Here is a 43,797-nt window from a genome sequence, read left to right on the forward strand (position 1 = left end):
CCGCTCGTAAATCTCGAATTCCGCTCGTAAATCTCGAATTCCGCTCGTAAATCTCGAATTCCGTTCGTAAATCCGAATTGCGCTCGTAAATTTGATTCGCACATTACTACAGACAGTTCATCCCCCGGCTCCACCTTAAAGCCGCAAATCTTTTTTCACCCTTCACACCTGTTCAAAAAGCACATATCCTGTATTAAATCCAAATTGGGCAACTACCTATGTTTCGCCTTTAAGGATGAACAGAAGGGGGCATTAAAGGATATGGCCGTTGAACTAACCGCACTTCATTGGATATACGTGAGTTTCATTGTGATGATTATCGGTTTTATGGTGATGAGACGGGATACAACACTCATTTGTATTGCCGGAATCTTTCTGATCGCGATTACAGCAACCGGCTCGCTTAGTTATTCTGTCAGCAGCATTTTCACAAGCTTTATTTTTGCGATTACTGAACTGCTTTCGACCATTCTCGTTATTTCAATTATTGTGGCGATGAGCAGAACATTAACAACAACCGGGATTAACGATGTGATGATCTCCCCGTTTGCCAAATTGATCCGCACACCTTCTCTTGCCTACTGGACGATTGGCATTCTGATGATGGTGATATCATGGTTTTTCTGGCCTTCGCCAGCCGTTGCATTACTGGGCGCCGTGCTCCTTCCGGTCGCATTAAGGGTCGGACTGCCCGCCCTTGGAGTGGCGATGGCGATGAACCTGTTCGGGCATGGAATTGCCCTGTCCGGGGATTATATCATCCAAGCTGCCCCAAAGCTGACAGCCGATGCTGCCAGTCTGCCGGTAAATTCGGTAATTAATGCAAGTGTTCCGTTAGTGTTTGTGATGGGGGTGGTTACCACTGTTGCAGCATTTTATTTTCTGAAACGCGATATGAAAGCAGGCAGGCTGACGGTAGATTCAGAGCATTCAGAACTGCCGGATTCAGATCCTTCAACCAGTGATTCATCTTTATTATCTATAAATCAAAAACGTTTTTTCGCGTTGCTTATCCCTGCTCTGTTTGTCCTTGATGTAGCAGCGATGTTTAATTTTAATCTTCAAGGTGCGGATGCCACAGCCTTAATTGGCGGAACCTCAATCTTTATTCTTCTCATCATCACAATGGTCAGCCATAAAAATAAAGGGCTTGAAACAGCGACCAGTTATATTATTGAAGGCTTCCAATTCGGATTTAAAGTATTCGGACCGGTGATTCCAATCGCTGCTTTCTTCTACTTGGGCGATGCCGGATTTACAAAAATCATCGGTGATTTCCTCCCGGAGAACTCGCACGGGATTGTAAACGACCTCGGTGTAACGCTTGCTTCAGTTGTCCCGTTAAGCAAGGAAGTAGGTGCCGTGACTTTAACCGCTGTTGGAGCGATCTCCGGCCTGGACGGATCCGGTTTTTCCGGTATATCACTTGCCGGGTCAATAGCCAATTTATTTGCGACAGCGATCGGGGCTGGAGCAGCCACGTTAACCGCTCTCGGCCAGATTGCTGCGATTTGGGTTGGCGGAGGCACACTCGTCCCATGGGCGCTCATTCCCGCCGCAGCCATATGTAATGTCGATCCGTTTGAACTCGCACGAAGAAACCTCCTGCCTGTAACGATTGGTTTAATTGTTACGACAATATTTGCGATGTTTCTAATATAGACCGCGTAAGAGACTGCCTGATGCAGTCTCTTCTGCAGTTAATTAAATATACCGATCCCCTGAAAACACCCGACTCTGTTAGAATTTCCAGAAAATACTTTCAATAAAATAACCTTCGAGTCACGAAATGTGTTATAATTGTCTAAAAATTTTATTTTTAAGGAGCGATTGTTATGCTGGAACGCTTGGAAGCTAAACTGGAAAGCTATTATGAAGAGATGGTTGAAATACGGCGTTATTTGCATCAGCATCCTGAACTTTCTTTTCAGGAGACAAATACGGCCCAATACATAAAAACCTTCTATGAAAAGCTTGGAATTGAAGTAAAAAGCAATGTCGGCGGCAATGGAGTAGTTGCGAAAATTTACGGCAGCAAGCCGGGAAAAACAATTGCATTAAGAGCGGATTTCGATGCCTTGCCGATTCAAGATGAGAAAGATGTTCCATATAAATCACTGGTTCCTGGAGTTATGCATGCATGCGGGCATGATGGCCATACCGCAACATTGCTCGTCCTGGCGAAAAGCCTGCACGAATTAAGAGATGAATTGGAAGGCAATTATGTCATGATCCACCAGCATGCAGAAGAATATGCGCCAGGAGGCGCAGTGTCGATGATCGAAGATGGCTGCCTCAAGGGTGTGGACGTGATTTTCGGAACCCATTTATGGGCTTCAGAACCAACCGGGACGATCCAATACCGGGTCGGGCCGATCATGGCTGCTGCTGACCGGTTTGAAATATTGGTACAGGGTAAGGGTGGCCATGGTGCCCAGCCTCACCGGACAAAAGATGCTGTTGTCACAGCTTCACAGCTGGTCGTCAACTTGCAGCAAATTGTCAGCCGAAAAGTAAACCCGATTGATTCTGCTGTTGTAACGGTCGGCTCGTTTGTCGCCGAAAATGCCTTCAATGTGATTGCTGATAAAGCCAAGCTCGAAGGAACGGTGAGAACCTTCAGTGAAGATGTGAGAGCTTTTGTTGAAGAAGAAATTGAGCGCACGGTAAAAGGCACTTGCTATACAAGCGGCAGCGATTATGAATATTTATTTGAAAGAGGCTATCCAGCCGTCATCAACCATGAAGAAGAAACAAAGTTCCTGGTTGAAGTTGCTGGCAAAGTTACCGGTGTCAACTGTGTTGTCGAAACAGAACCGCAAATGGGCGGGGAAGATTTCGCTTACTATTTACAGCATGTGAAAGGAACTTTCTTCTTTACAGGAGCACGGCCGGAAGCGGAGGAAAATTACCCGCATCACCATCCGAAGTTTGATATTGATGAAAAAGCGATGCTCGTTGCAGCGAAAACTTTAGGAACTGCAGCCGTAGAATATCAATCCGTGCAATCGGAAACCCCTGTTCCTGAAAAAGCTTTATAATACACTTAAAAACCCATCGGCACTGAAATGCGCTGATGGGTTTTTTTAAACTTGACTGACCCGCTTCTCATTTCAGCTAAGTGGAGGGGTTCTCAATAATCTGAGCCTGTATGCATTTTTAGCGACTTCTCCTAAATGGTCCAGGAGATTATAATTGGCATAAGCCCCAACAACCGCACCAATCCCGGGGATCAACTGAAGCATTTTTATAAAATCGATATAATCTCTGTACTCCTGCTGAAATTCTCTCCAATCCATCTCAGCTACAGTTTTTCTTCGTTCATCCCAGTTTTCAATAATGTCTAACGTTTCCCTTTTCTGTTCATCACTGGAAAAAGCCAGTTGAAAAGTGTACAGAATAAACAGCCGTTCCTCATAAAGATTCGTACTAAAACCATATATCGAAGCCGCCTCAAACAAGAATTTCATTTTGATCGTCAACAGTAGCGGAAAGTCAGCCAGCCCGAGAAATATACCACCCGCACCCGTTCCTGCTCCTTCAATCGCTGCTGTTTTTCGATACAAAACCAGTTTTTTATCGAATAGTGCATCCTTTTCTTCAAGAGATAGCCCATTTGCCTGCTGCTTTTTTGTTGTTATATTTGAACCTGTTAACGTCGCTTTAACCATATTCTTAATGCTATCGGTAATGATTTGATGGGCTTTTTCCGGAATCAAATGATTGACTTTTGTCTGCACTTTTTTTGAAATTCGGTTTAACATTCCTGACTTTTTAAGGATTTTTCTCCGCCAATCCAATACTTCTTCGTAAGCCTTTAATTCATATTCATTCATAAGACGTTCATCCTTTTCATTAGATAACTGTTCATACGAATCTCTTACGAATCGGTTTCACCTTAAAAAACAGGCCGGATGTGCCCTGAATCCATCCAGCCTGTTCCTATACCATTTCCAAGCGCTTCTTTGCATAAATGGACACAAAAAAGTAGATAAAACCGATTCCGGCTGCAAAGGAAACCCCGCCAATCAGCCAATCCCCTTTTAGCATTAAAACGAGGCAGAAGGCAATGTTTTGAATGAAAAGCAACGCTGAAAGAAGAACCTTGAATGAACGTGATCTATATTTTTCTGCTACAGGATACAACTGAACCCACAGTTTATTTTGGTGGTGATTCCATAACGGAAGCAGCTGGAATCCGGTTAAGTATAAAAATAATAAAACGACTGCAACTTGTCCGATTCCAAAGGATATTAAATACAAGACTCCTGCTCCAATAATGAATAGCCGCAGAAATAAGCCAAAATAATCGCCCGCCCGCAAAAAGGTTCTCATATAGAGATGGGAGTAAGTTTGTTCCTGCTTAAAAGCCAGTCTGGCCAGGACCCAGTCAAGCCATTTCCGTCTTTTCACTTTATCCTTAAATTTTGGTACGTCGGTGAACAGATTGGCAATGCGGTAAAACGACGTCATCCGCCTTTCTTCCGATTCAATTAAATACTCCCATTTCAGGCCTTTATCAACTACTTGACTCCGATAATACCAATACAGCCCGGCCATCAATCCGGCTATGACAATAAGAAAAAGAAAGCCTGCACCGGAAAAAAGCATGTAGACAAACACAGCATTTAAGCTAAAGCGAATTGCAGAGTCAATCCAATGTGCTGATGTTTCAACATAGTATTGTACTTTCCAACGTGCGAACAGGTTCAAGCCTTTGACGGCCAGCAGGATAAGCAAAAATGTAAAATAGGAGGAAAACTCCCCTTCATTCACTTGAACATACATCGGCATTACAGCAGCAAGAACAAGGATAAGGAGATAAGTCTGTACAGCAAAACTGGCCAGGATGGACCGTTTAAAATAATCAGCAAGCTTTGTTTCAAGCGGGAGCAAAAAGATTTTATCTGCCTCAAATAAAAACGTATAAATCGGACTATATGTCAGCAATATTCCCAGCAGCACAGCAATAATAGTCGGGACGGGATAAGAAGCCGGCAGCGTTTTGACCCAGGCCTGATAGTAATAGGCCGCTGTTCCGAGCAAAAACAGCATTACAATGACGAGATGTCCGTTAAAAATATAGCGAAGATACCGGCCCATCTCCTTGCTTCTCCGCGAGAAGCGCTGTTTCCATAACCGGGCGCCATTAAACATAATCTTCTTCCTTTGTCAGCTGGATATAGAGATCATCCAAAGATGCGCCCGGCATCGAAAATTGCTCGCGGAGCTCCTCGAGTGTGCCTGAGGCCCTGATTTTTCCTTCATGCAAAATCACAAACCTGTCGCAGTACCGTTCAGCCGTTGCCAAAATATGTGTCGACATTAAGATCCCGGCACCCGCTTCTTTCATTCTTTTCATTAAATCGAGAAGCGATTGGATGCCGAGGGGATCAAGACCGACAAATGGTTCATCAACAATATACAGGGACGGCTGAACGAGAAACGCACACATGATCATCACCTTTTGCTTCATCCCTTTGGAAAAATGGGCAGGAAACCATTTTAGCCTTTTTTCCATTCGAAACTCTTTCAGCAGTACTTGTTTACGTGACTTATATGTATCTTCATCGAGCCCATAGCCCATTGCGGTAAGCTTTAAATGTTCTTCAAGCGTAAGTTCATCATATAAGATCGGTGTTTCCGGGACAAAAGTAAATTGTTTGCGGTATCCTTCCCGGTCTTGTTTAAACGTCCGGCCATTTATGGTAATCTCCCCGCTATGCGCTTCCATGAGCCCGATGACATGCTTGATCGTTGTACTTTTTCCGGCCCCGTTCAGCCCGATTAGACCGACCAATTCTTTTTCATTGACCTGAAAGGAAATATCTTTTAAAACAGGGTTTCGTGTGTAACCCCCTGTCAGGTTTTTAATATCCAAAAGTACCATCAGCACACCCTCCTTCTGTCTATGCTAATATTTTAACAAATATTGAGCATGTTTTAAAAAGCTGGACTGCCCGGATTAAAATTACATACTCCCGGGATTTGCAGGGCATACTACTTCGTGAAGGGGAAACAATCGATTAGGTGAAACCATTTCAACCAATTGAAATGAGGTGTCTGCTAAAGACTCAAACCTTTTAATCCAAGCTTCAAACGTTCCTAAATATGAGGATCGTTGTTTTGCACACAGTACCGTTCAAAAAAATCGGTTCGCTACTTGAGCGCATCATTTTTTGAAATGAGGTGTTTGTCAAAGACTTTCCTAAATTGAACGTAGAATAGAAGCTTTCCCCTTCACTTCGGCAGGATTCCTTGAGAATCCTGCCTTTTACCTTTTTGTAAAAGATTATTATATGATAAAATACGAAAAAAGCCTTGAAAGGGTGTTGGACATGAACGACTGTATTTTCTGCAAAATCATCGATGGCAGTATTCCTTCTGCCAAAGTGTTTGAAAATGAACACGTCTTTGCTTTTCTTGATATCAGCCAGGTGACGAAAGGCCATACACTTGTCATCCCCAAAATACATAAAGAAAACCTGTACGAGCTTACACCCGAAATTGCCGGAAACTTATTCTCGGTGGTCCCGCAAATTGCCAATGCCATTAAAGCAGAATTCCAACCTGTCGGCTTGAATATGTTGAACAATAATGGCGAACAGGCTGGACAATCCGTGTTCCATTTCCATGTTCACCTTATACCCCGCTATGGGCAAGGTGACGGCTTTGGTGCCATCTGGAAAACGAACAATAGTGAATACACCGGGGAGGACCTGCAAAAAATCGCCGCCGGGATTAATAGCCGGTTATAGACATATCGACGTCCAGAAAATTTAGCCCCTGCAACACTGGCGGATTTTCAAAAAAAGCTTCTGTTCATCACAATGAACGGAAGCTTTTTTGCAAAACATTTTTTCAAAATTGTTCAAACTTTTTAGTGTGCTCTTCTATTATTTCTGATACGATATAAACATCTTTATACTTTAGCGTATTACCGCATGTAAGGAGGACCCAGATGAAACGAGCTTTGAATTTTAATGCCGGACCAGCCGCCCTGCCTCAGGCTGTCCTTGAGAAAGCCCAACAAGAGTGGCTGAACTATCTTGATACTGGCATGGCTGTAATGGAGCTGAGCCACCGCAGTGCTGAATATGAACAGATTCACAATACCGCCGACAGACTTCTTCGACGTCTTATGCAAATTCCCGATGATTATGAAGTGCTTTTTTTGCAAGGAGGCGCCAGTTTGCAGTTTACGATGGTGCCGATGAATCTGCTCAGAAACGATGAAACGGCTTATTACATCATGACTGGCTCCTGGAGTGAGAAAGCGCTGAATGAAGCCCGTAAAATCGGGGCAGCTGCCAGTCTCGCTTCCGGAAAGGAAGGAAAGTACAAAAAAATTCCCGATCTTGAAGCAACAACTCCGAACGATGCATCGTATGTGCATTTAACAAGCAATAATACGATCTTTGGAACACAATGGCAAACATTCCCGGATCATTTCGATGCTCCGCTTGTTGCTGATATGTCGAGCGATATTCTTAGCAAGCCGATTAACGTAAACCAATTTGGCCTGATCTACGCAGGTGCACAAAAAAATCTTGGGCCTTCCGGTGTCACAGTCGTGATTATCAAAAAGGACCTGCTTGCCCGTTCAGGTGAGGGACTGCCTACAATGCTCAATTACCAGACGCATGCGAAAAACCGCTCATTGTACAACACCCCGCCTACCCTGTCCATTTATTTACTTTCTCTAGTATTGGAATGGGTCGAGTCACTTGGCGGCCTGCCTGCAATTGAAAAGATCAATAAAGAGAAAGCCGAAATGCTTTATCATGTTATTGATGAAAGCAACGGATTTTATCGAGGCCACGCTGATCAGGGAAGCCGATCTTTAATGAACATCACCTTTACGCTCGAAACTGATGAAGCGACTGCTGCCTTTCTGAAACAGGCGAAAGAAGCCGGATTTATCGGACTCAACGGACATCGTTCCGTCGGCGGCTGCCGGGCTTCACTTTACAATGCCGTTACGGTTGAGCAGGTAAATGAGCTGGCCGAATTTATGAAATCTTTTAGAAAAAATTATTGATGGTTATTTGTGTGTTTAAATATTGACAACGGTGTGCTATAATTGGTTCAAGTTTTTCGCTGCAGGCAACGAGTGCACTGCAGGAGAGACAAAATAGCATAGCCAAGCAGAGGAGAGATTAGGTTGAATACGAAAAATCTTGTAGTATTAGCGTTATTTGTTGGGATAGGTGCTGCATTGCATGCATTTGTACCTGGATTTGTTTTTGGGATGAAGCCGGATATGATGCTGATGATGATGTTTTTAGGAATCATTCTTTTTCCAGATAAGAAAAATGTACTTTTACTCGGACTTGTAACAGGCGTACTTTCCGGATTGACAACACAATTTCCCGGAGGATTGCTTCCAAATATCATTGATAAACCCGTAACGGCATTTTTATTCTTTGCGATTTTTCTTGCCCTGGCAAAGTACCGAAATTCGATTGTCAGCGTTGCTGCAATTACAGCTGTAGGCACGATTATTTCCGGTCTTGTCTTTTTGGGTTCAGCATTCGTCATCGTCGGGCTTCCAGGACCATTTGCGATTTTATTCGCAACTGTCGTACTTCCGGCTACGGCGATCAATACAGCGGCAATGGTTATCCTGTACCCGATCGCAACCGGCATTTTAAAACGCGCCAAATTCATACAGCAGCCTGTCAGCCAATAATACATGAAGAGAACTCTCCGGAGTTCTCTTTTTTTGGCTCTAGTTTGCGACTCAAGTGGATGTTCAGCTGGAGTGCCATCGTTGTGCCGAAGCAGCACTACTGTGTAGCAAGCGGTGACTCTCTCTCAAAACAACAGAAGCAATAATGCAAATGCAAAGAGTACCACACCCCCACCCGCCAACGCAGTTGCCCGGGCCCGTAACACATGCTTTGGCGGATAGGATCCGGGGCTTTGGGCTGCCAGTAAAGAGCGAATTGCTCCCAAAAACAACAGAACACTCAGAGCAAAGAAAGCAAAACGAATTCCTCCCATCTTATTACCACCCCCCAATGCAAGCTAGTCAATAATCTCCTAATTATTTATATATATGCCGAAAAAATTGCGCTATGAAAAATGGACAGGTTTATTATTGTTATTTAAGTGATAATAGAAGGTATAGAGATATTAAAAGAACAGAAAAATATCAGGATAAAGTTACGTAAGAGGATTTTGCAGAAAAATGTAGAAGTATGTAAGAAGACGACACTTAATGTTGAGGTGAATGGGATGAAGGCAAAATCACTTTTGTTGGGATTTTTAGTCGGTGGCGTAGCAGCCGGGATCACTACCCTGCTGACTGCTCCTGCTTCCGGAAGAACAACCAGAAAGTATTTGCAGGAAAATAAAGATTTATTGATGAGCAACGTGAGAATTTTGAAAGACGACCTAATGGACCTGAAGAACTCTGCTTCCCAGGCTTCTATGGAAGGCAAAGCAGCAATCAGCAGCCTTTCATCGGATCTTAAACATTCCATTGCAGACTGGAAAAATGCGATTAGGCCAAACAAGCAAGAATTGCAAAAGGAAATGAAAAAAATTGAGGACACAATCAGCGAATTAGAGCTTTCATTAAATCGGCAAAAGACCAGTCAGGCATGAAAAAAGATGAAAAACCCTTCTTTTCTAAAAAATCTTCGTTAGAAAAGAAGGGGTTTTTTTCACTGTGAACGAAACAAATATATTATAAAAATGGTTGTTAACTTAAAAATATTTTTTCGTATCTTTTTTTTGATAAAAATTGTATACTTATTAGTATAAAATTATTTTCTAAAAATTTCGCAAATTGATACCTTTATTAATTTTTGTTTTATTGACATAATGATCGAAAGAAATAACAAAGAAGGTGAATTCAAATGACGGACAACCAATTTTCAATGAAAGAAGCACTTCTTTTCAGCCAACGAATCGCCCAGCTCAGCAAGGCGCTTTGGAAATCGATTGAGAAAGACTGGCAGCAATGGATCAAACCTTACGATCTCAATATCAATGAACACCATATTTTATGGATTGCCTACCATTTAAACGGAGCGTCTATTTCGGATGTGGCGAAATTTGGCGTAATGCATGTTTCCACCGCATTTAATTTTTCCAAAAAGCTTGAAGAAAGAGGCTTTCTTCAGTTTTCCAAAAAAGAAAGTGATAAAAGGAATACATACATCCAGTTAACCGAACAGGGAGAAAGTGTTTTGCTCAGTTTAATGGAAACGTACCAGCCTGATAAAAATGCTGTATTTTCCGGCGCGATGCCACTCAAGAAACTGTATGGAAAATTCCCTGACGTAATTGAAATGATGGCGATTGTCCGCAATATTTATGGTGATGATTTTATGGAGATTTTTGAAAAATCATTTAAAAACATTGAAACAGACTTTGTGGATGCAGACGGAAAGATTCGCAAAAAAGACCGAATAGAAAAAAAGGAATATGCATAAGGCGCTGCCAAACTGGGGGAACTCCCCCTTTATTTTTTTGGCCCGCTTATGCATGGTTATACATTAAAATAAAATTCATTCGACAATATTTTTACGTACGGCAAGTAAAATGTTGTTAGATTTTCTATTGATTTTTTTCGCTTTTCATCGTACAGTATCTTAGTAAGTTTCAGCTTACCGTTTTTGTGGGATTGATATGGAATTTATCTGCAAAAACATCTCCCAGTTCACCAGTCTCGTTACTATCTTTTTTTTTGATATTTTGATATTGTATTACCAAAGTCTGTACTGAAAGAAGGAGGGAATCTTGGATGATCTCCGCTGCTTTTATTGCGTTTGCTGTCTTTATTGTTTTTTACATTAATAAAATGACCAACTCCCTATGCATCCAAAAAGAAATCCCGGAGGACCGGCAGCCAAAAGTATTCCGGACGATTAATATTTTGATCCTGATTTTGCTGACATCTTCTTATGTAGAATTATTGTTTGCCTGACTATACATATGAAAAAAACGGCAAGGCTTCTGCCTGCCGTTTGCCGTTTTTTCATCTTTCGTATTTTACAGCCAAGCTGCGCCAATTATTACTAAAAGGATGAAGAGGACAACGATCAAAGCAAATCCTCCATAATAACCTGAGCCACCGGACATGTACGTATTCTCCTTCCCCATAGGCACAATGGATTCCGGCCATCATGCCCGCTTTCTTATAACCAGGCTGCTCCCACAATGATTAACAAGATAAACAGAACAACGATTAACGCGAATCCGCCACCGTAACCTCCACTCATGTTAACACCTCCTTTAGAGTTGCTACACTATACTATTCAAATGAACGGGATAGCGAATAGGCTGGTATCATGCTCAACCCATTTTTCTTGAACATGTGCCTTATTTTTGGATCCTTTTACCTTACAATTTTGTTTTTTACTTCCTTTTTATTCCATAATATTAATGTTATCCCCTATCAATCCCGCGGATTAGGGCTCCTTTCATCCAAAAATCTCCTTGTTTAAACAGAGAATAGTTTTTGTGATTAATTATATTTATGTTATGATAGAGATTGTGGAAAAGCATCACATAGAAATTGTTTAGGAGTGTTCAGCATGAAAAAATGGATTCTATCCCTTTCTCTTGCAGCAGGGGTTATTGGTTTAAGCGCATGTAATCAAGATAGCGGGGATTCTGCGACTGTTGCCGAGTCTAAAGCTGGAAATATTACAAAGGACGAGCTTTATAGCGCGATGAAAGAAAAATACGGTGAGCAGGCTCTCCAGGAACTCGTCTTTGAAAAGGTTCTATCCGACAAGTATGAAGTATCAGATAAGGAAATCAATAAAAAGGTTGAAGAAGTAAAAGAGCAATTGGGACCAAATTATCAACAGGCCCTTGCCCAATACGGCTATGATGATGAAGAAGATTTAAAGCGTATGTTCAAAATCGGACTCCTTCAGGAGAAGGCAGCAATGAAAGATATCAAAGTAACAGATAAGGAACTTCAAGAGGCTTATGATAACTATCGCACTGAGATTCGCGCAAGCCATATCCTCGTTGAAGATGAAGCAAAAGCCAAGGAATTAAAGGCACAGCTTGATGGCGGTGCAAAAATGGCTGATCTTGCCAAAGAACATTCAACTGATCCAGGATCAAAAGAAAAAGGCGGAGATCTTGAGTGGTTCGGACCAGGAAAAATGGTTCCCGAATTTGAGGAAGCTGCCTATGCTCTCGAAGTAAACCAGATTAGTGAGCCTGTCCAAACCCAGAACGGCTGGCATATTATCCAAGTGACTGACAAGAAAGAGAAAAAGCCTTTCGAAGAGATGAAGAAAGAGCTTGAAACCGAGGTAAAAAGATCGAAGATTGACGGTGCCGTTATCCAGAAAGCAATGGAGCGCGAGCTTAAAGCGGCAGACGTTGAAATTAAAGACAAAGACCTGGAAAGCATTCTTGAAAGTCCGGAAGCACCGGCACAAGGATAAGGATAACTTCAAAAGAAAAGGTTCCCCGAGGGAACCTTTTCTTACATTCCAAAAGATTTTTCATTTGCTTTTCGTTCTTCTTTTGCTTTTTCCAGCCGCTCCATATAGACTTCACCTTCACGTTCAATGTTTTCATTTTGCTCGCTGCGCTCCTCTTTTCCGGCCTTGACAGCCATATAAGCGCTGACGACAATGCCGGCAACAACAAAGTAAACCCAAACGGGGATGATCATTATCCATTCCTCCCTTGTTATGCTTTGTCCAAATAGACTTTATTTAAAAATATGTTCACTCGCGGAAATTATGCTGGATTTTCTTTTACACATGAATATCGAGCTCGTTTAAGACTGATTCTATAATAAATTTAATAAAATTCCGCAAAAAAATAAGCCGTCTGTCATCGGCTTATTTTTCTATGATTCTATTATTTATGGAAAGTTGGTTTATAGAACGAGCGGTTTTCAAGGGCAAATATGCGTTCTGTAAATTCTCCCGGTTTGACCCGAACCAAGGCGCGGTCGAGCATATTCATTTTAGCATCCAAATTATCGATATGATGAAGAATTTCAGCTTCTTTTATAAGCGGTGCCTTAGGGCTGCCCCATTCCGCTTTGCCATGATGGGAAAGGACTAAATGCTGGAGAATCAGCACTTCTTCCCCGCTGATACCAAGCTCATCGGCAGCTTTGCCGATTTCATTGACCATAATCGTAATATGCCCGAGCAAATTTCCTTCAACCGTATACACAGTTGAGATCGGACCGGAAAGTTCGATTACTTTGCCGAGGTCATGGAGAATGACACCAGCATAAAGAAGATCCTTATCAAGGCTCGGATATAACCCTGAGACCACCTTTGCAAGATCAAGCATGCTGACAACATGGTAGGCAAGCCCGGAAACAAATTCATGATGATTCCTGGTTGCTGCCGGGAATTCAAGAAACGCCTGCTGATGCTTTTTTAATAAATGGCGGGTGACTCTTTGGATGTTTGGGTTCTTCATTTCAAAAATATATTGAGTTACCTTGCTCATCATTTCTTCCGTACTAACAGGGGCTGTTTCAAGGAAGTCTGATATTTTTACAGGATCCGCAGGAGACGCCGGACGAATCTGGCGGATTCTTAATTGGCTTCTGCCCCGATAATTTTGGATATCCCCGCTTACTTTTACAATGTTTTGGGCGGCATAGTTTTTGACATCTTCTTCAGAAGCATCCCATAGCTTCGCTTCAATTTCACCGGACTGATCCTGCAAAATTAAAGTTAAAAAGGGCTTGCCGTTGCTCGCCATTCCTTTTACCGAGCTTTTAATTAATAGAAATAATTCAACTTGCTCGCCAACATCGAATTGCAGTATTCCTCTGTTCATGCCTCCGACGCTCCTTCCTCTAGCCATAGTATATCATAATGAACTTACATTTCTGATTCCAATTTTAAAGCTATTGCAAAATAACATTACCGGTTCTGCAACCCAGCCCTTTTGTGCTTTTTGGCGATCCAGATTTTTGTGGCAACAAGGCCAAAAATCATCACAAATGCACCGAAAAGATAAGGGATATGAATGTTCCACTCATAAAGTGTCCCCGCCAAAATCGGCCCTGCTACATTCCCAAGGCTTAAAAACGAGTTATTTAAGCCCATAATCATCCCCTGCTGGTTGCCGGCAAGTTTCGAAATAAATGAATTTAAAGAGGGACGCAGCGTTGAATTTCCTATAAAAAAAATCGACGTCGTGACCAGCACCCACATAAAGTTTGTCGCAAGTGTCATAATTACAAAACCGGCGGCGCTCAATAAAAGGGAACCCGTCACGATCCGTTCTTCACCAAACTTGCTTACTAATCTGCCGACAACACCACCCTGGATAACTGTTCCGACAATTCCGGTTATCAGGATAATCAAGCCTACTTGCTGTGGGCTGTAGGAATAACGCTCCATTGTGTAGTAGCCGAAAATTGCTTGAAAGTTTGCAAGTCCGAAGCTCATGATGAATACGAGAATTAATAGAAAGCCTACCGGACTGAACAACGCTTTTTTCATTAAGGAAAATTGCCCTTCTGATCGGCTGTCCACCGCCTCCGCCGCCCGTTTTTCCTGCGGATAGGATTCCGGGAGAATCGGCAGCGAAACAAATCCGGCAATCGTTGCGGCTATACCAGCAAAAATGAATGGATACGATAAGTCGAATTCAGCAAGCCAGCCGCCTATCCCTGGACCGATCACGATCCCGAAAGCCATCGCCGCACCAAGCATTCCCATCCCCTGTCCCCGCTTTTCAGGCGGTGTAACATCCGAGACATAGGCCATTGCTGTTGGCATGAGCGCAGAACCGAAAGTGCCGGCTAATATTCTTGATAAAAAAAGCATCCAAAGTCCATTTGCGAATGCAAAAACAAACTCGGCAATTGCAAAACCGAACAACCCAACGGTAATTAACGGCTTTCTGCCGATTTTATCGGAAAGCCGGCCCCAAATCGGGGCAAACAGGAACTGCATAAACGAAAAAACTGCGACAAGCAACCCCATTATTTGTGCATTGGCGTCAAATAGTTCAATATAAAACGGAAGAATCGGGATAACAAGTCCGATGCCAACCATAATGATAAATAAATTAAAGCTTAATAAGGCAAGAGGGCCTCTGCTTCTTTTTTGGATCTGCTGTTGATCTTCCATAGATTTTTCCTTTCAGGCAGCTTGAATGAACAGTAGTTAACTAGTTGGCTGCACTGGCCAACTTCAGTAAAAAAACTTATAATATTCTGTTCGCACATATTTCCTATTTTATCACTTATTCATACTCTTAACAGATTTAATCTTCTTCAGACCATTTTTTATGAAAGGTTTTCGCGAACGCGGTCAGCAGTTTCAAAAAAGCTGGGCTTCACTGTTATTGCTGCCAGACACGAACCCTGGCCTCTTCCCTGAGTTGGATGACCTGTTTATCGTCAAAGCTTGATAGGAGGTGCTGGTGGCAAGTGAAAAAGAGAATTTGATTACCCTCAACCCGTTGCAAAAGTTCCAAAACCTTTTTGGTTCTTTTATAATCAAAATTCACAAAGCTGTCATCAATCAGGATTGGAAAATGAAGTTTTTCGTATAAGACTGTTGCCAGTGCAAGCCTTAAGGATACATAAACTTGTTCGGCTGTCGCCTGACTGAGCTCATTCGCTTCAAACAAAATGCCATCAGACCGTTCGACCAGGAATCCTTGTCCTTGCTGCTGCGGAAGAATCCTTATGTAGTTTCCTTCTGTTAAAAAGCCTAAAAATTGCTCAGCGTGATTAAGCACTTTCGGCAGCTTGTCATTTTTAAAATGGTTAGCCGTTTTTGCAAGTAAATCCTTTGCGATCGCATATTTTGCCCATTTTTTTGCCTCTTCGTTCAACTCGGCTTTCTGAAGCGCAAATGTATGGAGAAGGTTGGCATATGATTCTCCATCTTCAAGCTGGTTAATCTCGTGCCTCACATCTGCAAGCTGGCTCTGGAGACCCGCAAATTCTTTCTCAGTTTCACCAAGTCGTTTTGTTTGATTGCGTATTTCTGCATCGATATCCTCTATTAATAAAAACGATTCTATCTCTTCCGCCGTGATCGTAGTTATTTTTAATTGCCTTGAAATGGTGTCTAATTCGTCTGACAGTCTCTCTTTTCTTTCTGAATCATGGGCAAGCCTGCGGAATTCTTCTGTCGTAGCTGCCTTTGCCAAATTTAGCAATTTGGCTTCTTCATCTTTTATGCCGGCCAGTTCAGTCTCCAGTTCCTGAAGTTCTTCTGTTAATTCGCTTAGCTTTCCCTGCTTTTCGTCGTATTGAATCCGTTTTTCATGCTCTGCTTTGACTTTGTTGCGCAGCATCAAGGCAGCTTCCCGAATCGATAGATCACTATTTTTTAAAAACTTGTCATTTAAAGTTTTAATCCGGGTTTCTATTTTTTCAAGGGAGCTTGAAGCGGTTTTATACTGTTCCGTTATATATTGCTTATCCCGATACGCTGTTTTCAGCTTTTCAATCAACTGGAATGCATCGTTTAAATACTTTAAAGCAATATCGTCCGGCAGCAGCAACTCCTGCCCAAGCTTTTCAAGCAATTTGTTATGGTTGATTGCATCTTTTTCCCATTGCTCAAAAGCGGAAATCACCCGTTCGTATTGCCCATTTTGCTCTTCCCATTTAATATGAAGCAATTGGTACTTTTCCCTCAGCTGCAATTCCTTTTCAAGTTTTTCGGCTAATAATGGCTGTTCTCCTTTCGCAAGATCAGCAAGCTTGTCTTTTAAGATCTGTTCCTTTTTAAGCAATTGTTCAATTTCAACGCCAAGCTCCTCCGTTCTAAACGAAGCCGTACTCTTACGGAACGAAATCAGCACTGCCAATGCTCCAATAGCCCCGGCTGCGGTTAGCAGCCACTCGCTGCTCGATATCCCCACTATGATTATAGCAGCAAACAACGCGGTGAACGCTGCCCTTTGCATCGTGAACAGCTTTTTTTCTTTGGCCGCCCTGCCCACTTCCTGTTTGTAGGCATTTTGCCGGGATGCCAGACGTTCTTGCAGCTCAGCGAGCCCAGCTTGAAGATCCTCCTGTTTTTCCGTACGGGCAGCCCGCTTTTTAAGCTCCTCCAGTTGATCGTCCGGGAGGAGTTGGGTTTTGATATCTGTAAGCTGCTGTTCCAGGCTTTCAAGCCCGGCCTTTTCTTCATTAAACCTTCGGTCAAGATCATCCTTTTTTATTTTCAGGCGCTCTTGTGTCGAGTGGGCGTCAGTGATCTTTTCTTTCATAAATATACTTGTGTCGAGCTTTAACAAGTCTTCTTCTTCAACTGTAATATGGAGTTTTTCCCGTAAAGCTTCAACTTCCTGTTCCAGTTTCTCCAGCTGTAACTTGTATTGATGTTGCTCCTGCCTTAATTGTTCATATAAAGGCAAACTTTCTGAAGCATTCATGATTGCCGATTCACTGTTTAATAGATCGATAGCCGGGGATAAACCGTCGAGCTGTGAAACGGTTGCTGAAATCCGTGCAGTTAAACTTTTTTTGCGGCTTTCATATTGTTGGGCTTTATTTTCAAGATGCTCAAGCCGTTCCGCTCCGTCAACCGGAAACTGGAGATTTTCGTACTGTTTTAGTTCCTGCTTGATAACCGCTTGCTTTTTGACAACTGGATAAAGCTTTTTCCATTCTTCGAGTTTATTGATCTGTTTTTGCAGGATTGCATTTTCTCTGCTGAGATCGGCGATGCTGTTTTCGATGATTTCTTTTTCGTTAAGCAAATCCGAGTATTTACCATTTTGTTGTGCAGCTTTAACAAGTTCGCCATGAAGATCGCGGAGCTTCTGTAATTTTTCATTAATGATTGGCTTTTTGCCATTTGGCTTGAAAAGCAGCTCCATTTCCTTTTGCAGGCTGTTTTCTGCAATGAGCAGCTTGTCCGAGCCTACAGCGCCCGCAGAGAACAAAAATCTGCCCAGGTCTTCACTTTTAATGGAATGAACATTTTGCAGGCGATGCAGATTGAACGAAAAGATCGATTGATATAAATATTTATCGATATGGGAAAGCAAATCCTGAAGAAGTTCTTCCCCTCCATATGTACCATCCTCAAGCATTACCGAGACATCTCCGGCTGCTTTGCCTTTCACCCGCTCAATGACGGCTTTTCCCCGGCCTGAAAACAGGACTGTGAGCTGTCCGCCGTATTTGGCAGAGTTTTTTGGTTCATAGCGGAGCTCGGCTTGCTGTTTAGTTGGAAAGCCAAATAGAATACTATGTATAAACGACATAATAGTCGATTTCCCTGCTTCATTTTCCCCATAAAAAACCTGGAAGTCCTGCAAGCCGGTAATTCTTGTATTCTCCAGCTTTCCATAGCCGTAAATATTGATTTCAAGTATTTTCATAGCGCCAGCCTCCCTTCCGTTATTGATACAGCAAGCGGATCAGCAATTGTTCGGATTCCTTTAAAAGCGCTGATTGCTCATTTTTCGTTAAACGTTCGAGGTATTTCCTTGCAGCAGGATGGCTGTATAAGGAAGACAGGCTTTCTTCAACGTCATGATACTGATCGATAATATTAAATAATTCACCGTAAAAATCAGCTTCGTTTTTCAATCGATCCCTGTCCCAATCGATTCTTTCCTCTAATTGAATGGAAGCTGTCCAGACGAATGACTCTTCATCCCTCTCTTCCTCCTGCAAAACCTCAAGCAGTTCCCCGGCAAGAACATTCGTTTGCGTTTCAAACGACACGTTTTTTAAAGTGATCTCTAAAATAGTCCCCAGTTTTTCATGGCGATGGTCTTCAAGGACCGTGCGGCAAAGCTTGTATACATCCTCAAACGTTGCCGCTTCTGATCCAGCCAAATCCAATTCTGCTTTTTCCCAGATCACATCGGAAGCCGGAATAAATTCAAGATTTGTGCCTGTACCTGCCAATGAAACGCAGTAACAGCCTTTCATGCCTGTTTCCTTCTTGTGGCGGCCTTGAATATTTCCGGGATAAACGACCGCCGGCATTTCCGAAAGCACCAACCGTTTGTGGATATGGCCCAATGCCCAGTAATCTAATTCCTTTTCGATCAGTTCTCTTAAATGGAACGGCGCATAGTTGCCGTGATCACTGCTTCCATCATGATTGCCGTGCAGGATGCCAATATGAAAGTCCGCACCAGTTTTTTTCACATAATCATTGATCCTGCGTTCAAAAACATGTTTTTTTGCATAGCTGAAACCATATAAATGTACGCTCGTACCATCACTGGCGGTATACTTTAATACTTCTACATTTTCTCTGAAAATATGGACATTTGCCGGCATATTAAGCTCGACCCATGAGCCGCCTAGATGATCATGGTTGCCATGAATCATATAAACCTGGATGTCGTGCTGGAAGAGCCTGTCCATCTCTTTCCTGAACCGGGTTTGGGCCCGAATGCTCCGGTCCTCGCCGTCAAATATGTCACCGGAAATGATCAAAAATTCGACCTGGCGCTTGATCGCCTCATCCGTTATTTTTCGAAAAGCCTGGAATGTGCTCTCCTGCAGCCGTGCAAAAATTGCTTCCGGTAGATGCTTCAATCCGGACATCGGGCTGTCCAAATGCAGATCGGCCGCATGAATAAAGGTTATCTTTTTCATCAATAATTCCTCGCATCCGCTTTTTCTTCATTTTAACATTTTCAAAAAGCGAATGCACGTTCTTATAGGAGAGTGTTTTTTTCACGGAGTGGGCTGGTCTGGGATCAATGTGCCTGCAATCTCCCAACAGTAGTTCTACTGCTGCAAATAAGTTATGATATTACATAAGAAAAGCGCAAGCGCCTTGGTCAGCCCCGACAAGCGCTGGAGGGCCTGACAGTGAAGTCGCTTTTTGACTTCATTGGCAGGACCGAAGCGACTCGAGGGGCTAGGCGCTGGAGCTGGACATCGAAACGCCCAACTATATTTAGAAACGTTTATACTTTCCTATAGCTTCAAAAAAACCCCGCCACAATTCGGCGGGGTTCGCATTACTAATAATAACAGACTTCGACCTTGCAGCATTTCGTACATTTCCGGTAACCTTCAGCTTCAACGAAAACATGGCTGCAATTTTGTTGAATCGTGAAAATACATTTTTCAAGCTTGATAATATTATTTTTAAGCTGTTCAATTTCCTTTCTTAAATCAGGGACAGTATCTGCGCCATGCGGATTAGCGATAAAGGGAAGATCCATGTTCGACAAACTCCTTTGCCTTTTCCTTCATTCCTTTTTCAACCAAATCGTGGTCAAACTCACCTTCAGTTGTTCCCCGCTTGCGAATGTCGTGGGAAATTCTCATCGAGCAGAACTTTGGACCGCACATCGAACAAAAGTGGGCCGTTTTCGCACCTTCCGCAGGAAGCGTTTCATCATGGTATTCCCGGGCCCGCTCCGGATCAAGCGATAAGTTAAACTGATCATTCCAGCGGAACTCAAAGCGTGCCTTTGAAAGGGCATCATCGCGGATTTGCGCTCCCGGATGCCCCTTTGCGAGATCAGCTGCGTGAGCGGCAATTTTATAAGCAATGACACCTTCACGAACATCATTTTTATTTGGAAGCCCGAGGTGCTCCTTAGGAGTTACATAACAGAGCATTGCCGTGCCGAACCAGCCGATCATCGCTGCGCCGATCGCCGAAGTAATATGGTCATAGCCGGGGGCGATATCGGTTGTCAGCGGCCCCAGTGTATAAAATGGTGCCTCCTGGCAGATTTCAAGCTGCTTATCCATATTCTCCTTGACTAAATGCATCGGCACATGTCCCGGACCTTCTATCATCACCTGGACATCATGCTCCCAGGCAATTTTCGTCAGCTCCCCCAATGTTTCAAGCTCGGCAAATTGGGCTTCATCATTGGCATCGGCAATCGAGCCCGGCCGGAGTCCGTCCCCAAGTGATACTGAAATATCATAGGCTTTGAGAATTTCACAGATTTCCTCAAAGTGGGTATACAAAAAGTTTTCTTCATGATGGGCAAGGCACCATTGCGCTAAAATGGACCCTCCTCTTGAAACGATTCCGGTTGTCCGCTTTGCTGTCATTGGAATGTAGCGCAGCAGAACACCTGCATGAATCGTAAAATAATCAACGCCCTGCTCGGCCTGCTCAATTAATGTATCACGGTACACTTCCCAATTGAGATCCTCGGCGATACCGTTTACTTTTTCCAATGCCTGGTAGATCGGAACAGTGCCGACAGGAACAGGAGAATTGCGGATAATCCATTCCCGGGTTGCATGTATATTTTTCCCGGTGGACAAGTCCATAATTGTATCCGCCCCCCATCTGGTCGCCCATGTCATTTTTTCAACTTCTTCTTCAATCGAGGAGGAAACTGCCGAATTGCCAATATTCGCATTAATTTTTACATGAAAGTTGCGGCCGATAATCATCGGCTCACTTTCGGGATGATTTATGTTCGCCGGGATGATCGCCCGGCCACGCGCTACTTCAACTCTGACAAACTCCGGATCAAAACCTTCACGGATGGCGATATACTCCATTTCCGGAGTGACGATTCCCTTTTTTGCATAATGCATCTGCGTAACTGCCCGGCCCTGCTTCGCTTTCAACGGCTTGGCGGCGGTATTGGGAAAAATGTCGATCTTTAGCGCCTGATCTTCCCTTTTGTAGCCGTTATCTTCCGGCCTGACAGACCGTCCGGTGTATTCCTCTACATCCCCGCGATCAAGAATCCAGCCCCTTCTATGAGCGGGCAGCCCTTGATGAATATCAATCTTGTAATCCGGGTCCGTGTATAACCCGCTCGTGTCATAAACCCGTACAGGGCTGTTTTCCTCTTTTTCTAAAAAACCTTCCGTCGGCTGCAGGGAAATTTCCCGCATTGGCACTTTGATGTCCTCTCGTGAACCTTGTACATAAACCTTCTTGCTTCCCGGAAATGAAGTGTGTAGTTCAATTTCGTTTTTCATCGTCTTTCAGCCTCCTGTTTGTTTGTTAGATTAAACCTTTCCTTCATGAGCTTAGCCTGTTCAGTACGGTTGGCAGCACGATGAATCGCAGAAATGACGGCAACGCCCGCCAACCCTTTCCCTGCCAGCTGATCGATGTTTTCCAAATTGATCCCGCCAATCGCTACCGCTGGCAGGGAGACCGTTTCAATAATTTGTTCCAATGCACCGGCTTCCAGCAATTCCGCATCATTTTTAGAGGATGTTGCGAACATGGCACCGATTCCGAGATAATCTGCTCCCGCTCTTTCTGCTTCAAGAGCCTGTTCAACATTTTTAACAGACACGCCAAGCATCATTTCTTTCGGGATGAACGAGCGGACGGCATCAGCCGGAATGTCTTCCTGGCCGAGATGGATTCCCGCTGCGCCTACTGCCAATGCAATATCGACTCTATCATTGATCACTAATGGAACCTGGTATTCTTCAAGCATCTGCTTCAGCTTTATCGCTTTCGCAAAAAAATCTTTTCCGGATGTATTTTTCTCCCTCAACTGAACTAGCGTCACACCGCCTCTGACCGCCTCTTCCACCGAACTGACGAGTTCGTCTGCCGGGAGGCCGTCTGTTGTCACTAAATATAGGTTCAGCAAATCAGCAACACTTCTATTCACTTAACCTCACTTCCTCTCTCCATACGTCTCCGTCGATTAATGAAATTTCATCCCAGAGCCTTGTTTTAAAAGTTCCGAGACCCTCACCAGGAGCGAGTGTTCTGGCGGCCCGTTCCCCGCAGATGCCCATTGTCGAAATGCCGGCTACAGCTGATAAGAAAAGGTTATCGCTTGATCCTGCAAAGCATCCTATCAAAGACGCTGTCGTGCAGCCTGTTCCGGTAATCTTCGTCAGGAGAAGGTCGCCGTTCGCGATGCTGCAAGTTTTGTCTCCATCCGAAATGTAGTCTGTTTCGCCGCTCACGACGACAATTGTGTTAAAACGCAATGCCGCTTTTTTCGCTGTATTGAAAGCCGATTCCGAAACCTCACCGGCATCAACCCCTTTTGTGCTCGCGGCTATGCCTGCCAGACTGGCAATTTCACTATGATTGCCGCGGATAATTGCGAATCGAACCTCGTTTAGTAACGACGCTGCTTTTTCATTTCGGTAATTCGTTGCGCCAACCCCGACCGGATCGAAAATAACCGGAATCCCGAGTTCATTGGCCCGCTTCCCGGCATTTACGATCGCAGAAAAGGAACTGCTGTTTAACGTCCCGAAATTGATGACGAGGGCGTCCGCATGAGCAACCATTTCGGCCGTTTCTTCCGGGCTGTCTGCCATGACCGGCGAACCGCCGATCGCCAGCGTCACATTGGCACAGTCGTTGATCGTCACGGCATTCGTAATATGGTGGACAAGAGGGTGCTTTTCTTTTAACTTTTGAAAAAGCTGTCCAATTTCGTCTTTAAGCAAGGCTATTCCTCCTTCAAGGCAACTGAATTTTCTTCGTACAAAGCGTAGAAATGGTTGGTCGGCCCATTCCCATGGCCAATGTTGAAGCTGTGTTTAATCGCACCGGTGATATACTCTTTTGCATTTTTTACAGCTTCAACAACCGGCAAGCCTTTTGCGAGATTCGAGGCAATCGCAGAAGACAGTGTACAACCTGTTCCGTGCGTGTTCTTCGTGTCAATTCTCTGTTCACTAAAAATATGAAACTCATTTCCGTCAAACAAGATATCGATAGGATCCCCGGACAGATGGCCCCCTTTCAACAGGACCATTTCCGGTCCCAGCTTTTTTAATTCCAGGCATGCGTCTTCCATTTCCTCCACGCTGCGAATTGTTTGCTGGAGCAGCACCTCTGCTTCCGGCAAGTTGGGAGTTATCACTTTTGCAATTGGAATGATCTGTTCTTTTAAAGCATCGGCAGCTTCGCGTTGAAGCAAATGGTGTCCGCTTTTTGAAACCATAACCGGATCGACGACGATATTGGATGCCTTTACACTGTTCAGCGCATCGGCAACAGTCGTAATAATGGTTGAGGTTGACAGCATGCCGATTTTCACAGCATCAACGGTAATGTCTTCATATACCGCCTCAATTTGATCTTTAATAATCGCCTCAGGAATATTGGCAATGGAGCGCACTCCTGTTGTATTTTGTGCTGTTACCGCGGTAATCACCGACATTCCGTACACACGATGGGCCGCAAACGTTTTCAAGTCTGCCTGGATGCCGGCCCCGCCGCTGGAATCAGAACCTGCTATTGTGAGTGCTGTTTTCACGTAAATCCCTCCCAAAAGGTACTTTTTTCAAAAATACATTGACAATGATCAAACCTATTGCAGCTCCAGCCAGGGAACTAAACACAAATGCCGGGATAAAGCCGAACAAGGCGGCATCCTGGCCAAGCAAGAGAACAGCAATCGGATAGCAAGCCACGGCACCAATGATTCCAGTTCCGATGACTTCCCCTGCAAAGGCCATGTACGTCTTCTTTGTTTTCATAAACAACCAGCCGGCCAGACAAGCGCCGATCATGCTGCCCGGAAAAGCAAACACCGATCCGGTCCCGAGCATGTTTCTGAGCAGCGAAACGGTAAATGCCTGCAGGACGGCATAGTAGGGACCGAGTAAAACCGCGGAAAGCACGTTAATGAAGTGCTGCATCGGAAACACCTTGGCGAAGCCGATCGGGATAAAAAATGCATGGCTTGTCAGCGTACCCACTGCGACAAGCAGCGCGGTTAAGGTAAGCTTTCTTGTTTTTCCCATAAAAAAATCCCTCCAGTGTAATTAGGCACTGGGGGGATGGAATGGCAAACCGGAAGCTTAGCGACATTTTGCGGAGAATGCAAAAAGCAGACTCCAGCAATAGAGTCTGCGTATGTACGGTTTCGACAATACACTTCCCTACGCTGGTACTAACCAGATCAGGTATAAGGGTCAAAGACATAAACGGGTCTTAATCTCAGCCGGCCACGCATCCGGCACCCCCAGTGATAAATATTATGTTATTTTTATAGCTACTATAACATAACTTTTTCTTTTTGCAAACAGCCTTAAATTGTCGAAAGGCTTCGAAACTATTATATGAAAGACGTACAAAACCGATCATGGCGCGCTTATGCCAACCGTAAAAAACTTTTTCCTGTTCAAAGAGAAGCCCCCCTTTATGCAGGGCCATCGCATCGATAGCCATGCTGTAAAGCGGGGACCACAATTAATTCTTTTTCGTAAGCTGAAGCGCTTTTTTAATATCCTTGAACGAGTTTGACTTTCCGTACATTAAAACCCCGCCCTTGTAAACGCGTGCTCCAAATACGGCTAACAAAATAATCGTTAATAAAAGAATCGCGATGCTAAGGAGCGGTTCCCAGACTGGCAGAGTAAGCATTCCGACACGCATAAACATTAACATCGGCGCAAAAAAAGGAATGTACGATGTGACCGTTACAAACGAAGCTTCCGGCTGGCTTAACCCTGTTATCGCAATCATAAAGCCCGCTACGATGAGCAGCGTCATCGGCGTGATCATTTGCTGGACATCCTCAATCCGGCTGACAAGCGAACCGAGAAATGCAGCCATCGTTGCGTAAAGGAAATAACCGAGCAAAAAGAAAATAATGGCATAAATAATCGTCGCGAGCGGCGTTTCCCCAAATCCAAAAAATTCAAAGAAGCCGCCTTTCATCGTCTCAAGGTTTTGCTCAATCGCAAAATATCCAACCGAAACCATCACCAACAACTGCGTTAAGCCGAGCAGTGCCACTCCTAAAATTTTCGCAAACATTTGCTTGATCGGTGAAACACTTGAAATCAGGATCTCCATGACACGGGAAGATTTTTCAGTTGCTACTTCCATTGCAATCATACTTGCATACATGATCACGGAAAAATAAATCACAAACAGCAGGACGTAAACGAGTCCTCTTGCCTGGTTTAGCTCCTCTTCCGTTTTTGCGTTCTCCTCGAGGGCAATCTTTTCAAAAGTAACTGGCTCGTACAGCCGGTTCAAATCCTCGGAAGAAAGATTGATTTGCGAAGCAGCCATCATCGTTTTCAACTGCTGCAGCGCGTTTTGCAAATCTGCTGAATCAGTTGAGCCGGCGATGCTCATCGCTTTATAAGTGGCAGATGGGAGCCGTTGCTCATCCAATGACAAAACAAGAAGACCCGCGAATTCTTCCTTTTCAACAGCGGCTGCAGCGTTGGATTCAGAACCAGTGTACTTAGTCAGCTTTATTGTGTCATTCGCCGAAGCAAGCTGTTGTTCAAAAGGTTCGTACAGCTCTCCGCTCTTATCAAGTACGGCGATCGTGTCAGCTTCATCGTCCCGATTAAAAAAATCGATGATGTTTGACATATTGGTCAATCCGATCACAATGATCAGCGTGATCAGGGTCGTTACAATAAACGACTTCGTCTTCAGCTTGCTCCAGTATGTATGAAAAAGAATAATCCAAAAGTTATTCATAGGAAGCACCTGCCTTCTCGATAAAAATATCATTTAAAGAAGGCTCTTCTAAAACAAATTTTCGCACAAACCCCTTTTTGGCTATTTCGGAAAACATTTGTTCCGCAATCTTTTCTCCTTCAATTTGCAAATGAATTCCTTCAGTTGTTTGTTTCGCCTTCGTCACCCCGGGAAAACCCTTCAAAAAGTCCAGATTGAAATCGGCATGAATAATCAAATTCTTTTTTCCGAATGAACGCTTTATTTCCTTGAGGGCGCCCATTACGACTGGTTTTCCGTGATGCATGATGCATAAATGCTCACACATCTCTTCGACATGCTCCATCCGGTGGCTTGAAAAAACAATCGTCGTCCCGTTTTCTTTTAATTCAAGAACAGCTTCCTTAAGGAGCTCAACATTAAGCGGGTCAAGGCCGCTGAACGGCTCATCGAGAATGAGAAGCTTTGGTTGATGGATGACAGCGGCGATGAATTGAATTTTTTGCTGATTCCCCTTTGAAAGTTCCTCGATCTTTTTATTCTTGTACTCAGGAACTTTGAAACGATCCAGCCAAAAATCAAGCTCATGAATGACATCCTGCTTCTTCATTCCTCTCAGTCTCGCAAGATAAACAATTTGATCTTTTACGGTCAGCTTTGGATATAATCCTCTTTCCTCTGGGAGGTAGCCGATCAAATGGCTCGTCGAATAGTTGATCGGCTTGCCATCCCAGGTAATTTTGCCATCACTCGTATCGAGCAGGCCAAGGATCATCCGGAATGTTGTCGTTTTCCCGGCTCCATTCGCTCCTAAAAAACCAAACATTTCTTTTTCAGGAATAAGAATAGATAAATCATTTACCGCAGTGAAGCTTCCAAATCTTTTTGTAACATGGTCAAGCTGCAAAGCCATCTTCATTCCTCCTCTACCATATTTAGTACGGTTAACTATTTTAAAAGTTCCCTTTCTCTTAAAAGAAGTTTAGCTTTGCACAGAGAACGAAATTATGCAAGAATAATAGTAAATTAATCTGAATTTTTAAAACAAAGGGGTTATGGTATGAGAACGTATAAATTGACGGCTTTTGAGAAAAACGGGGAAAAGATTTTGGATGAAGCTTTTCAAGCCAACAATGATGACGAAGCTAAAACGGCTGGCGAAAAAATGCTCGAGGAAAAAAATCTTCTGGACAAAACACACCGCTGCACATCACCAAGCGGAAAACTGCTATTGTTTCATCCGTAACAAGAAAAGCGCAAGCGCCTTGATCAGCCCCGACAAGCGCTGGCCGACTAAGATCGCCACGTCCTGTGGCAACGTCGGCACTAGTACGTCCTGTACGTCGGACGGCCTGACAGTGAAGTCGTTCTTTGACTTCATTGGCAGGACCGAAGCGACTCGAGCTGTGAACATCATCGCTTGTACCAAGCCATGATGTTCACAAGATACTCAGGGAAGAAAGTCAGGGATGAAAACTGGCTGGGCGCTGGAGCTGGACATCGAAACACCCAACTATATTTAGAAACATTTATACTTTTGCTATAGTTTAAAAGCAAAGGATTGTTCCTTTGCTTTTTCCAGCCTTATTTCCCAATAAATTTTGGCTGCCTCTTTTCCAGAAATGCCTGGATTCCTTCCTGGTGATCGCGGGTTTGTCTCACTTTATATTGTCCATGCTTTTCGAGTTCCAATGTTTTTAAAAGATGCGGCCGATTTCTTTCTGCCATGATTTTCTTTGTTTTTACCATCGCCTGAATAGGGCGGTTGAGCCAGTCATTTAATTTTTCTTTTAAAGCATCTCCAATTTCACCATCTGCAATCTCCTGGATAAGCCCCAATTGCAAGGCTTCATCTGCAGACATGATTTTGCCATCCCAGATCAGCTGCTTTGCCCTTGTTTCGCCGAGACGGCGTTCAAGGAAAAAGTGCGCGCCTCCATCCGGGATCAGGCCGATTCCGATAAAATTCATGGCAATTTTGCTTGTGCGCTCCGCTAAAATATAATCGGTTGTTAATGCAAGGCTTAAGCCAAGTCCTGCAGCTGCTCCATTAATTGCGCTTATCGTCAGTTTCGGCATGCTGTACAGAGTAACAATCAACTCATTAATACAATCCATCACATGAAGGAAATCGCTTTCATCTATGCCCAAAAGCATCGACTTAATGTCACCGCCGGATGAGAAAGCCCTGCCGTTTCCTTTAAGCACCACAATGTCAACATCATCATAAAGGCTTAATTCTTTCAATTTTACAGCCAATTCTTTGATCATTTCTTTATTGAGGGCATTTAAAGTTTCGGGACGGTTCATTTCCACGGTTGCAACCCGGCCATCCACATGGATGTTTACCGTATTGGTGGCAAATTCAGTCTTCATTTGATCTCCTCCTTTTCGACTCCGGTCTCTTTTTCTATTATAAAGCGAGAGAGCTGAATAAAAAAACAAATTTTTCGAATAATTTTAAACATTTGATAACGAGTTTTCACATGCAAGCATATTAAAAATAAGACCAATAGAGAGAGGGATCAACGTGACAACTTACCGGGCTGGAGCAGACAGTTATTTTAGGATCATATAGTACCATTTACAGTTATTAACAATTATTATACTGGTAATAACTTTAATTAGATAAATTGTATTTGACGCTTTGTGATATATAACTTTTACCTTGTTCGTTTCTACTGAATACTTGCACCGTTACATGTTCATCGTCCTTCCAATGGAAGTCAAAATAATCTATTGCTTGAACATCATTGACTTCGAGTTCTTTATATTTATCTAGAACGCTTCCATATTCCCCATAATAAATACGAAGAGAATGAAATGCTGGTTCAGTTGTTCCTTCTTTTGCGTCTGTAAATTCTTTATACATTTCTTTAATTTCGACTATATTAACCTTGTTTGGAGATGTACTTACAGAAATTGAAAAATCACCAATAATTTCAGGTTCATTGTTAATTTGACGTTCATTATACCAATAGGTACCAGCGAAAAATAGACATAGTGCTAATAACAAAACGCCTACTGCTCTAGACAATACATCACACCCTATAAAAAGTAAATTACGTCTATTTTATCATAATTATTTATTTACAGATAAGAGTCACCGTTGTTTTTAAGGTTCAGATAGGAACATTATATGGGTAAGTGCTTCCTCCTTCAGAATACCCATCAGAGATAACCCATCCACCGGGTTGAACAGCAGTAATTACGGCATCTCCAGAGAAAATTCTTGACTGTCGGTGCAAAACCTTGAAAGCATAATCACTGAGGAAAGGAGAACCATATTGAGGTGAATAAGCATGTCTCAAGAATGCACTAGTAGCATGCTCCGGTTTAACATAGCCCTGTCTCCAGCCGTTCGGAGAGTAGAATCCGATTGAAACAGCACCATTTCCTTCGCTGAAATGTCCATAATAAGAAAATAATTCATTAGCATAAACTGACCCAACTTGATAACCCCAAGAAAGAAGGCATCCCATAATCAGAATAAACTGGAACACTAGCACCTTTTCGATTAATACACAATGTAGACATATTTGTTTCCTCCTGAGTGTGTTTTGTTAGCCCTAAGGCCGCAATTTGTTGTGATTTATTTCACATAATATTTATATCTGTTTGAATAAATCTTTCATTTTTTGTTCTACCTCCGCATATTTATTTTTGTTACATAATCATAAAGAAGGTTTTACGGTGAGTTTCACAACCCACTAATATTTTTTAGTCCTTGGTATGTTGGCATAGTTACCTTTGAATAAAAGGGGGGGCTGTACAGAAAGTATTATTTCAGCCGAAACCTTGATAAAAGCAAAACCCAAGAATGCTGTTAAATCAACATTCTTGGGTTTTTAGTTTGGGTCATTGCTACTCTTAAATGGACTTTTTAGACAGCCCCTTCTTTTTTAATTTAATCCGTTTATACTGGAACCGATCCTGATTGGAACAGTAAAGTTATAAGTTGTTAGATAAAAATAACTATGCCACCCCTTTAATAGGGAAGCGATTCACAAAGGTCATCAGCTTCAAAATGAAAAGGCCTGGGACCACTTCAGCGTGCCCTGGCCTTTTTATCATTAATTTCTTTGCAAAATATCCTTTTGCACATGATCACGCAGCGTTCGCTTCAGGAATTTCCCCACCGATGTTTTTGGGATTTCCTCCATAAAAATGACTTCATCGGGCAGCCACCATTTCGCAAATTGTGGCTCGAGGAATTGCAACAATTCTTCCGCTGACGTTTTTCCTTTGTAGGCATCCTTTAAAACCACGCAGGCTACCGGACGTTCCTGCCATTGTTCATGTGGCACCGCGACAACAGCTGCCTCAAAAACAGCTTCATGGGCCATCAACACGTTTTCCAGATCAACGGAAGAAATCCATTCGCCGCCACTCTTGATCAAATCCTTCGTCCGATCAACAATTTTCACGAACCCTTCCTCATCAACAGTTACGACGTCACCTGTATAAAACCAGCCATCCTTGAATGCTTCAGACGTCCGCTCATCCTTATAATATTCGGAGGCAATCCAGGGGCCGCGTAACGCCAGCTCTCCCATTTCCGTACCATCCCAATTTACTTCCCCGTCTTTGCCAATCACCTTCATCTCTAAACCAGGAACTAAAATGCCCTGCATCGCTTTAATATTTATTTTTTCATCTTTGGATAGTTGTTCCTGATAGCTCTTAAGGTTCGAAATCACGACAAGCGGGCTTGTCTCAGTAAGGCCGTAAGCATGCATAAATGGGATGTGATGTTTCTGCTCAAACGCCTGAATCATCCCTTTCGGTGCTGCAGCTCCACCACATAGCACGGATCTTAGGCTGCTCATGTCATATTTCTTTTCATCGAGCTCTTTTAACAGGCCAAGCCATATCGTTGGTACTCCCGCTGTAATGGTCACCTTTTCCTGTTCAATTAGTTCGGCGATCAGCTTCGGAGTAAAATATGGTCCCGGCATGACGAGAGTTGTTCCAAACCAGACTGCGGCAAATGGAAGTCCCCAGGCATTAACATGAAACATCGGAACCACTGGAAGCGCAATATCCTTCTCACTCACTCCTGCTCCATCCACCAAACCGAGAGCCATGCTATGGAGGACAATTCCCCGGTGTGAATAAACTACTCCCTTTGGATTGCCGGTTGTGGCTGATGTATAACACATACCAGCCGGAGCATTCTCATCCAAATCATCCGGAAATTCATAACTGGCATCTGCGTCAGCAAGCAGTTTTTCATAATGATAAACCGGCTCAAGTGTCGTTTCCGGCAACTCTTCTTCATCGGTCATGATGACATAAGCCTGAACGGTTGTAAATTCACTGTGAATTTTTTCGATCAATGGCAATATATCGGAATCTATCAACAGCACTTTATCCTCGGCATGATTGACAATATAAGCAATATGCTGTGGAGACAGTCGTATGTTAATTGTATGAAGCACAGCCCCGCTGCAAGGAATCGCAAAATAGGCCTCGAGGTGGCGGTGATGGTTCCACGCCAATGTGCCTACCTTATCACCTCTTCCAACACCGAGCTTTTCGAGGCCATCTGCCAGCCGCCGCGTTCTTTCGGCAATTTCTTTGTAAGTAAACCTCTTAATGCCGCTTGCTGTTCTGGAAACAACCTGCTTTTTTGGAAAATACTTTTCTGCCCTGTTAATCATTTGCGTCAGTGTTAAAGCTGTCTGCATCATCAAAAATCCCCTCCTATTTAAGTAATCGCTTTCATAATAGTCTATAAATCTTGTTTTTAATTCATTCTCCACATCCGCAAAAATTCCTCTACTCTTTTGAATTTTCAAAAACTTTTATTCGTGAATTTTGTATATCGTATTTATCCCGGTGTTTTTTTTCTCGGATCGAAATAGCATTCTGAACCGTCTTTATCATTTTTTAAAAGCAAAAACTCCCGCTTTTACTCAGGCAGGAGCTTGTTCCCGGGAAAATAATTCTTTCAGGATGTTCAGTTTTTTATCAGTACAATCCGTAAAGCTTTCATTATAAGTCTTCGGATCCTTTGGGTTCGCGAAATGGGTGATTTTTCCTGTATGCGGATCAATAAACTTGCTAGCCGCTCCGCAGCCGAGGCCGATAATCGTTTGCTGTTCTTCCATAATCATGATGTTATAAATGCTCTCCTGCTTCGGGAATGCATACCCGACATTTTCAAGATTGCCGAGTATGTTTTTTTGCCGGTACAGATAATAAGGCACATAGCCATATTTCTTCGTCCAATCTTCGGCCATATTCATCATTCTTTCCACTTCAGATCGGTCCGCAACCTTGTATTTTTGCTTGTTTTTCGTCATTTCGGACGCCCGTTTAAATGACAGGGTATGAACCGTCAATGACTCCGGCATCAGCTTCTTTGTCTCGCTTAAAGTGTGCGCAAACTCTTCTGTACCTTCGCCGGGAAGCCCGATGATCAGATCCATATTGATATTGTTCATATCCATATTTCGTGCCAGGTGGAATTTTTCAATCGTTTCTTCAACGGTATGATGGCGGCCAATCGCCTTCAGCGTTTCCTGGGTATACGATTGGGGATTAATACTGATCCGATCGATGTTCCATTTTTTTAATACTTCAAGTTTTTCAGGGCTGATCGTATCCGGACGCCCCGCCTCGACGGTAATTTCGCGGATATCCCGGACGTTTGGAAATGAGCTGTACATTTCCTCATAAAGCATATCCATCTCTTCTGCTGAAATGCTTGTTGGCGTGCCTCCCCCGTAATAAACCGTCGTAATCCGGATATTATTTTCCTTCAGCCATGCCCCTATTTTACGGATTTCATAGTGCAAGCCGCCGAGAAAGGAATCGACTGAGCCTTGCCTTCCGTTAATGGCATAAGCCGGGAATGTACAATAGGCACATTTTGTAGGGCAGAAGGGGATGCCGATGTAGATGCTCACTTCCTCCTGAAGCCGGTAAAGATCAGGAACAGCGGCAAGCTGCCGGTCAACAATTTGCTGCATCAACTGAATCTTTTCGTCTGAAATCAAATAATCCTCCTGAAGCTGCTTATGCGCTTCTTCACGCGGGATGCCATCCTGCAATTTGCGGTGCAGCAGCTTTGTCGGCCGTACGCCGGTCAAAATGCCCCATTTTTGGACGATGCCGGTATGCTCTTGCAGAACCATCAAAAAGACATGCGAAACGGCAGTTTTCATTTTCTTGAAGCGCTCCTTTTCCGTGTCCTCGCCGGCTAGTTCCTTTTCGAAAGATGCATGATAATGATTTCCGGATTGATCATTGAGGACCGCATTCACCTCAATCTTTTTGGCTTGTTCATGAAGCTGAAGCTCTATCGCCAAATCAGCATTTTCGCCGTCTCCAAGTAAAATTTCTGTTTCTTCAAAAAAGAGGTTCGCGATTAATTGAAGCGGCCTGGAGAAACGTTCATCCTCTATTCCTTTTATATAAATTTGCAAAGCAATCACCTTTCAAATATAAGCTTTCTTTAGTTTACTGAATCGGCTAATTGCGGTCAACTTGCGGCAGCCATGAAAGCCTCCGCAAAAAGAAAGAGCACCCCAAATTTGGAGCGCACTATGCATCAACTATTTTTTCAGGATATTCATCTTTTTCAAAAAATCGATCCGGTGCTGTTTGCGGAAATGCTCCTTCACCATGTAAGAAACCCCGTGATCATTATTGGAGCGGGTCACCCAATCTGCTGCTTTTTTCACTTCATATGGCGCATTGCCCATTGCTACACCAAGGCCTGCCGCTTCGATCATCTCAATGTCATCAAGAGCATCTCCGATGACGACCATTTCTTGCCGTGCGACTCCCAGCTGCTCGCCTAAATAAATCAACCCGTTCAATTTTGATACGCCGGATGCAACAATGTCGAGACGCAGATCAGATACTTTTACAAAATCCACCTCGGAAAACATCGACTTCATCGCTTTTGTTGAATCTTCCAAATCCTCTTCATGTTCAAAATACACTTCTATTTTAGGCGGTGCCACTTGCTGATCAACCAGGGCTTCACTCAAAATTTCAACGAATTGCTGGGAATAAAAAACGGGATCACCTGTTGTAAATACTGTTTTAGCCAGCATGTTATGATTGAGCTTATATTTATTCGCAATCGAAAACCGTTCATGAACAAGACGGATCTGGCATGGAAAAGCTTCGAGCAGCTGGACGATTTCAAAGGTGATATCTTCCGCGATCCGTTTCACGAACAGGGGCTCTTTTTCAAAAGGGCCGGAAATATACCCACCCCTGTGGCTGACAAGCAAAGAATTTATTTTTAAAGCCCTGGCGGCTTTTTTTGCAGATGGAAAGCTCCTTGAGGTAACAAGCGTGACATAGATGCCTTTTTGCTGAACATAGTCTATCGCTTCTTTCGTGGATTTATGGAGTTTTCCGTTTGATTGTAAAATGGTGCCATCAATATTTAAAGCAAGCAAACGGTAAATCATCATCGTGCCCCCTATTCTTTGGTGTCACTCCTTATAACAGGTTTATGAAACCTTGACGGGGAATAGAACATGCTTTAAAGAAATCGTCATAAACGGAATTAACAATCTCGACGACTACGCAGCCTGCTCAGGCTTTTTTATGAAAAAAAGACCCCTGTCCAGGGGCCTTTCATAACAGCGTTGCAGTCTGCTCCAACAGTTGGAACTCTGTTACTGATTTTCCATCTTTCCATACAGTTCTTCGAGCGGCTTCATGATGATCTGATTCAGTTCGGAAATTAACATGCTCATCCGCTGTTCCGCTTCCATCAGTTTTGAAATTTTTTCGTGCTGCTGGACGAGAGCCACTGCTTTCTGGGCATGGTCTACTTCATCCTGAGTAATTTCCTGGCCCATCATTTGTTTTTGCTGTAATTGCATTTGGATGTTGCGAAAGTTTTCAAACATTCTTCGGGCCGAATCATCTGCATTTACTTCATCATAAATTTTTTTCAGTAACATATATTCATCGCTGCCACGAACAGCTTTTTCAAGATCATAGGCAGAATCATACAAATTGATCGCCAAAGATACCACTCCTTTTCCAGCGGGAATTCCACTACACTATACCAAACTATGCAGCAAAAAGCGAGCGCGTTCACCCGGGACCGTTTTACAACAATCCCCGCAAAAATCCCTTTTCATAAATCCCAGTATTTACAAACCTTTTTCAACCCCCAGCCGATTGCTTACTACAAATGTTTCACAAACCAGCCTGCCGGTTCATACGATACCATATCAGCTTTCGCCTAATTTTCATTAAAAAAGTGACAATGACAAACAAATGAGGAATGCTTTATGAGTATTTCCCCAATATTAATCACGATTACGCCGATCAAAATATTTCAGGAAAAAAACCACTTTATAAAAATCGGGAAAAATCTCCTCGATAAGTGGGGAATAGAAGAAGGGACTACGATAAAAATGCGGATCGGCAAGCGGGTTGTCGATGCAGCTGTTTTTGCAACCAGGCTGGAAGCAAAGCTTTTTCTCATTCCCACGTTTACACTGAAGGAAATGCTGCTTCCGGTTCAAAGCCTTCAATTTATCGTCCACTATCAGCCGCAGCACGAAACAATTTCATTTGGACCTGTGCTTGCACTGCTAACAGGCATAGAAGAATCGGTCACTGGCGAACCCGATTTCGGTCCGTTGCATGCATTTTGTGAGGAAATGCATCATGGCCTTTCCAGCCAGGGAGGTTTGTTTTACGTTTTTAACTTTAAGGATTTTCGTGTTGACGCGATAAAGGGGTATTATTTCGAGAATGACAACTGGAAACCAATGATCCTCCCGGCTCCCGATGCGATATATAACCGTAATCCAAGCCGCACACTCGAATTCTCACGCTACTATGAGAGGTTTCAAGCCGATATCGCTGCCATGGATATTGCCTTTTTTAATCATCGCTTCCTTTCAAAATGGGAAATCCATGAAATGCTGATGGCCGAGGAGCACCTTCTCCCTTACATCCCGGTAACCAAATTATTCAATCAAGACAATCTCGCCGAAATGATCTCTGAATTTGATTGTCTCTACTTAAAGCCGATTAACGGCAGCCAGGGCAGAAACATTATTCAATTGACCAGACTGGACGACAACGATTTTGTCATTAGCTCATCAAACTCCTGGTTTGCCAACTTCGAACATAAAAGCTTGGATGAAACGATGAAACAGATTGAATCCCGCCTGCATAACAAGCATTATCTCATTCAACAAGGAATTCCGCTCATATCGGTTCATGACCGAAAGCTTGACTTTCGGCTTTTATGCCATAAAAACTTGTCAGGAAGGTGGAAAGTGACCTCGACAACCGCACGAATATCGGCGGAGCACCAATTTGTTTCGAATATCGCCCGGGGCGGAGAAACGATGCGCCCGTTAAAAGCTCTCTCATTATATTTTGATCGGGGCTCCGCTTTGCAAATAGCGGCTTTAATGAAAGAGCTGGCTCTGGAAACCGCCGCCATTGTCGGGGAACGGACGGATGGACTCACGATTGAACTTGGCATCGACATCGGAGTTGACTGTACAGGAGGAGTCTGGTTGATTGAAGTGAACTCAAAGCCATCAAAAAATTTTGAAGAACACGATACAAAAATTCGCCCCTCGGCTAAAGCAATTATTGAATTTGTTACATCATGGGCACTAAAGCCATTACAACTGGAGGAGGAGTGATCTATGATCAAGTTCGGAATTATGTCCTTGCATTTGAACAGTGAAAATAAATATATAAATGAAATTGCTTCAAGAGCCGTGGGCTTCGGGATCGAATGCTTCCGGTTCATCCCGTCGCAAATTAACCCAGTTACCATGCTTGTCACCGGTGAAAGGTATGACGCAGAAAGGTCACGCTGGATTCCAGCGGAATTTCCGATCCCTGAAATTCTCTATGATCGTTGTTTTTATGGAGATGACCGCCATTCAAAGCAATGTATTCCGATCGTCAGCTGGTTAAAAAACAATCCGGACATTTCTTTCCTCGGTTATGGCCTTCCCAATAAGCTTGAAATTTATGAAGTGCTGGCAGCATCGCCACTGGCACCCTATTTGCCTGCTACAAAACCTTTATCGTTGCCGGACGAAGTTTTTACGGAATTAAAAAGGCATAGGAAAGTCATTTTGAAGCCTGTCAACGGTTCGGGAGGAAACGGAATTTATTATTTAGAAGTCCAAAAAGAAGGGATCCTTGCGAAAACGGAAAAACAAGGTAACCAGGTTAACTATCTTTTTTCAAATAAAAGCAAGCTATCCCGGTGGCTGGAGTCCTTATTAACGAAAAAAACTTTCTTAATTCAGCCATATTTACAATTAACAGATGATCAAGACCGGCCCTTTGATGTCCGGGTCCTTCTCCAAAAGGACGAAAATGGTAATTGGCTTGAGAGAGGACGGGGTATTCGGACCGGCAAAAAAGAAGGGATTCTTTCAAATTTAAGCGCCGGGGGAGTTGCTGCCCCTTTTCAAGCCTGGGCTGATATCGTCAATCCGCCGCTTAAAAGATTTATTTGTGAGGAGCTTGATGAGCTATTAATTAAAATCCCCGCCGTTCTCGAGGATTCCTTTATGCCGCTTTTTGAGCTTGGTGTTGATATTGGCATTACAAAAGACGGCGCTGTTTGGATACTGGACCTTAATTCTAAACCGGGCCGCAAGGTAATTTTGCAGTCCCTGCCGCATCTTCAGGAAGAATTGTTTTCCGCCCCGCTTCTTTATGCAAAAAAAATCGGCAGCGCCGTACAGAAAGAGAGGAAACGGTACAATGAGAAAACGCTATCCAATTGAATTTTCAGCACATATTGACGATGTCGTTTACTATCCCGCCGAATTGCAGTTAAACGAAACCGCGGCAAAAATTGCTTTTGGAAGCAGATCGGTCGCAGCATATATCCTCCCCCATCCTGAAGATCAAAATGTGATCATCATTAGCAGGAACATCCAGGATGAGCTAAAAATGCCCGAACTGACGAACCCGCTGCATGTATTTGCCGAAAACGAGACCTTATTTATCGGACCTCTTGTCGGTATTTTCACAGCCGGTTTCACACCGTTTCCGCTCAGGCCGGTCGGAGACAGGTCATTGTTTTTTGCCAAACTGCTCTCGGTGCAAAAATCTGTGGGTGTCCTGCCATTTGTGTTTGGAGAGCAACATATTGACTGGGAAAACGGGCTCATAAAGGGGTATTTTTATCAACAAAAGGGCTGGGAGATCCTTGAGGTGCCCTTTCCAAATGTCATTTATGACCGGCTCCCAAACCGGCGGACGGAAAAGCTGTTTGAGCTGAAAAAAGTGAAAGAGCGCCTGCAAAACGATTATTTAATTCCTTGTTACAATCCCGGCTTTTTTAATAAGCTTGAAATTCATGAGCGGCTGTTCCAGGAAGAGGCCCTGTCTCAATATTTGCCGGAAACCCACCCATTCACATCGTTCTCAAATATTGAACGAATGCTCGCAGATTACGGCCATGTTTATATAAAACCGATCAACGGCAGCCTTGGGTCCGGCGTTCACCAAATTATCTATGACAAACGGGGCGGCGATTATTATTGCCGCTATCGCGATCAAGACGGGAAAAACAAACTAAAAAAGTTTGCTTCACTGGAAAAATTGATGCGCCATATCTTTTCCAACAAAAGTCTTTCAAAAATGCTGGTCCAGCAAGGAATCGACCTTATCAGGCATGAAAAGCGCCAGATTGATTTCAGGATTCATACGAACAAGGATGAAAGCGGAACATGGCAAATAACCGCCCTGGCTGCCAAAATTGCCGGGCCGGGAAGCGTTACAACCCACATAAACAATGGTGGAGCGATCAGGACAATCGAGGAAATTTTTCCTGATCAAAATGACCAACAGGCGTTTTTAGAAAAGCTGACAAAGGCGGCTCTTGAATTAAGCAAAGGCATTGAAAAAAACATCGATGGGTTTATCGGTGAAATTGGCTTTGATATGGGGATCGACCGGCATGGCCGTATATGGCTGTTCGAAGCTAATTCGAAGCCGGGCCGATCCATTTTCAAGCATCCCCAATTAAAAGAATTTGAGCTATTGACCCGGAAATTCTCATTAGCCTTTGCCGTCTTTTTAGCAGAGAAGGCGATCACAAAACCTGAGGAAGTATTCAAGTGATTCTTCATTATGATCAAAATGAAAAGCTATGGTGTATTTTAACCGGCGATGGTCCAAGACGCGCCTTCGCCTCCAGCCAACAGCATTTGACGGTACACCCTTTAGCCGGCCAGGGTTCCGTGTTCGCTTTCCCGATTCATTCGCGGTGCGAAAATGCCGGGCCCTTAATCGGGATTATGACGGCCCGGAAGAAAAATGGCAGCATAGCCGGAAACGGCCAGCTGTTTGAAGATATCCAAAAAAAGTTAATCGGAATGGGCGGGATTTCTGTTGTATTTACCCCGGATCAGCTGGCAGACTCAACCATTCAGGGTTATTTATACGTTCCAGACGAGCAAAAATGGATCGCGGTTTCTGCGCCGATTCCGCATCTCATCTACAACCGGATTCCCTTCAGGCAAGCTGAAAAAACAGCAGCGACGATCGAAGCATTCATAAAATTTGCTGACCAGAATGTTCCGATCTTTAACCCTTGTTTTCTCGATAAATATGTCCTGTATGACATTCTTAATCAAAATGAAGAGATTCGTCCCTACTTGCCAGCGACGATCACCGTTCACAATGATGATGAACTCTCATATTTTCTTGACGAGAATCGTTCCATCTATTTAAAACCGCGCGTTTCAGCACAAGGGAAAGGAATTTTTCGGGTCATGCAGGATTCCGGAGGTACAATTACGCTTGAAAGTAAACGCAAGAAACGCCTCTTCGAAAGCTTCGCGAAATTTTGGGACTATCTCAGCTCCACTGTCGAAACAAGCAAGTACATCGCCCAGCAAGCCGTCGAGCCTGCGCGTCTGGATGGCCACCGCTTTGATTTTAGAATCCTCGCCCATTGGGGGGAAAATGGCTACCGTCCGACGGGAGTCGGCATCAGGCAATCGGGCCGCCAGGATCTGACCACCCATCTTCCGAACGGCGGCAAGCTTTTGCCGTACAGCCTGGTCCGCAGAAATGAGCATGATCAATTTATTGAAAAAATCGTCCGCATATGCGGTGAATCCCTGTCTTCGGTGTTAGGCTTTTTTGGTGAATTTTCGATTGATGCCGGGATCACAGCAGCCGGCGACTATGTCCTTTATGAAATCAACTCCAAGCCGATGGCCTTTGATGAACCTGAGATCGAAGAACGGCGGGTTGAGAAACTCTGCAACCTGTTCTTCCTTCGCTCCGGATTTTCCATGCCGGCCCAATGATCAGCAACAGGCGAACTACATTAAAGCCTGTTGTTTTATTTTGTTGGTTCCAGACGTTAAAATGAAGCAAGGAGGGATTTCGGAATGTTAACGCATTTTCAGTATAGGCTGCTATATGCAAATAGCCAGCTCCCGGGCTGGACGTTCTCGTTCTATTTGAAAAAGAAAAAATATGAAGGAATTTATCATCAAAGTGGAAAAATTGAGTGGACATCGATGCAGCCCGATCAAGAGATCATTGCAGATGTCCAAAGCCAGATCCATGAATTAATGTTATTTCATGTGTATGAAAAATAGTTTGCTGTACTTTTCCGTAATAAATAGAAAGCAAATCAGGATGTGATTTTTTCAGGAGCCGATCAAAAATCGTTGCTCTGAAACGCATTTCATCGTTTATGATGAGACGGGGACATTGAGGGGCATAACACTGGCTATTTTTCGCCGGCAGCGTTACTATCAATGTCTTTTTGAATTGTTTCTGCCTTTCTGCCTATACCTCTAACTGCTATAATGAGAGGTAGCAAACCTTGAAAGAGGAAACGATATGTTTAAACAACTTTTATCACTATACCCCGGTGCAGTGCTTGCGTCCGGCCCTCCTGATCAATTGAAACCCGGTTACCATTGGTTTTTGGCTCACGATCAAGACGAATGGATCGGCATTCCGGAAAAAAGCTTAACCGAAAAGGAATTGGACTTGCTCAGAGCGCTGTTCGGGAGCTCTGAACAACCCGCATCCATTTACCGGGGTTACCTGGAACAAAGCTGGCATGATTTTTTATTTGCAGCAGGACAGCCTCCCGCTTCTGATGATGTGCCAAGGAGGATGATCCAGTTTCAATTCGACGGGGAAAGCCTCGATAAAAACGAAATGGAACCTGCCTTAAAAGGTTTTTTTGCGGATGAATGTATGGTTATCTGGCTGGGTGATGAAAAAGGGCTTGTGATTGAAAATAATAAAGGCTACATCATGGGCGAGGATGAGTTCCATTCATTGGCCAGTACACTGGAAAGCGATTTTTATATTAAAACCTACTTCTATTTGGGCAAGTTTCTGCCTATAAACGAAGAAATGCCCCGCCTTGTTCAGCAGGAAATTGAATTCTTCCAGAAGGGAATGAAACTCCTCTCGAAGGAACGGATCTACACGTTCGAACGGATTTTTCCCGCGATGCTGTCTGATTCGATACCGGAAAATTTACGCCATCATTTAACGCGAGAAATTTTGCCGGTCTTTGACGAGGATCCGGAAATGCTTCATACAATCAAAGTTTTTTTGGAAAATAATTTGAATGCTTCTTCAACAGCTAAAAAGCTATATATCCACCGCAACACCCTGCAATACCGGATTGACAAATTTACTGATAAAACCGGGATTAGCTTGAAGGACTTTAACGGAGCGATAACTGTATATATTGCCTGTCTTTTGCACGAATTAACCTGACTTTTGATTTTCTGCAAGTTGCCCAAAAACGCCCCTCACTTTTTGTGCAGGATGTCCATACTTTATTCTTCTATAATTCGCTACACTGAATTCAAGCAGAAAACATAGGAGGATGAACTAGATGGCTGAATTGAAATTGGATCATATTTACAAGGTTTACGATAATAAGGTAACAGCGGTTCATGATTTTAACCTTCATATTAAGGATAAAGAATTCATCGTTTTTGTCGGTCCGTCCGGGTGCGGTAAGTCAACAACATTGCGGATGATCGCCGGACTTGAGGAAATTTCCCAGGGTGATTTCTATATCGACGGCAAACGTGTCAATGATGTCGCGCCAAAAGACCGTGACATTGCAATGGTTTTCCAGAACTATGCCCTTTATCCGCATATGAGCGTTTATGATAACATGGCATTTGGTTTAAAACTGCGAAAGTTCCCGAAAGATGAAATTGACCGCCGTGTCAAAGAAGCTGCGAAAATTTTGGGCCTTGAACCGTATTTGGACCGCAAGCCAAAGGCTTTATCCGGCGGGCAGCGCCAGCGTGTCGCCCTCGGCCGTGCGATTGTTCGTGACGCGAAAGTGTTCTTGATGGATGAGCCGCTTTCCAACCTTGATGCAAAGCTCCGTGTGCAAATGCGTGCGGAAATTGCCAAGCTTCATCAGCGTCTGCAAACGACTACGATTTATGTAACCCATGACCAAACTGAAGCAATGACGATGGCAACACGTCTCGTCGTTATGAAAGACGGAATTATCCAGCAGGTCGGCGCTCCGAAAGAAGTATACGAAAAGCCTGAAAATGTGTTTGTTGGCGGATTTATTGGTTCTCCTGCGATGAATTTCTTTAACGGCACACTTGAAGAAGGAAAATTCGTCATTGGCAATGTATCTGTTGCCGTTCCGGAAGGGAAAATGAAAGTTCTTCGTGATCAAGGCTATGTTGGAAAGGAACTGATTCTTGGCGTCAGACCTGAAGACATTCATGATGAGCCTGTTTTCATCGATGCTTCAGCCGGTTCAAAAATTTCCGCCGTCATTGAAGTTGCTGAATTAACAGGAGCCGAAACGATGCTTTACTCGAGCGTCGATTCACAGGAATTTGTCGCCCGCGTTGATTCCCGCACCGACATCACTCCGGGACAAACTCTTGAGCTTGCGTTTGACATGAACAAAGTCCATTTCTTCGATGCTGAAACCGAACTGAGAATTCGTCCTGCTGCCGAGGCGGTTGCTGCGGTATAACCATCGTTTTGTCCCCGGACTGATTTGAACGTTGCTGCAACTCAAACACCCCATCTTTGAAAAATGGGGTGTTTTTTTGTGAATACGAACAAATGCACTATAACAAAGTATCTTTATGGTAATTTCAAAGGGAAATAAGACTCAGAAATTTATCCTTTTTGAAATCATTAGGACTAAGTCGTAATGATTTCAAAAAGGCCAGCAAGCGAAAGCGAAGTAGCGAAAAAAGCGACGGGAAAGCAATTACAAACATTGATTGAAAAAAGTGTTGCAGCTGAGCAAGGAGATTGAAACGGTTATCAGGGATGCAGCAGCTTATTCGGAAAAAGATAATATTAAATACAGTAAGAAGAACGAAATCAAACTAGTAGATCATCAAGCTTTAATCTGTGGGTAAAGCCTTTTTAATTTGATCCTTGCTTCTTCAGTTGTGAATTGCCAATCCACTCCTTTTTGCTGGTTGTTACGTTCCTGCTCCCACTCCGTCAGTTCGCT

General features: G+C 43.5%; 43 protein-coding genes, 2 pseudogenes and 1 riboswitch. Of the genes and pseudogenes, 18 read left to right on the top strand and 27 right to left on the bottom strand.

Going from position 1 to position 43,797, the window contains the following annotated elements; all coding sequences use genetic code 11:
• Positions 1-261: 261 nt before the first annotated feature.
• Complete coding sequence (locus CU633_RS07625) at positions 262-1,662, top strand: hypothetical protein (protein ID WP_101659133.1); 1,401 nt, start codon at positions 262-264, stop codon at positions 1,660-1,662.
• A 173-nt stretch (positions 1,663-1,835) separates the two neighbouring features.
• On the top strand, positions 1,836-3,041 hold the full coding sequence (locus tag CU633_RS07630) for a M20 family metallopeptidase (RefSeq protein ID WP_101659134.1): 1,206 nt from the start codon (positions 1,836-1,838) through the stop codon (positions 3,039-3,041).
• A 72-nt stretch (positions 3,042-3,113) separates the two neighbouring features.
• Here the strand turns inward: CU633_RS07630 and CU633_RS07635 are convergent, their stop codons facing one another.
• The 3 genes from CU633_RS07635 to CU633_RS07645 all read right to left on the bottom strand — a co-directional run bounded on the left by CU633_RS07635 (position 3,114) and on the right by CU633_RS07645 (position 5,890).
• The gene (locus CU633_RS07635; protein WP_101659135.1) at positions 3,114-3,836 is read right to left on the bottom strand and encodes an EcsC family protein; all 723 of its coding nucleotides are present in this window, start codon (positions 3,834-3,836) and stop codon (positions 3,114-3,116) included.
• A 106-nt stretch (positions 3,837-3,942) separates the two neighbouring features.
• On the bottom strand, positions 3,943-5,157 hold the full coding sequence (locus CU633_RS07640) for an ABC transporter permease (RefSeq protein WP_101659136.1): 1,215 nt from the start codon (positions 5,155-5,157) through the stop codon (positions 3,943-3,945).
• Positions 5,150-5,890: an ABC transporter ATP-binding protein gene (locus tag CU633_RS07645; protein WP_101659137.1), complete on the bottom strand. Its 741-nt coding sequence runs from the start codon at positions 5,888-5,890 to the stop codon at positions 5,150-5,152. Before CU633_RS07645 ends, CU633_RS07640 begins: the two co-directional genes overlap by 8 nt.
• 448 nt (positions 5,891-6,338) lie before the next feature.
• On the opposite strand from CU633_RS07645, the gene CU633_RS07650 reads away from it, so the two are divergent.
• The 3 genes from CU633_RS07650 to CU633_RS07660 all read left to right on the top strand — a co-directional run bounded on the left by CU633_RS07650 (position 6,339) and on the right by CU633_RS07660 (position 8,692).
• Positions 6,339-6,758: an HIT family protein gene (locus CU633_RS07650; RefSeq protein ID WP_101659173.1), complete on the top strand. Its 420-nt coding sequence runs from the start codon at positions 6,339-6,341 to the stop codon at positions 6,756-6,758.
• Positions 6,759-6,961: 203 nt separating this feature from the next.
• The gene (serC, locus tag CU633_RS07655; RefSeq protein WP_101659138.1) at positions 6,962-8,041 is read left to right on the top strand and encodes a 3-phosphoserine/phosphohydroxythreonine transaminase; all 1,080 of its coding nucleotides are present in this window, start codon (positions 6,962-6,964) and stop codon (positions 8,039-8,041) included.
• 123 nt (positions 8,042-8,164) lie between these two features.
• A complete protein-coding gene (locus tag CU633_RS07660; RefSeq protein ID WP_101659139.1) occupies positions 8,165-8,692 on the top strand; it encodes a tryptophan transporter in 528 nt (175 codons plus the stop codon).
• Positions 8,693-8,817: 125 nt separating this feature from the next.
• Here CU633_RS07660 and CU633_RS07665 read toward each other — a convergent pair whose 3' ends face one another.
• On the bottom strand, positions 8,818-9,006 hold the full coding sequence (locus CU633_RS07665) for a hypothetical protein (protein ID WP_101659140.1): 189 nt from the start codon (positions 9,004-9,006) through the stop codon (positions 8,818-8,820).
• 234 nt (positions 9,007-9,240) lie between these two features.
• On the opposite strand from CU633_RS07665, the gene CU633_RS07670 reads away from it, so the two are divergent.
• The 3 genes from CU633_RS07670 to CU633_RS07680 all read left to right on the top strand — a co-directional run bounded on the left by CU633_RS07670 (position 9,241) and on the right by CU633_RS07680 (position 10,939).
• The gene (locus CU633_RS07670) at positions 9,241-9,612 is read left to right on the top strand and encodes a YtxH domain-containing protein (protein WP_101659141.1); all 372 of its coding nucleotides are present in this window, start codon (positions 9,241-9,243) and stop codon (positions 9,610-9,612) included.
• 254 nt (positions 9,613-9,866) lie between these two features.
• Positions 9,867-10,445, top strand: a complete 579-nt coding sequence (locus CU633_RS07675; RefSeq protein WP_101659142.1) for an HTH-type transcriptional regulator Hpr — start codon at positions 9,867-9,869, stop codon at positions 10,443-10,445.
• A 311-nt stretch (positions 10,446-10,756) separates the two neighbouring features.
• Entirely contained in the window at positions 10,757-10,939 is a 183-nt protein-coding gene (locus CU633_RS07680; protein WP_101659143.1) for a hypothetical protein, read from the top strand.
• A gap of 65 nt (positions 10,940-11,004) precedes the next feature.
• Here the strand turns inward: CU633_RS07680 and CU633_RS07685 are convergent, their stop codons facing one another.
• Positions 11,005-11,115: a YjcZ family sporulation protein gene (locus CU633_RS07685; RefSeq protein ID WP_257958559.1), complete on the bottom strand. Its 111-nt coding sequence runs from the start codon at positions 11,113-11,115 to the stop codon at positions 11,005-11,007.
• Positions 11,116-11,150: 35 nt separating this feature from the next.
• Positions 11,151-11,234, bottom strand: coding sequence for a YjcZ family sporulation protein (locus CU633_RS07690; RefSeq protein ID WP_101576812.1), 84 nt, complete (start codon positions 11,232-11,234; stop codon positions 11,151-11,153).
• A gap of 315 nt (positions 11,235-11,549) precedes the next feature.
• Here CU633_RS07690 and CU633_RS07695 point away from each other — a divergent pair, with 315 nt between their 5' ends.
• Positions 11,550-12,422, top strand: coding sequence for a peptidylprolyl isomerase (locus CU633_RS07695; protein ID WP_101659145.1), 873 nt, complete (start codon positions 11,550-11,552; stop codon positions 12,420-12,422).
• 41 nt (positions 12,423-12,463) lie between these two features.
• Here the strand turns inward: CU633_RS07695 and CU633_RS07700 are convergent, their stop codons facing one another.
• The 13 genes from CU633_RS07700 to CU633_RS07760 form a co-directional block, all read right to left on the bottom strand.
• A complete protein-coding gene (locus CU633_RS07700; protein WP_180954908.1) occupies positions 12,464-12,655 on the bottom strand; it encodes a sporulation YhaL family protein in 192 nt (63 codons plus the stop codon).
• A 191-nt stretch (positions 12,656-12,846) separates the two neighbouring features.
• Entirely contained in the window at positions 12,847-13,791 is a 945-nt protein-coding gene (gene yhaM / locus CU633_RS07705; protein WP_101659146.1) for a 3'-5' exoribonuclease YhaM, read from the bottom strand.
• A gap of 86 nt (positions 13,792-13,877) precedes the next feature.
• Positions 13,878-15,095 carry an MFS transporter gene (locus CU633_RS07710; RefSeq protein WP_101659147.1) on the bottom strand — a complete coding sequence of 406 codons (1,218 nt, stop codon included), beginning with the start codon at positions 15,093-15,095 and terminating at the stop codon, positions 13,878-13,880.
• A 214-nt stretch (positions 15,096-15,309) separates the two neighbouring features.
• A complete protein-coding gene (locus CU633_RS07715; protein ID WP_101659148.1) occupies positions 15,310-18,318 on the bottom strand; it encodes an ATP-binding protein in 3,009 nt (1,002 codons plus the stop codon).
• Between the two features lie 19 nt (positions 18,319-18,337).
• On the bottom strand, positions 18,338-19,555 hold the full coding sequence (locus CU633_RS07720; RefSeq protein ID WP_101659149.1) for a metallophosphoesterase family protein: 1,218 nt from the start codon (positions 19,553-19,555) through the stop codon (positions 18,338-18,340).
• A gap of 374 nt (positions 19,556-19,929) precedes the next feature.
• The gene (locus tag CU633_RS07725) at positions 19,930-20,133 is read right to left on the bottom strand and encodes a hypothetical protein (protein ID WP_101659150.1); all 204 of its coding nucleotides are present in this window, start codon (positions 20,131-20,133) and stop codon (positions 19,930-19,932) included.
• Positions 20,111-21,874 (bottom strand): phosphomethylpyrimidine synthase ThiC, encoded by a 1,764-nt coding sequence (gene thiC, locus CU633_RS07730; RefSeq protein WP_101659151.1) that lies wholly within the window; start codon positions 21,872-21,874, stop codon positions 20,111-20,113. Before thiC ends, CU633_RS07725 begins: the two co-directional genes overlap by 23 nt.
• Positions 21,871-22,527, bottom strand: coding sequence for a thiamine phosphate synthase (thiE, locus tag CU633_RS07735; RefSeq protein ID WP_101659152.1), 657 nt, complete (start codon positions 22,525-22,527; stop codon positions 21,871-21,873). Before thiE ends, thiC begins: the two co-directional genes overlap by 4 nt.
• Positions 22,520-23,326, bottom strand: a complete 807-nt coding sequence (gene thiM / locus CU633_RS07740; protein ID WP_101659153.1) for a hydroxyethylthiazole kinase — start codon at positions 23,324-23,326, stop codon at positions 22,520-22,522. Before thiM ends, thiE begins: the two co-directional genes overlap by 8 nt.
• Positions 23,327-23,328: 2 nt before the next feature.
• Positions 23,329-24,141 (bottom strand): bifunctional hydroxymethylpyrimidine kinase/phosphomethylpyrimidine kinase, encoded by an 813-nt coding sequence (thiD, locus tag CU633_RS07745; protein WP_101659154.1) that lies wholly within the window; start codon positions 24,139-24,141, stop codon positions 23,329-23,331.
• Positions 24,110-24,631, bottom strand: a complete 522-nt coding sequence (thiW, locus tag CU633_RS07750; RefSeq protein WP_101659155.1) for an energy coupling factor transporter S component ThiW — start codon at positions 24,629-24,631, stop codon at positions 24,110-24,112. Before thiW ends, thiD begins: the two co-directional genes overlap by 32 nt.
• A 118-nt stretch (positions 24,632-24,749) precedes the next feature.
• Positions 24,750-24,864: riboswitch (TPP riboswitch) on the bottom strand.
• Between the two features lie 215 nt (positions 24,865-25,079).
• Positions 25,080-26,333, bottom strand: a complete 1,254-nt coding sequence (locus CU633_RS07755; protein WP_101659156.1) for an ABC transporter permease — start codon at positions 26,331-26,333, stop codon at positions 25,080-25,082.
• A complete protein-coding gene (locus CU633_RS07760; RefSeq protein ID WP_101659157.1) occupies positions 26,326-27,225 on the bottom strand; it encodes an ABC transporter ATP-binding protein in 900 nt (299 codons plus the stop codon). Before CU633_RS07760 ends, CU633_RS07755 begins: the two co-directional genes overlap by 8 nt.
• Positions 27,226-27,372: 147 nt before the next feature.
• On the opposite strand from CU633_RS07760, the gene CU633_RS07765 reads away from it, so the two are divergent.
• Positions 27,373-27,558 carry a YhzD family protein gene (locus CU633_RS07765; RefSeq protein ID WP_101659158.1) on the top strand — a complete coding sequence of 62 codons (186 nt, stop codon included), beginning with the start codon at positions 27,373-27,375 and terminating at the stop codon, positions 27,556-27,558.
• Positions 27,559-27,896: 338 nt separating this feature from the next.
• Here CU633_RS07765 and CU633_RS07770 read toward each other — a convergent pair whose 3' ends face one another.
• The 7 genes from CU633_RS07770 to CU633_RS07800 form a co-directional block, all read right to left on the bottom strand.
• On the bottom strand, positions 27,897-28,688 hold the full coding sequence (locus tag CU633_RS07770) for an enoyl-CoA hydratase (RefSeq protein WP_101659159.1): 792 nt from the start codon (positions 28,686-28,688) through the stop codon (positions 27,897-27,899).
• A gap of 244 nt (positions 28,689-28,932) precedes the next feature.
• Complete coding sequence (locus CU633_RS07775) at positions 28,933-29,349, bottom strand: hypothetical protein (protein ID WP_101659160.1); 417 nt, start codon at positions 29,347-29,349, stop codon at positions 28,933-28,935.
• 85 nt (positions 29,350-29,434) lie between these two features.
• Entirely contained in the window at positions 29,435-29,815 is a 381-nt protein-coding gene (locus CU633_RS07780; protein ID WP_101659161.1) for a hypothetical protein, read from the bottom strand.
• Positions 29,816-30,385: 570 nt separating this feature from the next.
• On the bottom strand, positions 30,386-32,005 hold the full coding sequence (locus CU633_RS07785; RefSeq protein ID WP_180954909.1) for a long-chain fatty acid--CoA ligase: 1,620 nt from the start codon (positions 32,003-32,005) through the stop codon (positions 30,386-30,388).
• A 225-nt stretch (positions 32,006-32,230) separates the two neighbouring features.
• Positions 32,231-33,745, bottom strand: a complete 1,515-nt coding sequence (locus CU633_RS07790) for a coproporphyrinogen III oxidase (protein WP_101659163.1) — start codon at positions 33,743-33,745, stop codon at positions 32,231-32,233.
• Between the two features lie 129 nt (positions 33,746-33,874).
• Positions 33,875-34,747 carry a Cof-type HAD-IIB family hydrolase gene (locus CU633_RS07795; RefSeq protein ID WP_101659164.1) on the bottom strand — a complete coding sequence of 291 codons (873 nt, stop codon included), beginning with the start codon at positions 34,745-34,747 and terminating at the stop codon, positions 33,875-33,877.
• Positions 34,748-34,957: 210 nt separating this feature from the next.
• The gene (locus CU633_RS07800; RefSeq protein WP_101659165.1) at positions 34,958-35,314 is read right to left on the bottom strand and encodes a YlbF family regulator; all 357 of its coding nucleotides are present in this window, start codon (positions 35,312-35,314) and stop codon (positions 34,958-34,960) included.
• A gap of 270 nt (positions 35,315-35,584) precedes the next feature.
• Here CU633_RS07800 and CU633_RS07805 point away from each other — a divergent pair, with 270 nt between their 5' ends.
• The 8 genes and pseudogenes from CU633_RS07805 to CU633_RS07840 form a co-directional block, all read left to right on the top strand.
• Complete coding sequence (locus tag CU633_RS07805) at positions 35,585-36,964, top strand: YheC/YheD family endospore coat-associated protein (RefSeq protein WP_101659166.1); 1,380 nt, start codon at positions 35,585-35,587, stop codon at positions 36,962-36,964.
• 3 nt (positions 36,965-36,967) lie between these two features.
• Positions 36,968-38,071, top strand: coding sequence for a YheC/YheD family endospore coat-associated protein (locus tag CU633_RS07810; RefSeq protein WP_101659167.1), 1,104 nt, complete (start codon positions 36,968-36,970; stop codon positions 38,069-38,071).
• On the top strand, positions 38,049-39,416 hold the full coding sequence (locus tag CU633_RS07815; protein ID WP_101659168.1) for a YheC/YheD family endospore coat-associated protein: 1,368 nt from the start codon (positions 38,049-38,051) through the stop codon (positions 39,414-39,416). Before CU633_RS07810 ends, CU633_RS07815 begins: the two co-directional genes overlap by 23 nt.
• The gene (locus CU633_RS07820) at positions 39,413-40,612 is read left to right on the top strand and encodes a YheC/YheD family endospore coat-associated protein (RefSeq protein WP_101659169.1); all 1,200 of its coding nucleotides are present in this window, start codon (positions 39,413-39,415) and stop codon (positions 40,610-40,612) included. The genes CU633_RS07815 and CU633_RS07820 overlap by 4 nt, the downstream gene beginning before the upstream one ends.
• A gap of 84 nt (positions 40,613-40,696) precedes the next feature.
• Positions 40,697-40,909, top strand: a complete 213-nt coding sequence (locus CU633_RS07825; RefSeq protein WP_101659170.1) for a YheE family protein — start codon at positions 40,697-40,699, stop codon at positions 40,907-40,909.
• A gap of 247 nt (positions 40,910-41,156) precedes the next feature.
• A complete protein-coding gene (locus CU633_RS07830) occupies positions 41,157-42,056 on the top strand; it encodes a PucR family transcriptional regulator (protein WP_101659171.1) in 900 nt (299 codons plus the stop codon).
• A gap of 121 nt (positions 42,057-42,177) precedes the next feature.
• Positions 42,178-43,302 carry an ABC transporter ATP-binding protein gene (locus tag CU633_RS07835; protein WP_101659172.1) on the top strand — a complete coding sequence of 375 codons (1,125 nt, stop codon included), beginning with the start codon at positions 42,178-42,180 and terminating at the stop codon, positions 43,300-43,302.
• A 225-nt stretch (positions 43,303-43,527) separates the two neighbouring features.
• A pseudogene (locus CU633_RS07840) lies at positions 43,528-43,672 on the top strand (IS5/IS1182 family transposase); the annotation flags it as partial.
• A gap of 5 nt (positions 43,673-43,677) precedes the next feature.
• Here the strand turns inward: CU633_RS07840 and CU633_RS23610 are convergent.
• A pseudogene (locus tag CU633_RS23610) lies at positions 43,678-43,797 on the bottom strand (IS630 family transposase); the annotation flags it as partial.

Source organism: Bacillus sp. V3-13, from assembly GCF_002860165.1.
GTDB lineage: Bacteria > Bacillota > Bacilli > Bacillales > Cytobacillaceae > Bacillus_BJ.

Coding starts and splice junctions, on each gene's coding strand:
- CU633_RS07835 (WP_101659172.1), top strand. CDS start 42,178: ATGGCTGAATTGAAATTGGATCATATTTACAAGGTTTACGATAATAAG.
- CU633_RS07810 (WP_101659167.1), top strand. CDS start 36,968: ATGATCAAGTTCGGAATTATGTCCTTGCATTTGAACAGTGAAAATAAA.
- CU633_RS07725 (WP_101659150.1), bottom strand. CDS start 20,133: ATGGATCTTCCCTTTATCGCTAATCCGCATGGCGCAGATACTGTCCCT.
- CU633_RS07710 (WP_101659147.1), bottom strand. CDS start 15,095: ATGGAAGATCAACAGCAGATCCAAAAAAGAAGCAGAGGCCCTCTTGCC.
- serC (WP_101659138.1), top strand. CDS start 6,962: ATGAAACGAGCTTTGAATTTTAATGCCGGACCAGCCGCCCTGCCTCAG.
- CU633_RS07690 (WP_101576812.1), bottom strand. CDS start 11,234: ATGAGTGGAGGTTACGGTGGCGGATTCGCGTTAATCGTTGTTCTGTTT.
- CU633_RS07680 (WP_101659143.1), top strand. CDS start 10,757: ATGATCTCCGCTGCTTTTATTGCGTTTGCTGTCTTTATTGTTTTTTAC.
- CU633_RS07785 (WP_180954909.1), bottom strand. CDS start 32,005: ATGATGCAGACAGCTTTAACACTGACGCAAATGATTAACAGGGCAGAA.
- CU633_RS07630 (WP_101659134.1), top strand. CDS start 1,836: ATGCTGGAACGCTTGGAAGCTAAACTGGAAAGCTATTATGAAGAGATG.
- CU633_RS07815 (WP_101659168.1), top strand. CDS start 38,049: ATGAGAAAACGCTATCCAATTGAATTTTCAGCACATATTGACGATGTC.
- yhaM (WP_101659146.1), bottom strand. CDS start 13,791: ATGAACAGAGGAATACTGCAATTCGATGTTGGCGAGCAAGTTGAATTA.
- CU633_RS07625 (WP_101659133.1), top strand. CDS start 262: ATGGCCGTTGAACTAACCGCACTTCATTGGATATACGTGAGTTTCATT.
- CU633_RS07795 (WP_101659164.1), bottom strand. CDS start 34,747: ATGATTTACCGTTTGCTTGCTTTAAATATTGATGGCACCATTTTACAA.
- CU633_RS07640 (WP_101659136.1), bottom strand. CDS start 5,157: ATGTTTAATGGCGCCCGGTTATGGAAACAGCGCTTCTCGCGGAGAAGC.
- CU633_RS07770 (WP_101659159.1), bottom strand. CDS start 28,688: ATGAAGACTGAATTTGCCACCAATACGGTAAACATCCATGTGGATGGC.
- CU633_RS07755 (WP_101659156.1), bottom strand. CDS start 26,333: ATGAATAACTTTTGGATTATTCTTTTTCATACATACTGGAGCAAGCTG.
- CU633_RS07650 (WP_101659173.1), top strand. CDS start 6,339: ATGAACGACTGTATTTTCTGCAAAATCATCGATGGCAGTATTCCTTCT.
- CU633_RS07805 (WP_101659166.1), top strand. CDS start 35,585: ATGAGTATTTCCCCAATATTAATCACGATTACGCCGATCAAAATATTT.
- CU633_RS07715 (WP_101659148.1), bottom strand. CDS start 18,318: ATGAAAATACTTGAAATCAATATTTACGGCTATGGAAAGCTGGAGAAT.
- CU633_RS07700 (WP_180954908.1), bottom strand. CDS start 12,655: ATGATCATCCCCGTTTGGGTTTACTTTGTTGTTGCCGGCATTGTCGTC.
- CU633_RS07675 (WP_101659142.1), top strand. CDS start 9,867: ATGACGGACAACCAATTTTCAATGAAAGAAGCACTTCTTTTCAGCCAA.
- CU633_RS07825 (WP_101659170.1), top strand. CDS start 40,697: ATGTTAACGCATTTTCAGTATAGGCTGCTATATGCAAATAGCCAGCTC.
- thiW (WP_101659155.1), bottom strand. CDS start 24,631: ATGGGAAAAACAAGAAAGCTTACCTTAACCGCGCTGCTTGTCGCAGTG.
- CU633_RS07645 (WP_101659137.1), bottom strand. CDS start 5,890: ATGGTACTTTTGGATATTAAAAACCTGACAGGGGGTTACACACGAAAC.
- thiC (WP_101659151.1), bottom strand. CDS start 21,874: ATGAAAAACGAAATTGAACTACACACTTCATTTCCGGGAAGCAAGAAG.
- CU633_RS07765 (WP_101659158.1), top strand. CDS start 27,373: ATGAGAACGTATAAATTGACGGCTTTTGAGAAAAACGGGGAAAAGATT.
- CU633_RS07685 (WP_257958559.1), bottom strand. CDS start 11,115: ATGGGGAAGGAGAATACGTACATGTCCGGTGGCTCAGGTTATTATGGA.
- CU633_RS07695 (WP_101659145.1), top strand. CDS start 11,550: ATGAAAAAATGGATTCTATCCCTTTCTCTTGCAGCAGGGGTTATTGGT.
- CU633_RS07830 (WP_101659171.1), top strand. CDS start 41,157: ATGTTTAAACAACTTTTATCACTATACCCCGGTGCAGTGCTTGCGTCC.
- CU633_RS07635 (WP_101659135.1), bottom strand. CDS start 3,836: ATGAATGAATATGAATTAAAGGCTTACGAAGAAGTATTGGATTGGCGG.
- CU633_RS07670 (WP_101659141.1), top strand. CDS start 9,241: ATGAAGGCAAAATCACTTTTGTTGGGATTTTTAGTCGGTGGCGTAGCA.
- CU633_RS07665 (WP_101659140.1), bottom strand. CDS start 9,006: ATGGGAGGAATTCGTTTTGCTTTCTTTGCTCTGAGTGTTCTGTTGTTT.
- CU633_RS07760 (WP_101659157.1), bottom strand. CDS start 27,225: ATGGCTTTGCAGCTTGACCATGTTACAAAAAGATTTGGAAGCTTCACT.
- CU633_RS07720 (WP_101659149.1), bottom strand. CDS start 19,555: ATGAAAAAGATAACCTTTATTCATGCGGCCGATCTGCATTTGGACAGC.